The sequence below is a fragment of the Amycolatopsis sp. NPDC033938 genome (genome assembly GCF_055575975.1).
Map to the genome: position 1 here is coordinate 1,030,314 of NZ_JBVIRO010000001.1, position 55,214 is coordinate 1,085,527.

Here is a 55,214-nt window from a genome sequence, read left to right on the forward strand (position 1 = left end):
GGCGGGGGGGGTGTGTGGTGGGGTGTGGCGGTACGCCCCAAGACGCACCCGCCCCGACCACCGGTACCGACCACCCACCGCGGCGCCGTCGCGGCCCGAACCACCTGATCGCTGAGGAGCGACGTGAAGCAGGTAGTGCAGAACTACAAGAGCGGGGAGCTGGCGCTCCTCGACGTCGAAGTCCCCGCGTGCAAACCGGGGGGTGTGCTGGTCCGCACCGCCTATTCGCTGATCTCCACCGGCACCGAGATGATGAAGGTGTCCGAGGCGAGCCTTTCCCTGGTGGGCAAGGCGAAGGCACGGCCGGATCAGGTCGCGAAGGTGATGCAGAGCGTCGCGACGAACGGGCTGGGCGCCACCTACCGCAAGGCGATGAACAAGCTCGACTCCTACACCCCGCTCGGGTATTCGCTGTGCGGGGTGGTCGAGGAGGTCGGCGCGGGTATCGACGACGTCGCCGTCGGGGATTTCGTGGCCTGCGCGGGGAACGAGCACGCGCTGCACGCGGAACTGAACTGGGTGCCCAAGAACCTCTACACCAAGGTGCCCGACGGCGTCGATCCGCGGCACGCCGCGTTCGGCACGGTCGGCTCGATCGCGATGCAGGGTGTCCGCCAGGGTGAACCGCAGATCGGCGACATCGCGCTGGTCATCGGGCTCGGCCTGATCGGGCAGCTGGTCGTCCAGTTGCTGGTCGCCTCCGGCGTCCGCGTGGTCGGCGTCGACCCGGACCCGGCACGCTGCGCGCTGGCAGAACAGCTCGGGGCGCTGAAATGCGGCGATCCCGGATCCGGCGTCATCGACACCGCGGTCGCGGAGATCAGCTCCGGGCACGGCGTCGACCAGGTGTACCTCGCCGCCGGTGGCAGCACGAACGAGCCGGTGGAGCTGGCCGCGAAGCTGGCCCGCGACCGCGGCCGGGTGATCGACATCGGCAAATGCTCGCTGAACCTGCCGTGGAACGCCTACTACGAAAAGGAACTCGACGTCCGGTTCTCCCGCTCGTACGGCCCCGGCCGCTACGACCCGGAGTACGAACTCGAAGGCCGCGACTACCCGATCGGTCAGGTCCGCTGGACCGAGCGCCGCAACCTCGAATGCGTCGTCGATCTGATGGGCAGCGGCCGTCTCGACGTCGAGCCGCTGATCTCGCACGTCTCGGCCTTCTCCGACGCCGTCGAGACGTACCGGAAGCTGAACGAGGGCGAGCTCAAGGCCGTCGCGGTGCTGTTCGAGTACGAAAAGCGTGCCGCCGCCACCACCGAGCAGGTCACCTCCGTCACCCTCCCGAAGCCGGTGACCGCGCGCGCGGTGCCGAAGCCTGACAGCCTGCGGATCGGCTTTATCGGCGCGGGCAACTACGCGTCCTCGATGCTTCTCCCGCATCTCGTGGAGATGGAGTATCTCGACCTCTTCGAAGTCGTCACCACGTCCGCACTCTCGGGCGCGAACGCGAAGCGCAAGTTCGGCTTCGCCCGCGCCACCACCGACGTCGACGAGATGCTCGAAGACGACTCGATCGACGCCGTGTTCATCGTGACCCGGCACAGCTCGCACGCCGAGCTGACCCGCCGCGCACTGCTCGCGGGCAAGGCCGTCTTCGTCGAGAAGCCGCTCGCCCTGTCGGAGAAGGAACTCGAGGTCGTGCTCGGCGCGATCGAGGAATCCGGCAACGACCGGCTGCAGGTGGGCTTCAACCGCCGGTTCGCGCCGCTGCTGAACGAGTCGGTGCTCCACTTCGGACCGCGGATCGGCCCGGCTTCCGTGCGGTACCTGGTCAACGCCGGCCGTCTCGACGCGGGCAGCTGGTACAACCAGGCCGACAGCGAGGGTTCGCGCTTCGCGGGCGAGGGCGGTCACTTCATCGACACGGTCAGCTGGCTGCTCGGCTCCGACCCGGTCTCGGTGTACGCCACCGCGACGCCGGGGCATCAGGACCTGCAGATCCTGCTGCGCTACCCGGACGGCTCGACCGCGTCGATCGCCTACACCACCAACGGGTCGTCGGCGTTCCCCAAGGAGACCATCGACGTCACCGCCGACGGCAAGGTGCTGAAGTTCGACGACTTCGCGCGCGCGTCGGTGTTCGGCCGCAAGAAGTGGACCAGCTCCCGGATCCCCAAGGGCCGCGACAAGGGCCAGGCCGCCGAACTCGAAGCCTTCGTGAACGCGCTGACGACCGGGGTCGCGATGCCGGTGTCCGTCGACTCGCTGGTGTCGACGACGCTGGCCACGCTCGCGGTCAGCCGGAGCCTGGAGACCGGCGCCGTGGTGCGGATCAACGCCAAAGAGGGGCTTGGCTGATGGATCCCTCCTGGTACCTGCGAAGACTGTCGCGGATGGGGCCCGCCGAGATCGCGGGCCGGGTCACCGACGTCGTGCGCAAACGCCAGTGGCGCGGGGTCGCGGGGGAGAAGGCGGTCTGGCTGCCGGACCGGCGATTCGCGTCGGTGCCGGGCGAAGACGTCCTCGCCGCCGTCTCCGGTGAGGCGGTCAAGGATCTGCTCGTCAAGGCGGATCGGCTGATGGACGGGCACGCCGAGTACTTCGGCGTCGAACGGGACGACCTCGTCGACCCGGACTGGTCGTACGACCCGAAGACCGGCCGCCGGGCACCGTCCGATGTGTACTCCTTCGACATCCCGTATCGCAGCGAGGACGCCGTCGGCGACATCAAGCAGATCTGGGAGCCGTCACGGCACCAGCACCTCACCGTGCTGGCCGCCGCGTACGCCCTGACCGGCGAAGACCGCTACGCCGAACGCGTGGCCGCGCACCTGAAGTCCTGGTGGACGGCCAATCCGCCGATGCGCGGAGTGCACTGGGTCAGCGGGATCGAACTCGGCATCCGGCTGCTGTCGTGGGTGTGGGTGCGGCGGCTGCTCGACGGCTGGGCGACGGCCCCGGCGCTGTTCGAGGACAACCCGGTGGCGCTCGGCCAGATCTGGCATCACCAGCGCTGGCTGGCGGCGTTCCCCAGCCGGGGTTCGTCGGCGAACAACCACGTGATCGCCGAGGACGCCGGGCAGCTCGCCGCCGCCTGCGCGTTCGGCTGGTTCCCGGAATCCGCCGGGTGGCGGGATTCGGCACTGGCATCGCTGGACAAGATGCTGCATCACAACACCTTCGACTCCGGCGTCAACCGCGAACTCGCCACCGAGTACCACGGGCTGGTCCTGGAACTCGGTCTCGCCGGCGCACTGGAGGCGAAGGCGGCCGGCGTCGCGGTGCCCGCGTCGACCTGGCGCGTCCTGCTCCGGATGACCGACGCGCTGGCGTCCCTTGTGGACACACACCTGCGGCCGCCGCGCCAGGGTGACGCGGACGACGGCTTCGGACTCATCGTGGACGGTGACGGCACCAGCCGCTGGGCGTCGCTGCTCAACACCGGGTCTGTCCTTTTCGGACGGTTGGACTGGTGGCCCGAGGTGCCGGGCGGGGACGTGCGGACGCCGCTCTTCTCCGCGTTGGGCGAGAACATCGAGGTGTGTTCGTCGAGGCCGGTCAAGCGCTTGGACGACTTCGCCGACGCGGGTGTGACCATCCTGCGCGACGGCGCGATCTGGTGCCGCTGCGACGGCGGGCCGCACGGCTTCCTGTCCATCGCCGCCCACGCGCACGCGGACGCGCTCTCGGTCGAGGTCCGGCACAACGGCGTCGACATCCTCGCCGACCCGGGGACCTACTGCTACCACGGCGAACCGAAGTGGCGGTCGTACTTCCGGTCCACGGCCGGGCACAACACGCTCGAACTCTCCGGTACCGACCAGTCCGTTTCCGGCGGTCCGTTCCTGTGGACGAAACACGCCGCCACCACGGTGATCCCGACCGGCACTCCTTCGCGCTGGAGTGCCGAGCACGACGGCTACGCGCCGTCGGTCCACCGGCGTTCGGTGGAGCTGGAGGGCGCTGAGCTGCGTATTTCCGACGAGGTGCGCGGCGGCGAAACGCGGCCGTGCCGTCTCGCGTTCCACTTCGGCCCGGCCGTCGAAGTCGCGCTTTCCGGCGGGACGGCGACGCTTTCCTGGACGGTCGACGGCCGCGAGCGGAAGGCTTCGCTCGCATTGCCGCCGGAGCTGCGGTGGACGGCGCACCGCGGGGAGACCAGCCCGCCGCTGGGCTGGTATTCGGCCGGATTCGGCAGGCGCGAACCCGCGTGGACGGTGCTCGGCAGCGGGACCGCCGCCGACGGCACCACCTTCACCACCGCGCTCACCTTCGATTCAGGTAACGAGGATCCCCCATTGTGATCGCACGTCCGCACCGTCTCCGCCGGGCAGCGCTTCTGGTGCTGCTCGGCCCGCTGGCGCTCACCGCTTGCACGTCCGGACCGGCCGACGAGGCCGGGACGGCGCCGGATCCGGCCAAGGCGCCGTCCGGTTCGATCGCGCAGGTGTGCGACAAACAGCCCGCCGGTCCGGCGGAGGCACCGGCGGGGGCGGTGAAGATCGACCCGGCGGTACCGGGCGACCTCGCCGCGAAGACGCGGTCGAGCCCGGCCGGGACGACGTTCTGGCTGGCACCGGGCACTCACAAACTCGGCGACGACCGCTATGACCAGGTCAACCCGAAGGCGGGCAACGTCTACCTCGGCGGCCCGAACGCCGTCCTCGACGGCCGGAAGATCAACCAGTACGCCTTCGCGGGAAACGCCGCCGACGTCAAGATCCAGAACCTGACCGTGCAGGGTTTCGCGGCACCGCACGACGAAGGCGTGGTCAACCACGATTCGGCCGACGGCTGGATCGTCGAGCACAGCACCCTGCAGGACAACGACGGCGCCGCGCTGATGGCGGGCGCACGGCAGCAGGTGCGGGGGAACTGCCTGCGGCGCAACGGCCAGTACGGGATGAACGCCTACGCACAGGACAACGAGATCACCGGGCTGGTCGTCGAGGGCAACGAGATCTCCGGCAACAACACCGGCGACTGGGAACGCAAGATCGACGGCTGCGGCTGCACCGGCGGGATCAAGTTCTGGTCGGTCAACGGCGCCGACGTCCGAGGGAACTGGGTGCACGACAACCGCGGCGCGGGGCTCTGGGCGGACACGAACAACAACGACTTCCTCATCGAGGGCAACGTCATCGAGAACAACGACAGTTCCGCCCTCCTGTACGAGACCAGCTACAACGCCGTCGTCCGCGGCAACACGATCCGCCGGAACAACTGGGTGGACGGCAAGGGCTACATCGACCGCGGTGACAGCTTCCCGGTGGCGGCGGTCTACGTGTCCGAGTCCGGTGGCGAGCCGAGGGTGAAGGCGCGCACGGACAAACTGGAGATCTACGGGAACTCGTTCGAGAACAACTGGAACGGCGTCACCCTGTGGGAGAACTCCGACCGGTTCTGCAACAGCCCGGCGAACACGTCGTCCGGATCCTGCACGCGACTGGTGCCCGAACAGGCGAAATGCGCGCAGCCCGCGATCGCGGCGGGCGCGCTGAACGCCGACTGCCGGTGGAAGACCCAGCGCGTCGAGATCCACCACAACCGGTTCGTACTCGACCCGGCCGCCACCGGCTGCGAGGAGAGCTGCGCGCGGATGGCGATGCTCGCGAACTTCGGCACGTTCCCGGAGTGGTCGCCGTACAAGGGCGAGGTCGTCCAGCACGCGATCACCTTCGCCCAGGGCAACCGGCTCTACGACAACACCTACTCCGGGCCGTGGAGCTTCGTGGCCTTCGAGCCGAGCCGGGTACTGGGTTTCGGTGAATGGCAAGGCGCGCCCTACCGCCAGGACCAGGGCAGCAAACTCGCCCGTGCCGGAGGTGGCTGACATGCTCGATCCCGCGGTCCGGCCCGACATGGCGCTCCACCGGCGCACGCCCAAGGCGGTCGGGGTCGTCTGGACGTTGCTGATCATCAACACCCTGGGCTCGACAGGGGCGAAGACGGTCATCCCGCTGCCGAGGTCGGTCAGCCAGCTGATCACCATGGGCGCGCTGGGCGCCGCGTTCGTGATCGCGCTCGCCTTGAACAGCAAGCTGCGGATCAGGCCGAGCGCCTATCTCTTCCTGCTCACGGTGTTGCTGGTGCTGAGCGTGGTCGCGAGCCTGAACCTCGAAGGCGGGTTCGGCGCGCTGTTCCGCTGCTTCCGGTTCGGCCTGTTCCTCAGCACCCTGTGGCTGCTGACCCGCTGGTGGGGCAGCCTCGACCTCGTCCGCACCCATATCCGCGCGTACACCGTGGTGCTGGTGACCGTGGTGATCGGGCTCGCGGTGAGCCCCGGCAACGCGCTGCCGTTCGAGTACGGCGGCCGCCTCACCGGGACACTGTGGCCGCTGACCCCGCCGCAGGTCGGCCAGTACGCGGCCATCGTCATCGGCCTCACGACCCTGTTGTGGCTCGGCGGGAAACTGGACCGGCGGAACGCGCTGATCGTCATCGTCCCGGCGTTCGGGATCCTGCTGCTGACCCACACCCGCACCGCGATGCTCGGCCTGGTCGCCGGAACCATCGTGGCGCTGATGTCGCAGTGGATGTCCAGTGCCCGCGCCCGCAAGGTGTTCACCGGACTGGTCTTCGGCGGGTTGATCGTCGTGGTGGTGCTGGGCGGGCTGCTGCAGGCGTGGTTCCTGCGCGGTCAGAGCGAGGAGAACTTCTCCAGCCTCACGGGCCGGGCGAAGGTGTGGGACGCGCTGCTCGACGCGCCGCGCACGACGCTGCAGTACCTGTTCGGTGTCGGACTGACCGACAAGTCCTACGACGGGCTCCCGATCGACAACAGCTGGCTCGCGGTCTACCACGAACAGGGTTTCGCCGGGATGGCGATCGTGGCGGCGTTCCTGCTCGTGCTGGTCGTGGTCGCCGTGCTGCGGCCGCCGTCGCCGGCGAGGGCGTGCGCGATCTTCCTGATCACCTACTGTCTTTCCGCCTCCTACACCGAGGCGGGCCTCGGCGACGCGTCGCCGTACCTGCTGCACCTGGCCCTGGCCGCGTCGCTGCTGGTGCGGGTGCCCGCCGACGAACCGGATTTTCTCAAGGAGAAGATGGCGTGAAGGTTCTCGTGATCCACAACCGGTACAGATCCGAGCAGCCGAGCGGGGAGAACAACGTCGTCGACCAGGAGGCCGCGCTGCTGGCCGAAGCCGGGCACGAGGTCGGCCTGTTCGAACGGCGCAGCGACGACATCGCGGAGATGTCCCTGCCGCGCAAGGCCGTCGTCCCGCTCCAGGTGCCGTGGAACCGGGCCGTGCGCGCGGAACTCGCCCGGCGGTTGAGCGAAGACCGGCCGGACGTCGTCCATATCCACAACACGTTCCCGCTGCTGTCGCCTTCGGTGCTCGCCGCTTGTGCCGACGCCGGGGTGCCGACGGTCGCGACCGTGCACAACTACACCCTGATCTGTCCTCCCGGCACGCTGTACCGCGACGGCCAGGTATGCACCGATTGCGTGGGCCGCAAGCCGATCCCGGCCGTGCGGCACGGGTGCTACCGCGGTTCGGCGCTCGCCACCGTGCCGATGGCGGCGAGCCTGATGTTGAACCGCAAACGCTGGTGGTCCGGGGTTTCGCGGTTCTTCTGCATCTCGCGGGCGCAACGCGAGGTGCTGATCTCCGCCGGAATGCCCGCCGACCGGCTCACGGTGAAGTACAACTACGTCGACGATCCGGGTAAGACCCGCAAGGGCGCGGGCGAGCACGTGCTGTTCCTCGGCCGGATCACCGCCGAAAAGGGGATCGGCCTGCTGATGACGGCCTGGGACCGGCTCGCGGTGGCGGGCGGTCCGCTTCCGCCGCTGGTGATCGCCGGCACCGGCCCGATGCAGGACGAGGTCGCCCGCTGGGCGCACGGCCGCGACGACGTCCGTTACGTCGGCCTTCAGTCCAAAGAGGAGTGTCGCGACCTCATCGCCCGCTCGACCGCCGTCGTCGCCCCCTCGGAATGGCTGGAGACGTTCGGCCTGGTCGTGGTCGAGGCGATGGCAGCCGGTGTCCCGACGGTCGCCGCCGCCCACGGCGCCTTCCGCGAACTGGTGGAGGACGGCGTCACCGGCCTGCTGCACGAACCCGGGAACCCCGAGTCACTCGCGGCACGGCTGCGGGAGATCGTCGCCGACGCCGAACGGAACCAGCAGATGGGCTGGGCCGCCCGGCTGGTGTACGAACAGGAGTTCACGCCGAAGGTCGGCCTCGAACGACTCATCGGCGGATACCAGGCCGCGATCGACGTAGTATCGCCCGCGTGATCACCGGTCCGCCCGCGCTCCCGCCGCGGGCGCGAGTGCCACTGTGGCTCCTCGGCGCTTTCGGTTTCCTCGTCGCCCTCGTCCTCGGCGTGCGCTACGCCGGGACCTCCCACACGGCCGGACTGGACGCCCTGCTGCTTCCGGCCATCGACCGGGTCGAGGGCCCGCTCTGGTACCTGGCGACCGCGATCGACTTCGCCGGGGAACCGGTGGGCGCGGTCGTGGTCATCGCGCTGTTCGGCTGGCTGTGCCTGCGGCACCGGCGGCCGAGGACGGCGATCCTGCTGATGGCCGCCGCCGGGGTGACGGTGGCGCTGTCCACCGGCCTGAAACCGCTGACCGGGAGGCTGATCCACGGCGAGTTCCTCTCCTATCCCAGCGGGCACACGGCTTTCGCGGTGACCGTGGCGGCGGTCGTCGCGTTGCTGGTGATCGACGTGCGTGATCTCGGAGCCGTCGGCGGGGCTTCGGTGCTGGTGGGGCTGGTCGCGTTCGCGGGGCTCGCGATGGGGTGGGCGGAGGTGGCGCTGGGGGCGCACTATCCGACGGACACCTTCGGGGGTTTCGGCGTCGCTGTCGCGGTGGTGCCGGTGGTGGGGTGGGCGGTGGACCGGCTCACGCCGCGGGATTGACGTCCGGGCGCGGCCGATGGCTGGGCGGACGCGCTTTCTTTCACAGGGAAAGCCAGGATCGCCGTCGCATTGCGGTCGAGGTAGCCGAGGAGCAGTGCACGGGTATCGGCGAGCACCGGTGAAGGCTCGGGCGTCTCTGCCATCTCCTCACGTTACGCCGACCGCTTGAACAGAGTCCCCGGCCGCGGACGACTCCGCGCGGCCCGGAACGCGGCGTGGAGTTCGTCGAGGACCCGGTCCGGCTCGGTGCGCAGCCGGGACGGCAGTGTCTGGAGCACGACGATCCCCGCGGCGGCGTACCGGGCGTTGCGGGCGACGGTGGCACGGTGGTCTTCGAGGCTCGTGTGGTGACGGTAGGAGTCGATCTCCCAAGCGAACGCGACCTCGTCGCACCAGAAGTCAGGGGTGGCGATGTAGTTGCCGTTCGCGTCGTAGATCGCGACATTCCACTGGCCGGGCGGGAGACCGGATCTTCGTAAGAGGTGCCAAGCGTCGGCCTCGGCCACTGATCTGGCGCCATCGGCGAGTGGGATCAGGGCCTTTCTGAACAGGGCGGTTCCGGCACGTCCGGCTTGGTCGAGTTCGTGGGTGAGCATGTCGGTGGTGCAGAAGCGGCGTTGGACGGACTCGGCCATCATCGCTTGGATCTCGTCTTCGTTCGTGAGCCTTCGGGCGGCGTCGAGGACGGCCCGGGGGACGGGCGCGACGGGCAGCCCGTCTCGAAAGTGCGGGCGTGGAAGCCGGTGAGTCCGCTCCACACGGGCGAATCCGATGTCCGCGATCCCGCGGTTGGCCGGAATGAGGACATGAATTTCCTCTTGTCGAGGAATTCTCTCCAAGCCGTGGCGGCGAAGAGCCCAAGTGCCGGTGAGCACCGCGTCCCGCCGGGCGTGGAGTACCACGGCACGAAGGCGGTGCTCATCGGTCGGTTCACCATTACTGAGCAGCACGATGCCGGGAAGCAGCGTCCGCCACGGCCCATCCGCCGCACACCGTCGGTAGATGGTCCGGCGTGGCACACCGATCCGTTCCAGATCGGCCGCGCGGACCACCTCCGGCCGGTCCGGAGCGGTGAGCAAAGGGTCAGTTGGCCAAGTTCCTCGTCGCACCGGAACACTATGCGACCGGGCACCGACAATTTTCACCGCTCAGGGCACGAAAGTCCCTCTCATGAACCGCAGGGGGTATCGATGTAGGAATTGGGACACTCAACGTCCCAATTCCTACATTGATCTCTTTCGGCCGCGGTAGGTCCGCTCAGCACCCACCATCCTCGAACGAACTACAAGCATCCTGCGAGTAAGGAGCCCCCTGCCACTCCGAAACCCCCACCGTCCGCGAAGTGTCGTGCACGACGAAGCGCCAGTCCCCCGAGTAAGCGTTGTCGTACCACCGATTCTCCTGCCGGAAGGTGATCGCGTCCGAAACGGAAGAGCCCCGGTAAGGCGACCAGTCCGGATAGGTCCCGAAGTTCGCCAGGAGAGCCATCCGTCCGCAAAAGCCCGAGCAAGCGGATCCGTGAGAGAACTTGTTGCCGTGCACCGAAACCCGTTGCGTCTTCCACCGGCAGTCGTCGTACAACGGCCGCGACGAAATCCCCGGCGCGGAACACGAAGAGACCGAAGGGACGAGAAGCGTGCAAGAGCCCGAAGAGGTGTTCGCCGGGCTGTTGCAGAAGCGGTCCGCGTTCTCCCACAGGGTGATCCCGGCCCAGTTGTCCTCGAAGACGTTGTCGACGATCTCCACCGAAGAGGTCCGCGCCTTCAACCGAGGCTCGCCGCCGGACTCGGACAGGTAGATCGTCCCGACCGGGAAGTCGTCCCCGCGCGCGGCGAACGCGCGGCCTTGGACAAGGGTGTTGCGCCGGAAGGTGTTCCCCCGGACGACGAGGTTGTAGGAGATCTCGTAGAACAACGCCTCCGCCTCGTTGTCCTCGATCACGTTGTCCTCGATGAGGAAGTCGTTGTTGTTCGTGTCCGCCCACAGTCCCGCGCCGTGGTTGTGGTGGACCCAGTTGCCGCGGACGTCGGCGCCGTCGACGGCCCAGAATTTGGCGCCGCCGCTGCACCCGCAACCGGGGACCTTCTTCTCCCAGTCGTCGGTGTTGTTCCCGCTGATCTCGTTGCCCTCGACGACCAGCCCGGTGATCCCGTCGCCGGCGCGGTAGGCGTTGATGCCGTATTGGCCGTTGTTCCGCAGGCAGTTCCGCAGGATCTCCTGGCGCGGCCCCGCCATCATCGCGGCGCCGCGGTTGTCTTCGATGACGTTGCCCTCGATGGTCCAGTGTGTACCGGAGTCGTGGTTGACCACGCCTTGATCCTGTGGCGCCGCGAAACCGCGGATCGTCAAGCCTTGGATCACGACGTCGTGTGCCTGCTGGGTGAACGCGTAGCGGTTGACGCCGCCGCCGTCCAAGACCGCGCCGGGTGCGCCGAGGTAGGCGTTGCCGTCCTTCGGGATGATCTGGCCGAACTCGTCGGGGCCCAGGGTGTGCTTGCCACCGGCCAGCCAGAACGTGGTGCCTGCCGGGAGTTCACGCGTCTTCGCGGAAAGATCCGTTCCCGGTTCGATGACGACGGCGTCGGCCGGTTTCGGCGGACTCGCCGGTCCCGCGTCGCAGACCGCGACAGGAGCCGCCGAGGCCGGTGAGGCGGTGACGACTCCTGCCGCGAGGAGCAGCGACAAAATCAGGGACACGGACATACTGGAAACGGTAAGCCACTATGGACGGTCCCAGATGGACACTTACAGGTGAAACTTCAGCAGGTCGTCCCCTCCCCGAACCCACTGCAGACGTCCTGTCGATACGGCTCGGCCTGCCATTGCGCCGCGGTCAGCCGCCGCGACGTGTCGTGCGCGACGAATGTCCACGGCCCGTAGTACTGGTTGTCGTACCACCGGTTCTCCTGCCGGAAGGTGATCGCCTCCGAGACCACCGCGCCGCGGTAGGGCGACCACGTCGGGAAGGTCCCGTAGTTCGAGAGCACCGCCATCCGTCCGCAGAGGCTCAGGCAGCCTTCCAGTGCCGAATCGATCTCGAACGTGTTCTCGTGCACCGAAACGCGTTGGGTCTTCCATCGGCAGTCGCTGTACAGCGGCTCGGTGGCGATGCCCGGATCGGCGCAGCTGGACGTCGGCGAGACCAGCGCCGTACACGAGAGGGTGGAGGTGTTGGCCGGGCTGTTGCAGAACCGGTCGGCGTTCTCCCACAGCGTGATCCCCGACCAGTTGTCGGAGAACATGTTGCCCCGGATGTCGATCCGGCTGGTCCTGGCGGGCAGCCTCGGCTCCCCGCCCGATTCGCTGAGGTACACCGCCGCGACCGGGAAGTTGTCACCCTTCGCCGCCCGGGTGCGGCCCTGGACCAGCGCGTTGCGGTTGAACGTGTTCCCGATCAGCTCCAGGTTGTAGGAGATCTCGTAGAACAGCCCTTCGGACGCGTTGTCCTCGATCAGATTGTCCTCGATGAGGAAATCGTTGTTGTTCGTGTCGGCCCAGAGCCCGACACCGTGGTTGTGGTGGACCCAGTTGCCGACGATGTCGGCGCGGTTCACCGACCAGAATTTCGCGCCACCACTGCAGCCGCAGCCCGGGATCTTCGCTTCCCAGTCGCCGGTGTTGTTGCCGGAGATCTCGTTGCCTTCGATGACCAGATCGGTCAGCCCGGCACCGAACCGGTAGGCGTTGATGCCGTACTGGCCGTTGTTGCGCAGGCAGTTCCCGATCACCCGCTGGCCCGATCCGGTCATCATGGCGGCGCCGTCGTTGTTCTCGATGACGTTGCCCTCGATGACCCAGCGGTCACCGGAATCGTGGTTCACCACGCCCTGATCGCGTTCGGCGACGAAACCGCGGATGGTCAGCCCGCGGATCACGACGTCCTTGGCCGACGTGGTGAAGGCCGCGCGGTTGAGTCCGCGTCCGTCCAGAATGGATCCCGGTGCGCCGAGGTAGACGTTGCCGTCCTTGGGCATCACCTGCCCGTACTGATCGGAACTCAAGGTGTGCGTGCCGGGCGCGAGCCAGAACGTGGTCCCCGGCGGGTTGAAGCGGGTCTTGTCGGTCAGATCCGTTCCCGGTTCGACGACCAGGGCGCCTTCCGGTGCGGAGGGGACGCCGACAGTCGTGTCGCACACCCCTCGGGCCGGCTCTGGAGTCGCCACCGCTGTGGATTCAACGGCGACCTGGAGCAATAACACCGACAACGCGACGCAAAGCGCGCGCGTGCCGGCCGAGCGGCGTGCGATCCCTAGGGTCATACCCTTCTCCGAAATACCGGCTTCACCGGACGGCCACCCAGCCACGGCGCCGGATCATCCGCGTCGAGTGCTTTGCGGTACACGAGGCAGGCCTGCGCGACCACTTCGACAGTCCGGTCGATGTCTTCTTCGGACAACGCGCTGCTGACCACGAACGACGGTCCGAGGATCCCGCCCGTGATCAGCTGCCGCAGGAACAACGTTCGGTAGTCCTGCGACGGTTTCTTCTCCGCGTCGAGCGTGCCGAAGACGAGGTTGCTCGCCCGGCCGCGCACGACGACGTGTTCACCGACTCCGGCCGAGGCCGCGGCTTCGCGGACCCCGGCGGCGAGCCGGTCGCCGAGCGCGTGCAGCCGCGCGGCGATGCCTTCTTCGGTGTAGGTCTCCATGACCGCGATCGCGGCGGCCAGTGAATGCGTCTCGGCGCCGTGCGTGGTGGACAGCAGGAAGACGCGCTCCCCGGCGGTGCGGAGCCCGCCGAGTTCCATCAGTTCGCGTTTGCCCGCGAGCGCCGAGACGGCGAACCCGTTCCCGAGAGCCTTGCCGAACGTCGAAAGATCCGGCGTGACGCCGTACAGCCCCTGTGCTCCGGCCTCCGACCAGCGGAAACCGGTGATCATCTCGTCGAAGATCAGCACGCAGCCGTACCGGTCGGCGAGTTCCCGCAGGCCGATGAGATACCCCGCCGGGGGTTCCTCCTGCGTGGCCGCCTCCAGGATCAGGCAGGCGATCCGGCCCGCGTGCTCCCGCAGCAACGTTTCCGTCGCCGTGAGGTCGCCGTACGGGAACGAGACGGTCAGGTCGCCGACCTCGGCCGGAATGCCCGACGACATCGGCGTGGTGCCGATGAACCAGTCGTCGATGGAGAAGAACGCGTGGTCGCGGCAGATCGCCACCAGTGGCCTGCCGGTGGCGGCCCTGGCGAGTTTGACGGCGGCCGTGGTGGCGTCCGAGCCGTTCTTGGCGAACTTGACCATCTCCGCCCCAGAGATGGTTTCGAGGAACTTCGTCGCCGCCCGTTCCTCCACAATGGACGGACGGGCGAAGTTGGCGCCCCGGTCGATCTCGCGGTGGGCGGCCTCGGTGACCCGAGGGTGCACGTGCCCGAGGCTGACCGCGCGCAGCCCCGAGCCGTACTCGATGTACTCGTGCCCGTCGACGTCCCAGACGTGCGCGCCGCGCCCGTGGGAGATGACCGGTGCCAGGTTCTCCGGGTACTGGTCGTCACCCTTGGCGTAGGTGTGGGCGCCTCCGGGGATCATCGCGTGGAGACGCTCGTTGGCCCGCATGGATCGGGGAAGATGCCGGTGCACCTTTTCTCACCTCGTGTTCTGTAGTGCCTCGGAAAGCGAGAGGGCCTGTCGGTCCCGTGCCGAGACGAACGCGACCGGCAGGGGCCAGGAAATCGCCAGATCGGGGTCGTCGTAGGCGATCGCGACGTCTTCCGCGGGATCGTGTGCGCGGTCGATCCGGTAGGAGACGTCGGCGTACTCGGTGAGCGCCTGGAATCCGTGCGCGCAGCCCGCCGGGATGTACAGCGACACCTGGGTGTCCCCGGTGAGTTCGAACGTCTCCTTGCCGAGGTGGGTCGGCGAATCCGGCCTGAGGTCGACGACGACGTCGAAGACGGCGCCCCACGAGCATCGGACCAGTTTCGCCTCGCCGAGGCCCGACCGGAGGTGCATTCCGCGCAGCACTCCCTTGCGGGACCGCGAAACACTGTCCTGGAGGAACCCGTTCGGATCGATCCCCACCGACCGGACGACGTCGGCGTCGAACGTGCGGCTGAAGAAGCCGCGTTCGTCGACGTGCGGCGTCGGCTCGAACAGGTACGCCCCCGCGATGGCGGGTACCGGGATCGCTTTCATCGGACTCCCCTCGGCAGGAAGGCGGCCGAGAGCTCGGCGAATTGCCGGTCCAGCAGCCGCTCCTGCTCCGCGCCTCGTTTCGCCACGACTTCGGTCAGCTCGCCTGCCCGGGATTCGAGTTCGGCGAACTGGCGGACCAGCTCGTCGAAGTCGATCTCCTTGGCCGACTGGCAGAACTCCCCGAGCCCCAGTTCGGTCATGAGCACGTCGTTCTTGCGGGCGTACCCGATGGACAACGTCGGTTTCGCCAGTTTCAGCGCGCACAGGACGTTGTGGTAGCGGGTGGCGACGACGGTCTCGACCGCCGACATCGCCCGCAGCAGTTCGTCCAAAGTGGACGTGTCGGCCGCCGAGATCAGTGGCGAATCGACTTCCGTCATGATCTCGGTCACGACCTGCCGGTCGGCCTGATCGCCGATGAACAACCGGACCTGACGGCCGTCGGCGACCAGTTCGGCCACGAACCGGGTCACTTTGTCCACATAGGACTCGTAGATCTCGTCGGCCCGTGCCCTGTCCTCGTTGCCGCCGTAGTAGGCCATCACGCCGACCCCGACGGAGCGGGGCAGCACCGGTTCCGACGGCACCGGCAAGGCGAAGGCCAGATCGGGATAGACGTGATCGCGGGTGACGTCGACGCCCATCTCGCGCATCGCGTCGCGGGACGGCTCGTCCCGGTAGGACCGGAACGCCGCCAGCCGCGCGGCGGCCCCGACGATCGCGCGGATGGCCCGTTGCCCGCTCACGTTGGCCCCGACGCTCACCAGCGCCACCTTGGTGCCGACCAGACGGCCGGACGCCGACAGCAGGAACAGGGAGTACGGGAAGCCCCACGGGCGCAGGGGAAGGGTGGCTTCGAGGACACCCATCCCCGGCACGATCACCACGTCCTGGCGCCGCACCCACGCGGCCGTGCGGACGACGTCGACGAGCTTGCCGAACCCCTTCATCGCGATGGACAGCGGTCCCGAAGCCGTCCGGTACTCACCCCGGTACCAGTTCAACGCCGTCGTCTCGAGCCCGTAGCGCGACGCGACGATCTCCGGACCGCCGCACATCACGCTGATCGCGGCGTCCGGATGCTCCGCGCGCAAATACCCGAGAACCGCCTCGAAGGAACCGTCGTTGCCGAGGTTCCCGGAACCGAGGAGTCCGAACAGCCCGATTCTCGCGGGCCTCAAGGGATTCTTCCCTCCTGGCCGGCGACGACCGAGGCCACGGAGACCTCGCGCGGGCCGAGTTCGGCCTCGGCCTGCACCGGCATCCGGCCCATGGCCGGGTTCCCCGCCCGGTTCAGCAGCCATTGCCGCAGGTACCGGAAGCACTCGCGCTTCTCCGCACCTGAGATCGGCGCGTTGCGGATCGCCTTGACGTAACCGAGGACGTACTCGCCGAGCAGCCGGACCATCGGGTGGCGCAGTTTGTCCGCGCGTTTCGGGTCCAGGTTGCTGGCGCGTTTGCGCACGGTCGGGTACTCGTGCTCGGAGCGGCCGGGGTGGTCGCGGCGGAAGTACAGCCAGTCCGGCACCTGATGGAACGGGCCGTGCAGGGCCAGCTCCGAAATGATCGTGCGGTCGGCGTGGTGGTAGCTGTCCAGCGGCGCGACCCGGCGGAGCACCTCGGTCCGGATGACCGCGCCGTCGTCGTCACCGCCGGTGGCGAACAGTGTGCTGCGGAAGCGTTCCGCGGCATGCGGCGAAACCGTGTTGAGCGGGTACTTCAGCGCCTGTGTGACGACGCCCTTTTCGTCGATCATCGCCGTCCAGGAATGCGACAGCACGAACTCGGGGTGCTCGTCGAGCGCCTCGATGCAGCGCTCCAGCAGGTCACGCGCGTACAGATCGTCGTCGGAACCCCATTTGAACAGTTCACCGCGGGCGACGTCGACGCAGTAGTTGTGGTTGGGCGCGCACCCGATGTTCACCGGCTGGCGCACGTAGCGAACGCGAGAATCCTGCTTCGCGTACTCACGGCCGATCTCTTCGGTGTGGTCCGTGGACGCGTTGTCCGAGATGATCAGTTCGAAGTTCTCGTAGCTTTGGCCGAGGAGCGCGTCCAGCGATTCGGCGAGGTAGTCCTCGCCGTTGTAGACCGGGACCCCGATGCTCAGCCGAGGAGCGGTACTCATGACGTCCTCATTTCTTCCTTCTTGGAAGTCAGGTGTTCTTTCAACGCGGCGCGCAGCTGGAGCCACCACACCGCCGAACCGCCGGTGATCGCCAGCGCGACCCCCCAAGCGGATCCGGACGCCCCGGCCAAGAAGGCGCCAATGAGCCCGAAGCCGGTATAGCCGGCCGAGTTGATCAGCTGGGCGCGAAGGCTCCGTTTCGCAGCGCCGAGCGCACGCAGTCCGGCGGCCGCCCCGGTGTTGAACCCCGCCGCGGCGATACCGATGGTCACCGGGAGGATCAGTTCCGAAGCGGGATCCCACACGTCGCCGAGGACGAACCGGCCGGCGTCGTGGGGTACCAGAAGCAAGGCGAGGCCCCAGAGCAGGGCCGCGGCCGCCTGACCCGCGCCGAGAACGGCGCAGAAGTGCCGGAGGCGGTGCGGTGCTCGTTGGAGCACCCGTGAGCCTTCGGCCACCGTGGCCAGGGAAAGTCCCATCAGCAGGGCGAAGAACGGCCCGAGGAGCAGTTCGGCGCCCCGCACCGCGCCGACGCTCGCCAGTCCCGCGATCGCGCCGAGGCCGTACATCCGCAGTTGCGACGATCCGCTGGCGCTGACGTTTTCGATCAGGTACCGGGTACCGAGATCCCGGTGCCGTTTGAGCCATTCGAGGGTGCCGCGCGGATCGGGCCTGACCCCGGCCTGCAGGCAGCCGTACCCGGCGGCGACCGCCCCCGACAGGCCCCACGCCAGGATGAAGGCGACGACCGTGTCGAACCATCGGTGCGCGATGAACAGGGCCGGGACCAGCGCGAGGCCCCACACGACGTCGTTGAGGAAAGCCTTCTTGCCGTGCCCCGCGGCGAAGAAGCTGAACCGCCAGGCATCCTGCAGCAACAGCGCCGGGATGACGATGCCGAGCGCGACGAACGCGCCACCGATGTCCTCGCCGACCAGAAGACCGACGACGACGCTGAGCACCCCGGACACGACACCGGCGGTGAGCGCGGTCCCGGTCGCCCTCGCGGTCGCCGCCCGCCAGGACTCGGTGGACACCCCGGAGAAGCGGACCATCAGCGGATCCGTCGTCAGTCCGCGCGAGAGGTTGAGCACCACGCCGTAGGTGACCCAGGCGAGGCTGAACATGCCGAACGCCGTGGTCCCGAGCGAACGGGCGACGTAGAGACCGACGATGAAGTTGGTGATGCTGGAGACGGCCTGGTCGCCCAGACCCCAGCTGAGCCGTCCGGCCATGGCCCGGACGGCCTGGGAACGCAGCAGTGATCGCATGGTCAGTCCTTGAGCAATCCGGCGTCGTGCAGCGCCTGAGCGGCCGCGACGACGGAATCGAACGGCAATCCGGATCGCTCGGCGACGTCGAGCAGGCTGTGCTCGCCGTCCGAGAGGTTGAGCACCCAGAGCATCGCCATCTGGGCCTGTTTCGCGTCGCTCCGGCCGCCGAGCGAGTCGTACAGCCCACGTTTGCCGAGCTGCGGCTCGCCGTACGGGCTGAGGTTGACGTAGCTGCGGTCGCGGTCGAGGACGGCGTACGTGTCCCGCAAGGTCTGGAGGGTTTCCTCCATGGCCGCCGTGGACACGAAATCGAGGTTGTCGGCCGAGGTGTGGTACTCGGGGTAGCCCGCGTACGGCGTCCTCGTCAACGATCCGACACCGAGGTTGAAGCCGGGGGAGCAGAACTGGCGTTCGTCGTAGCCGTACGGCGAGAAGTCCACGATCTTGTGCGCGCGCCCGGCGAGGACGTACGCGAGCACGCGGTCGATCTCCGCGTCGCCGCGGCGGCTTCGCTTGTACGTCAGCGATCCCGGGTCACCGGCGCAGGCCAGCACGAGCCCGGCCTTGATCCGGCCGACGCGGTCGGTGTTGCGCGCGAGCCAGGTGATGGCGCCGATCGTGCCCGGCATGAACAGGAACCGGTACGTGTAGTGGGGATTCTCCAGCGTCTGCGCGAAGGCCGCGGCGATCGCGATCCCGGCCACGTTGTCGTTCGCCAGCGACGGATGGCAGGTGTGGCAGGAGATGATCACCTCGTCGGCGACCTCGCCCGGTACGACGTGCTCGGCGTAAGTGAGGTGTCCATCGTCCAAAGTGGAATCGATGCACACCTCGTACTCGCCGTCCGGCATCGCGTCGAGGGTCTCCTGCGCCAGGCAGAAACCCCACGTCGGCGAGTAGTAGCTGGTCCGGTACGGCACCCAGGAGGGCTGGTCGGGCAGCGTGTGCAGGTGTTCGCGCAGCTCGGTGAGCGGCATCTTCCGCGACACCGGGACGCTGTAGCCGACGACGTGCAGGTTCGACTCACCGAAGTCGACCACGCGGCGGCCGGAGGCGTCCTTGATGTACGCGTCGCGGATGTTCCACTCCTGCGGCACGGTCCAATCGAGTACCTGGGTGCCGGTGGGGACTTCGTGGATCTCCAGCGGGATGTGCTCGCCGACGATCTCCAGCGTGCGGCGGACGCCGTCGCCGGTGATGCTGCGGCACAGCGGATACAGGCGCTCGACCAGCTCCCGCAGGTCGGCGCCCGTCTCCAGCTCCCGGTGTGTCATCAGCGACGCCGCAGGGTGTCGTCGAGCTCGCCGGCGGCGGTGCGGTCCTGCAACCGGGCCAGCCGGGTGAACAGGCGCTGGAAACCGTGTTCGGTGAGACCGTGGGTCCGGTACGCCTCGATCAGTTCGAGCGCGCCGTCCTTGACCGACCAGTCGCAGTCGAAACCGGGGATCGCCGCGCGGAACCGGGAGAAGTCGACCCGGTAGGAGCGCGGGTCCGCGCCCGCCTCGCCGGTGATCCGCAGCGTCGAACCGGGAACGGCCTCGACGACCTCTTCGGCGATCTCGGCCACGGTCACGTTGTTGCGTTCGGTGCCGATGTTGAACGCCTTGCCGTGGATGGCCTCCTTCGGCGCCTCCAGCGCCGCGGTGAAGGCACGCGCGATGTCCTTGGCGTGCACCAGCGGCCGCCACGGCGTGCCGTCCGACAGCACCAGCACCTCGCCGGAGAGGTGCGCGTGCGCGGTCAGGTTGTTGAGCACGATGTCGCCGCGCAGCCGGGGCGAGAAGCCGAACGCGGTGGCGTTGCGCATGTACACCGGGCTGAAGTCGTCGTCGGCGAGTTCCTGGACGTCGTCCTCGACCCGCACCTTCGACTCGGCGTACGGCGTCACCGGGCGCAGCGGCGCGTCCTCGTCGACCAGGCCGTCGCCGCCCGAGGCGCCGTAGACCGAACACGTCGAGGCGTAGAGGTAGCGCTTGACCCCGGCGTCCTTCGCCAGCTTGGCGAGCTTGACCGAAGCGTGGTGGTTGATGTCGTAGGTCAGTTCCGGCGCCAGCGAACCGAGCGGGTCGTTGGACAGCGCGCCGAGGTGGATCACGGCGTCCATCCCGGACACGTGCTCGGCGGTGACGTCACGGAGGTCGACCTCGAAACCCTCGGGATCTTCGGGCTTGGGGCCCAGCACGCAGGTGTCGTAGAGACCGGAGTCGAGGCCGATCACCTCGTGGCCGGCGGCGGCCAGCACCGGGGCCATCACCGTGCCCAGGTAACCCTTGTGCCCGGTCAGCAGCACACGCATGGCTTTCAGCCTTTCGAGGAGAGATCGAGCGTCAGTTTTTTGAGGTCGAAGGCTTCCGCGTACTTCTGCCCGCATTCGATACCGCGGACGCGGGCGAGGCCGAGGAAGGCTTCGCGGTCGTACCAGGGACGGTGCCGCTGCGAGGCGTAGTGCTCCTGCAGCAGGCGGACCTTCTCCTCGGCGCGTTCGGTGGTCAGCGGGACGTACGCGGTCGGCTTGCCGAGGTCGCCGTCCCATTTGGCGATCTCGTACTCCAGCTGGAGATGCGTGCGGAACACCGTCGGCACCAGCGTCGCCAGGCCGCGGTGGTCCTGATGCGCGTCGGCCGTGCGCGGGGAGAGGACGAGGTCCGGATCCGTGCGGCGCCGCAGCTCCTCCAGTGCGTTCTTGGCCTCTTCCCAATGCGAGGGAAACCGGCCGTCGGGCAGTTTCAGCACGGTGACCTCGACGTCGGCACCCGGGCAGAAGGCCGCGAGCGCGGCCCGCTCCTCGGCCTCCCGTTCGGTGCCGCCGCCGGACAGGACCAGCGCGTCGACCCGGACACCCGGGTTGTCCGTGCAGATCGTCAGCAGTGTGCCGCCCGCGCCGATGGCGATGTCGTCACAATGCGCGCCGAGCGCGACGATCCGCTGGAGCCCGCCGGTACCGAGTGCGATCACGCGATGCCCACCGGAGCCGGTTCGTGTTCCCACAACGCCCACGGACGGTCACCGTGCGCGTAGGCGTCGTCGAGCTGGACCCGCTCCTTGACCGTGTCGGTCGGCTTCCAGAAGCCGCGGTACGGGTACGCGAGCAGTTTCCCCTGCTTGGCGAGTTCACCGCAGCCGTCGGCCACCAGATCGCCGCCCTCGGGGATGTGGTCGAAGACCTCCTGGCGCAGCACGAAGTACCCGCCGTTCTCCCACAGCGGCATCTCGCTGACCGGGGTCAGCGCGCCGATCCGGCCGTCCTCGCCCATTTCGACGCAGTGGAACGACGACTGCGGCGGCACGACCATCATCGAGGCGCCGGCGTCGGAGTTCGACAGCCGCTCGATCATCTCCGGCAGCGGGGCGTCGGTGAGGACGTCGGCGTAGTTGGCGAGGAACATCTCGTCGCCTTCGAGGTACGGGCGTACCCGGCGCAGCCGCTCGCCGATGGCCGATTCGAGGCCGGTCTGCACGAAGGAGATCGACCAGTCCGCGATATCGGTCGACAGCAGTTCCGCCTTGCCGTTGCGCAGGACGAAGTCGTTGGAGGTGGTCTCCTGGTAGTTGAGGAAGAATTCCTTGATGTGGTGCGCGCCGTACCCGAGACAGAGGATGAACTCGGTGTGGCCGAAATGCGCGTAGTACCGCATCACATGCCAGATCAGGGGTCTGGGGCCGACCATGGCCATCGGCTTGGGCACGTCGGACGCGTCACCGTTGCGCATCCGCATGCCGTAGCCGCCGCAGAAGAGGACTACCTTCACGACTTCACCTCGACGATTTCCAGGTGCGGGATGGGGAAGACCAGTTTTCCGCCCCAATCGTCCACAAAGGACAGCTGGGCGGTCAGTTCCTTCCGGAGGTTCCACGGAAGGACGAGCACGTAGTCGGGCCGGTCCGCCTCGATGCGCTCCGGCGGGAGGATCGGGATCCGGGTGCCGGGGGTGAACCGGCCGTGCTTGTACGGATTGCGGTCGACGGTGTACCGCAGGACGTCCGGGCGGATGCCGCAGTGGTTCAGCAGCGTGTTGCCCTTGCCCGGGGCGCCGTAACCGACGACGGTCTTGCCTTCGAGCGCCGCGTCGGTGAGGAACTTGTTCAGCTCGAGCCGGACCTTGGTGACCCGCTCGGAGAATTCGGTGTAGCCGGACATTTCGTGCAGCCCGGCGGCCTTTTCGGCGTCGAGGACCTGCATCATCCGCTCGCTCGGCTCACCGGCGACGGCGTCCGGGCGTGCCCACAGCCGGATGGAACCACCGTGGGTGGGGAGGAGTTCGACGTCCACAACGGACAATCCGCCCCGCGAGAGGGCCCGGCGCGCCGATTCCACCGTGTAGTACTGGAAGTGCTCGTGGTAGATCGTGTCGTACTGGTTCTCCTGGATCAGCGTCAGCAGATGCTGGACCTCGATGCTGACCCAGCCGTCCTCGGCGACGAGGGCGCGGAGGCCGTGGGTGAAGCCGATGATGTCCGGAATGTGTGCGTAAACGTTGTTCGCCACGACGAGGTCGGCCGGACCGTGCTCCTCACGGACGTCGCGTCCGGTTTCGGGGCTGAGGAAGGCGGTCTTCGTCGGCACCCCGGCGTCACGCGCGGCTTGGCCCACGTTCACCGAAGGTTCCACCCCGAGACAGCGGATCTGCTGAGACACAACGTGTTTGAGCAGATAGCCGTCGTTGCTGGCGACCTCGACGACGAATGAGGATTCGTCGAGCCCGAGCCGTTCGACAGCACCGTCGACGAACGTCTTGGCGTGTTCGACCCAGGAGGCGGAATACGACGAGAAGTAGGCGTATTCGGTGAAGGTCTCTTCCGGGGTGATCAGCGGCGGGATCTGGGCCAGCCAGCATTCGGTGCAGACCAGCAGGTGCAGCGGGTAGGTCGGCTCCGGTTCCGCGAGCTGTTCCGCGGTGAGGAAACGCTCGCACGGCGGCGTCGCCCCGAGGTCGACGACACTGGCGAGATGGGCCGAGCCGCAGAGTCGGCAGGTGGTCATCGAGAGGGCTCCTTGGCTCGCGTCACGTATCCCAGACGTCGGCCCCCCGGGTCACCTCGTTACATGCCTTTCAAAGCTCTCGTGCTTCCGTCTCCCAACCGAAACCTGTTCGGCGCAGGCGTCTCCGCCATCCGGGTGCGGTCAACAGGAAGCGGCACCGCATTCAGCGGACTGAATGCGGTGCCGCGGCTCACACCGTCAAGAAACCACCAACGCGTAGTCCGCGTCGGTCGCCGAGGTCTCCGGGTGACCGTCGGCGTTCACCTGCGTCGCCACGACCTCGACCGTCCAGGTGCCCGCGGCCGGCTTCTCCAGGATGACGTTCTCCACCGTGTCGACGGTGTTCGGTGACCCGCCCGCGGTCGAGAAGTTGCCCGCACGCAGGCCGTTGTTGCCGTAGTACACGGTCCCGTCCGGGGCGGTGACCTTCAGCGTCAGATCGTTGACCCTGGTGACCGACGCGGTCGGCGAACCGGCCGGGTCGGTGTAGGCCAGCGTCGCCTTGAACTGCTTCGTCCCGTTCACCGCGACCGTGTACTTCTTGCTCTGCCCGGTGGCCAGCAGATCCGTCTCGTTGACCAGCACCGGCAGTTTCCATCCGTTCGCCTTGGCCTGTTCGTGCAGGTAGCGCACGTTCGCGGTACCCCAGCCCTGATGCGTGCGGGTCATGTCGTGCGAGGTGCCGCTGAAGGCGAACTGGTCGGCCCCGTTGATCAGCAGTGCCTTCGCGGTCGCGGCGTGCGGGCGGCTCGCGAAGACGTCACGGGCCTTGCCGGGGCCGCCGTCGAAGACGCCGTCGGCCCACATCTGGAACAGCAGACCGGCGTTTCCGCAGGTGATCGGGGTCGCCCCGCTCGTACCGCCGAACGAGGTCGTGTACGAGGTGTCACTGGTGGACGACGTCGTGTCGATCCGGTCGTAGTAGTTCGACAGCTCCGGCTTGATCCGCCCGTCGGCGGCCGGGCCGATACTGGCGCCGCCGTTCCACTTGTCGTCGGTGCGGCCCAGCGTGTTGTAGTGGTACTGCCCGCCGACCGAGAGCACGTTCTTCGACCAGGCCTGTGGCCTCGACTGCTGGGTCCCCGCGTTGCTCTGCGACTGGCAGATCAGCAGGTCATGGTCGAAAACGATCTTGTCGAGCTCGGCCGAAACCGAGTTGTACGCCGTCGTCAGCCCGCCACCCCAGCTGTTGCTCTGGAAGACCGCGCGATACTTGCCCGCCGGGTCGACCAGCTCCTTGGTGTGGGCGTAGCGGTCAGGCTTGTCATAGGTGGCGAAGATGCCCTGGGCCTCGGGCAACAGGCCGCGTTGTGGCGCGCTCACCCCGGAGGCGAAGATCTCGCCGTAGGTCGAAGTGCCGTGGCTGGTGCTGGTCGAGTTCGAACCGTGCAGCACCGTCGGCCGGGCCTTGAACTCCTGGTGGGTGACGCGCAGCCCGCCGTCCATCACCTCACCGCGTACGCCCTGGCCGCGGTAGCCGCCGACGCTCTCGAGGTAGTTCGCGCCCCCGCTTTCGCGTGCGTTGGCCATGTCGGTTTCGGGCGCGGTGATCGCGCCGACCGCGAGCACCTCGGCACCCTGCGCCACCGCGGCGAGGAGACCGGAGCCGAGCGTCGCGACGATGTGCTGCCCGCTCTGCGAGATCGCCTCGATGCCGCCGCCGAGCCGCAGGATCCGCTCGGCGACCGCGCGCTGATCCCGTGCGTCGGATTCGACCAGCGTCACCAGATAGCTCCCCGTGCCGCTCGCCGAGAATGCCGATGGCTCCACCTTGTCGTCCGGCCGGTATTCACCGATCCAGCGGACGAAATTCAATTTCGCGACCGATTCCCTGTTCTCCGGCTTCAGGCGGACCACGTACGCGAAATCGGGAATGTAGGTCCCGATTCGCACGCCGAGCGCGCGCAATCGCTCGCGCTGCGCGTCGGTCAGCGCGCCACGGACCTGGAGCAGGTAGGCGCCCCGCCAGTCCCGGCTCGCGGTACCCCGCTGACCCGCGTTTAGCGGGCTAAACGCGATCCGCTGGTCGAGCGGATCGAAGGTCCTGCTGGCCAGGCGGATGAATTGCGGGTCCTCCCCGGCGGGAGCGGCGACGGCCACTCCGCTCGTCAGGAGAAGCGCGCCGACCAAGGGTGCGAGAATGCGGACAGACTTCGGCCGTGGCATGAAATACCTCCGGGGATCTCTGCAGGGGAGAGGTCTTTCGAAGGTACCCGCCGAAAAGCGTTTCGATCAGCCACTGAACGGCCCAGCCGCGATTTACCGGCTGAGGGAAATGGAGCATAAACGGTTAAAAACAATTCCGCTCCGGGGCTTGCTCAGCGCGCGGAGGGAAGCTCGTCGATCACCCCGCTGAACCGGGTCAGCCGCGCGCGTTCCTCCGCGTCGAGACGCCGGGCGCTGCCTTCGGGCAAGGTGCACGCGACCCAGATGGTCCGGCAGCGCGCGTAGACCGCCCTCTCGTCACGCAGCCTGCTGTTCAGCACGATGTCGCAGGTCCCGATCCTGCCGACCACGGTCTCCACTTCGACCGGATGGTCGCGGAACGCCAGCCGCCGCACGTAACTGACGTTGTGCTTGGCGATCAGATAGGTCGGTCCCTTCGGCCGGAGAACGCGCTCACGGAGCGGGTCGAGCATCGCGATCTGGGCTTCCTGGAAGTAGTCCAGCAGCCGGACGTTCCCGACGTAGCCGAGATAGTCCAGGTCGGTGACACGCAGGCGATGGCGGTACAGGTGGATCTCGGGAGCGGGACGCGCACTGGTCGTCCCCAGCGGATGTGCGTGCACGAAGTGGATCTTGAACGATCGCGTGGTGATCCGGCCGCGCGGCGCAACGGACGCCGGGCCGGGTTCACTCCATCAGGGCTTCGGAAAGCTCGCGGATCGCGGTGGTCTCGGCGGTGTGGATGTCCCGGAGCAGCTCGCCCATCGTGCTGAAGAGATCACCGACCTCGACGTCGGTGAACGGCATTTCGTCGTTGTAGTGCGCGCGTAGCTTCCACAGCTCCGCACCGGCCGCCGCGGCCGCGTCCTGCCCGGCGTCGCCCTCACGGACACCCGCCGAGACCGCGCTGACCAGCCCGCGCACCCAGGCGAACTCGGCGTTCGACGCCGGGAGGGCGGCCTCGGCCAGTTCCGCCCAGCGCTCGCCGATCCCGCGCCAGGTCGAGGCCTGTTCGGCCAATGCCGGGAGGTCGAGCAGACCTGAGGCCTCCGTGAGCGCGTCGGCGAACAGCCCGCGCAGATGCCCGCCCGCCATCCCCGCCGGGGTGACGCTCTCCCAGACGGTGAGCAGCGCCCCGAAGAGGCCGCGTCGCTCGCTGAACGCGCGCGGCCAGCCCTTGGGGTCGCGTTCGTCGGTCATTCCCTTCGCCCAGCGCTCCCAGGCGGGCAGCGAGAACGATTTCGACGGCGCCGAGAGGTTCCGCGCGCAGTCCGTCAGCCCCTCGCGGACGGCCGTCCGCCAGTCGGAGACCTCGCCGGGCTCGATCGTCGCGAGCAGGTTCTTGTACGAGCCGACACGGTCGCGAGCGAGGTCGAAGGTCTTCCGGCCGACCGTCAGCGGGGCGAGGTTCCGGTCGTCGACGAGCACCCGGCCGTCCTCTTCGCCATACGCGACGACGAAATGCCCGCCGGCGCCGGACAGCTCCGGCGGCAGCTGCCAGTAGCCGAGCGACTCGCGATCGGGGAGGACGATCACCGGCCGCCCCGCGCCGAGGTCGGCTGTGAGCCGTTTCGCGGCGGCGCGTTTGCCGCCGGTGGTGTGGATGCCCGCCCGAAGCCCAAGTCTGTCCACCGTGGACTTCAGCCAGTCCTGCGGATACTGCCACCGCGCACGGAAACCGAACACGATCGCCGAGGTCGATTCGTGCGCGAAGTCCCACAGGAGGTAACCGGCCCCGATCCCGCCGGACGCGGCGAACAGCAACGCCTCACTGGGCGCCTTCCCGTCCGGCCCTTCGACACCGTGGTGCGCCAGTACGGCGGCCACCGCCGACACGTCCGGTTGCAGTCCGCCGCGCAGTTCGTACTCGCTCACCCGGCCATCATGCCACTCAGAAATCCCGGATCAGGGAAACCTTGCCGTGTAAGGGATCCGTCACGTACACGGCTTTGAAGCGCTGGTCGATCGCGACCGCGCCGGGGTTCACGCCGAGTGACAGGTCACCGGTGAGCAGGTTGGTCACGCCGTCGATCCGGGCGATCCCGTTGGCCCCACCGTTGGTGTACACGGTGTTCGTGCCCTGGTGGATCGCGACCGCCGACGATTCGGAGCGCAGCAGCACCGTCGCCTTTTCCTTGCGGGCGCTCGCGTCCACGACGGACAGATGATGGATCGCCGAATTCGCCACGAACACCGTCCCGCTGCCGCGATGCACGGTGACCCCGGTCGGTGACTTGCCGACCTTGACACCGTCGGTGAACTTCTCCGCGCCGATGTCGAAGATCTCGAGCGAATCCGTGCGCGTGCTGGTGCAGTGCGCGAGCTTGCGGCCGCTGTCCACCGCGATCGAGGACAGGCCAGGCGTCGGCCCTGGCACCAGCTTCAGCAGACGGCAGCCGACGCCGTCGAGGACGGCGAGGACGCCGGTGACGTCACTGACCGCGTAGATCCGGTTCGCCTGCTCGTCGACGTCGACACTCGACGCCCCCGGCCCGGCGGGCACCACGCTGACCACGTCGTTGGTCAGCCCGTCGATCACCAGGACGGTCCCGGCGGGAGGGTTGGTGACGAAGACCCGGTTGGTCACGGTGTCCACGGCCAGGCCCGCGGGCTCGCCGCCGACCGGGATCACCGCGCCGACGGTGCCGGTCCGCGAGTCGAGGACGACGATCGTGCCGGTGGAGGGGTCCGAGACGTAGGCGAAACCGGTGACGGAATTCACCGCGACCGCCTCCGGGGTGCCGCCGACCTCGATCAGGATGACCTTTTCGGCTCTGGCCGCCGGGGCGAAGGCGACCGCTGAAACCCCGGCCGCGGCCAGCGTGAGCAGGGCTCGGCGGCTCAGTTCGGGTCCTCGCACAGGCGCCTCCCCATGATCGTTCCGGGATCTGACGATAACCCGCTGTTCGTCCGGGCGAAGGAACTTCGCGTCCCCCGATCGCGTTGTTTCCGGTGAGTAACCCCCTCGCTTGAATACTCGGAGAACGAAAGGAGCAGGACGCCGTGCACAAACACCAGAACGGACTGAAGACGGTCGTCCTGCTCGGCGTGCTGTCCGCGCTCATCGTCGGGATCAGCGGTTTCTTCGGGCGCGGCGCGCTGGTCATCGGCCTGGTGGTGGCGCTCGGCGTCAACGCCTACGCCTATTTCAACTCCGACAAGCTCGCCCTGCGCGCCATGCGCGCCCGGCCGGTGTCCGAGGCGGAGTACCCGGCGATGTACCGGATCGTGCGTGAACTGGCGACCACGGCGCGTCAGCCGATGCCGCGGTTGTACCTCAGCCCCACCCAGGCCCCGAACGCGTTCGCCACCGGCCGCAGCCCCCGGCACGCGGCGGTGTGCTGCACCACCGGGATCCTCGGCCTGCTCGACGAGCGTGAACTGCGGGCGGTGCTCGGGCACGAACTGTCGCACGTCTACAACCGGGACATCCTCATTTCGTGTGTCGCGGGCGCGCTGGCGAGCGTGGTCAGCGTGATCGCCAACATCGCGATGTTCGCGAGCGTCTTCGGCGGCAGCGACCGCGAGGACGGCGACAGCCCGCTGGTCGCGCTGCTGCTGGTGCTGATCGGGCCGATCGCGGCCGCCATCGTGAAGCTCGGCGTCAGCCGCTCGCGGGAGTACCAGGCCGACGCGTCGGGCGCGGAACTCACCGGTGACCCCCTGGGCCTGGCGTCGGCGCTGCGGAAACTCGACCAGGGGACGCGCGCGGCGCCGCTCGTGCCGGAGCCGAAGCTGGTCTCGCAGTCGCACCTCATGATCGCGAACCCGTTCCGGCCGGGCGAAGGCCTCTCGAAGCTCTTCTCCACCCACCCGCCGATGGACGAACGCATCCGCCGCCTCGAAGAAATGGCCCGCCGCCCCCTCTGACCAGCCAGATCGCGTTTAGCCCGCTAAACGCGCCGCGTCGCCCAGGTCGCGTTTAGCCCGCTAAAGGCGACCCGCCTGCGTGGGTGTGCGGGTGCGTGCGGATCGCGTTTAGCCCGCTAAAGGCGACGTGTCTGCGTGGGTGTGCGGGTGCGTGCGGGTCGCGTTTAGCCCGCTAAAGGCGACGTCTCACGTCGTGGGAGGGGGAATCGGGGCCTGGTCGGGCGAGTTCCCCGGGCATGGGTTCCGCACCGCAGTTGCACCTCGGGGTCGCGCTCGACGGGGCCGGGCAGCATCCCGCCGCCTGGCGGGTCTCCGACGTCCGCCCGGCCGCCTTGTTCACCGCCGCCCACTACCTCACCCACGCGAAGCTCGCCGAAGCCGCTTCGCTCGACTTCGTCACCCTCGACGACTCCCTCGCGCTTCAGCCCGGCGGCGAGGAGGTCGTCCGCGGCAGGCTCGACGCGCTGCTGACCTTCGCCGCGATAGCCCCCGTGACCAGCGGGATCGGCCTGATCCCGACGGTCACCACCACGCACACCGAGCCCTTCCACGTCTCGACCGCCGTCGCGTCGCTCGACTTCGCGAGCCGCGGCCGCGCCGGCGTCCTCGCGGTTCCCTCGCGCACCGAAGCCGAGGCCGCGCACTTCGGCAGGCGCACGCTGCCGTCCGAGGTGGACGCCGAAGCGGAGAACGCCGAGGTCGTCGACGTCATCGCGCGCCTCTGGGACAGCTGGGAGGACGACGCGATCATCCGCGACGAGCGGACCGGCCGCTTCATCGACCGCGAGAAGCTCCACTACGTCGACTTCGAAGGCCGCTTCTTCAGCATCAAGGGACCTTCGATCACGCCGCGACCACCACAGGGCCATCCCGTCGTCGCGGTTTACGGCGACTCGCCGTACGCGCATGGCGCCGACGTCGTCCTGGTCGACGAGATCCGCGACGCCCGCGAGCGGTTCCCGGACGCCAAACTCCTGGCCGGACTTTCGATCGTGCTCGCCGAGACCGAGCAGGCGGCCATCGACCGCCGTCGCGCGCTGGAGGCCTACGCGCCCTTCCCGCCCGGCGGGCTCAGCTTCACCGGCACCCCGGCCGACCTCGCGGCCGAGCTACCCCGCATCGCGGAGTCGAGCGGCCTCGACGGCTTCCATCTCCGGCCCGCCGTCCTGCCCGACGACCTCGCGCTCTTCACCGAGGGCACGGTCCCCGCACTCCAGGCCGCGGGCGTGTTCCGGTCGGAGTACACCGGCCCCACCCTGCGCGACCATCTCGGCCTCGGGGTCGCCGCCAACCAGTACGCGGAGGCGTGACAGATGCCCAAACAGGTCAAACTCGCCGCACACTTCCCCGGCGTCAACAACACGACCGTGTGGAGCGACCCGCGCTCGGGTAGCCAAATCGACTTTTCGTCCTTCGAGCACCTCGCGCGTACGGCGGAGCGGGGCAAGTTCGACTTCCTGTTCCTCGCCGAAGGGCTGCGCCTGCGCGAGCACGCGGGCAAGATCCTCGATTCCGACGTCGTCGGCCGCCCGAACACCACCACCGTGCTGGCCGCGCTCTCCGCCGTCACCACCCGGCTCGGACTCGCGGGAACGCTGTCTTCGACCTTCAACGAGCCGTACGAGGTCGCCAGGCAGGTCGCGAGCATCGACCACCTCTCCGGCGGCCGCGCCGCGTGGAACGTCGTCACCTCGCCCGACGCGTGGACCGGCCAGAACTTCCGGCGAGGCGGTTTCCTCGACCGCGAGGATCGCTACCGTCGCGCCGAGGAGTTCCTCGCCACCGTCCGGGAACTCTGGGACAGCTGGGCGCCGGACGCGCTGGTGGGGGACAAGGCGAACGGCGTCTTCGCCCGCGGCATCGACCGTTTTGTCCACAGTGGACTCCAGTTCGACATCCGCGGCGAGTTCACCGTCCCGCGGACACCGCAGGGACAACCGATCGTCATCCAGGCCGGGGATTCCGACGAGGGCAGGGAATTCGCCGCCAAGACCGCCGACGTCATCTTCAGCCGCCACGGTTCGCTGGAGAGCGGCAAGGAGTTCTTCGCCGACGTCAAGCGGCGCCTGCCCGCCTACGGCCGCGAGCCCGGCGACCTGCTGATCATGCCTGCCGCGACGTTCGTCCTCGGCGACACCGAGGAGGAGGCGCACGAGCACGCGCGCGAGATCCGCTACCGGCAGGTGCGTCCGGCGACCGCGATCCAGTTCCTGGAACAGGTCTGGAGCCGCGACCTCTCCGCCTACGACGCCGACGGCCCGCTCCCCGGGATCGACCCGGATCCCGACGCCGAACCGCTCACCTGGGGCCGGGTGCGGCATGAGAAGGATCCCCTCTCCGTGGCCGCGAAATGGCGGGCGATCGCGGAGGAGAAGAAGCTCTCGATCCGCGAACTGGTCATCGAGGTGACCGCCCGCCAGCAGTTCGTCGGCACCGCCCGGCAGGTCGCGGAGTCGATCGACGAGTACGTCCAGAGCGACGCCGCCGACGGGTTCGTGCTGGTGCCGTACTTGACCCCGGGCGGCCTCGACGCGTTCGTCGACGACGTCGTCCCGCGGCTGCAGGAACTGGGCGTCTTCCGGACCGACTACACCGGAGACACCCTGCGGGAGCACCTGTTCAGCCGGTAGCGCCTTGGGTGCGCGCGACGTTCATCAGATATTCGCCGTAGCCGGACTTCGCCAGCTTGGCGCCGAGCGCGAAGCACTGGTCGGCGTCGATGAAGCCCATCCGCAGCGCGACCTCTTCGAGGCAGGCGATCCGGACGCCCGTCCGGTGCTCGAGGACCTGCACGAACTGGCCCGCTTCCAGCAGCGAGTCGTGCGTGCCGGTGTCGAGCCAGGCGAAACCGCGGCCGAGGTCGACCAGGGTGGCGCGATCCTGCTGGAGATAGGCGAGGTTGACGTCGGTGATCTCCAGTTCGCCGCGCGGCGACGGCTTGAGGTCGCGGGCGATCTCGAGGACCTGGTTGTCGTAGAAGTACAGGCCGGTGATGGCCTTGTTCGACTTCGGCTTGGCGGGCTTCTCCTCGATGGAGAGGAGCTTGCCGTCCGCGTCGATCTCGCCGACGCCGTACCGCTGCGGGTCCTTGACCGGGTAGCCGAACAGCACGCAGCCGTCGAGCGAGGTCGCGGCGGCCTGCAGCCTGCTGGAAAAACCCTGGCCGTAGAAGATGTTGTCGCCGAGCACGAGCGCGACCTCGTCGTCGCCGACGAAGTCCGCGCCGATGATGAACGCTTCGGCCAGCCCGTTGGGGGCGGCCTGCTCGGCGTAGCTGAAGCTGAGCCCGAATTGGCTGCCGTCGCCGAGGAGCTTCCGGAAGTTCGGCAGGTCGGCGGGCGTCGAGATGATCAGGATCTCGCGGATCCCGGCGAACATCAGCACCGAGATCGGGTAGTAGATCATCGGTTTGTCGTAGACCGGCAGCAGCTGTTTCGAGATGGCCTGGGTGATGGGATGCAGCCGCGTCCCGCTGCCCCCCGCCAGCACGATGCCCTTCATCCTCAGCCCCCGCTTCGTAGCCGTCCGTCAACGGCTCACACTACCGGGTGGTGCTCAGAAAGCAGGTCCCTTCGCGAAGTAGGCCTTGCAGCCGGCGTTGTATTCAGTGGAGATCTGCAGCACGTTCTTCCCGCCGTCGACCGGCAGCAACGTCGAGCTGTAGTTGGGGCAGAAGTTGTCGTGGATGCCGACGATGTGCAGCGGCGCGGGCAGCTCGTACCAGTGCCCGGCGCCGAAGTGGTCGTTGGCGAGCAGGACCCGGCCGTTCTTGTCCTGCGGGACGCCGGCGGCGTTGGTGTAGATCTGCCCGACCATCACCAGCCGAACGCCGTTGGGGCCGCCGGGGAACAGCGTGATCGTCTGCGCGTGCTGGAAGTGGTTGCCGTTGGCGGTGTCGACGCGGGTGCCGGGATCGAGCGGATCGCCCCAGTTGGCGCCGTCGGAGGAGATCTTGAAGTACGGGTCGCAGAAGCGGTCGCGAAAGTTGCAGATCTCGTAGGCCAGGTAATACCGGCCGTCGGGCAGGCGGCGGATGATCGGCATCCCCGGTCGCACCCGATGCGGCGGGATGGCCATCGTGCGCTGCTTGGTGCCCCAGTTCAGCCCGTCGGTGGACGCGACCCGGTTCATCACCTGCGCGAACTGCGGCGCCTCGGTTTCGTCGGCGTAGTGCAGCCACAATGTGCCACCGGCGTCGACGACGAACTCGGGTTCCCAGATGCCGTCGTGGTTGTGCGAACGGGCGGCTTCGGACAGGAAGGACCAGCTGCGGCCGGCGTCCCGGCTGTACCAGATCTTGATGCCGATCCGGCGCTGCGGACCGGCGTCCTGGCGGTAACTCGCGGCCCACAGCAGGGTGCCGGGGCGGAGCCTGCCGACACGCTGCGGCAGCTCGTACAGCGTTCCGCAGCACATGCCGTAGCGGCCGTCGCGGTCGCGGACCTCGCCGACCTTGTGGAAGGTCTGGCCCTCGTCGGTGCTTTCCATGATCGGGGTGAACTTGCCGCCGCCGTCTTCGCTGGTCAGCGACGCGAGGATGCGACCCCGGCCGATCGGGGAATGCTCGAGGCGGATGAGTCGCGGGTACGAGCCGTAGCCCGGCACGAGCTGTTGCCGCTCGGCGGCCTGCGCGGACGTGAACGACGACGCGATCACGGTGAGTGACAACGCTAGGGCGAGTGCGGTGCGGAGACGGCGCTTCATCGTGACCTTCCTCGAACGCGAGCGCCGGATTACACCATGTGCGTCCGTCCTTTTCGGACTGCCGCGAAGGCGTCGCGGCAGAAACCCACGCCAGAGTGGCCTGAATCGCCCGGCCGGGTTGCCCGGTAACGCTGGGCTATCGGTCGGCGAAGTTCCTAGGACTGCTCGATTTGGGGGAACACGTGATCAGGCGCTTGTGCGCGGCCTCGGGCGCCGTGCTGTTGACCGTCGGCCTGGTGGCCTGCTCGCCGGCGGCGAACACCGGCCGCGTCGTCCCGCGAGCCGCCGCTCACGATGGACTCCACGCCCCTTCGGGAGTGCCGACGCGGCCGCCGACGGCCACCACCACCCCGCCACCCGCACCTCAGCCGCCGGAGAGCCACTCGGGCAAGGGGAACGCGTCGGTCCCCACGACCTGGCCGAGGCGCCTGGGTTTCGTGACCTTCGACTGTCCGAAGTGTTCCGGGCACGTCGCGGTCAACACCGAGAACGAGCTGATCGTCAACGACAGCGGCCCGTACAAGGGCACGCAGTGGATCAACGACATGCCCGGCCACCAGGCGAAGACGTTCACCGTCAAGGCCAACGCCGCCTGGACGCTGACCATCACCGACGAAAGCGGCCTGCCCGTCCTGGAGCCGGGCAAGACCCTCTCGGGCAAGAGCGAGGTCGTCCTCTCCGTGCCCGGCTCCGCCTCGTCGGTCAAGCTCACCACCAAGAAGAGCGGCCGCGTCGCGGTGTGGGTGCACAGTGGCGACTACTCGGATCTCCCCGTGAACCAGCTCGGCGACTACACGGGCGACATCCCCGTGTCCGGCCCCGCGTTCGTGTCCATCGAAGGCGACGGGACCTGGACGATCACGGCGTCCTAGGTATGACGAAGGCCACCTTCGAAGCGCTCGAAGGTGGCCTTCCCCGCCGGGATCAGCGGTAGTTCGTGAACTGCAGCGCGATCTCGAAGTCCTTGCCCTTGAGCAAGGCGATCACGTCCTGCAGCTGGTCCTTCTTCTTGCCGGAGACCCGCAGCTGGTCACCCTGGATCTGCGCCTGGACGCCCTTCGGGCCCTCGTCCCGGATGAACTTGGCGATCTGCTTCGCCTTGTCCGACGCGATCCCCTGCAGGATCTTGCCGCTCACCTTGTAGATCTTGCCGGACAGTGCCGGCTCGTCCGCCTCGAAGGCCTTCAGGGAGATGCCGCGCTTGATCAGCTTCTCCTTGAACACCTCGACCGCCGCCAGCGCCCGCTCCTCGGTCTCGGACTCGATCGCGATCGCTTCCTCACCGGACCAGTCGATCTTGGTCCCGGTACCCCGGAAGTCGAACCGTGTACCGAGTTCCTTGCTGGCCTGGTTCAGGGCGTTGTCCACCTCCTGGCGATCGACCTTGCTCACCACGTCGAAAGAGGGATCCGCCACGTGTTCTCACACCTCGTACTCGCTTGTCAGGAGCTTCCACCCTAGCCCTGCGGAACCCGGTTGACCGGCCCGCCACGGCATTGGGTATTCTTTCGTCTCGGCCGGGCTCGCCCGGCCACGGCGAGTTGCCCGAGCGGCCAAAGGGATCTGACTGTAAATCAGACGGCACTGCCTTCGGGGGTTCGAATCCCTCACTCGCCACACCAGCAAGATCGGCCCCCTGACCTGGGAAACCAGGTCAGGGGGCCGATCTTGTTATGTCCGGCTGTGTACGGCTGTGGCCGGGTTTGCAGGCCCATCCACGGGCGCATTACGGGCGCGGCTCCCCTATGCCGTCTCAGGTCCTGCTGTAGGCACGTTCGAGCTTCTGCAGGGCCGTCACCTCCCCACCTGATCGGCACTTGGCGTAGACGCGCAGGAGCACTGCCAGGCTGTGCCCGGCCCACTTCGCGACCTGGGTGGGTTCCACGTCGTTGTTGAGCCACGTCGACACGGCCGCGTGACGAAGGTCGTACGGTCGTTTGCCGAGCGGACCAGCGGCCACCTCGGGCGTGAACACCGCCGCGCGAGCGGCTGCCCATGCACGTCCGTAGACCGAGCTGCTCAGCCGCCCACCGTCACGCACGCCACGAAACAGACGGCCGTCCGGCGCGGTGCCGAAGATCACCAGATGCGCGTGCAACAGCGCGGTCAGTTCCGACGTACAAGGGACTCGCCGGCTTGCTCCCACGTTTCGGTGCTTGAGCGGCCCCGCTTCGGATGCCTCACCGGAATCAGTCCACTCCCCGCCAACCTCGGGGCGGGCCCCCTCCAGCTTGAGCCATCCCGCCCCCTCCAGCGGCAATGGCAGGTTCGCCCTCTTGAGATTGGCGGCTTCCTCGGGGCGGAGGCCCGCGAAGTACATCAGCGCGAAGAACGCGACCAGCTCCGGATGGGTCTCGCGCACCGCGTCGAGCAACATCCGGCCCTGGATTTCGTTTACGACCACGCCCGGGTCGACCTCTTGGATCTCGTAGCTGCGCTTCTTGACTTTGATCTCCTCCAGTGGGTTCGCGTCGAAGACTTCTCGCTCTACGGCGAAATCGAGCAGGTCTCGCAGAGCCACTCGTCGAATCCTGACGGTGGCCGGCGCCGCCTTCGAGCCGTTGATGTTGCGATCGATCCCGCTGAGAACGAAGCGCAGTACGTCCGGTTTCGCGAATTCGTCCGCACGTCGAGATGCAACCGCGACGTCGTCAAGCACCGCGGCAACATCGGGCGGAAGCCCTTCGGTTCTCAACGTCGTGTTGAACGCCTGCGTTAGTGCCTTCCGGAGCACTTTTCCGTCCACGTTGATCTCCTCTTGCAGCATCGACACTGTGATGCCGGTCATGGAACTGGCCAGCGATCGTCTGTACTTCGGCGATGCGTCCGGCCACTTCATATCGATGTACGCGCAGGCCAGATCGAAGACGGAGAGCTTCGAGACCTCCTTGCGGATCATCGATGTCGGCAGTCCAGGCTCGTCGACGAGAAAGCCCTCACCGACTTTCGCGGCGGCAATGAGATCGTTGCGGTAGTTGTCGGCCAGCTTGAACGTGCGGAACGGCTCGCCGAACTCCCGGCCGTCCACCGTCCAGCGCACCCGATAGGAGACTTTCCCGCTCCTGTGTCGACGGGATTTCAGTGCCCAGATCTTCACGTCGTACGACACCTGATCTGTCATGCGGCCTCCAGTCGGGAGCTGAGCCAGCGATTCAGGGCCGAGCGAGAAACGCGGACTGAGTTGTTGGGAAGTCGAATGCACGGCGGAGCCTCGCCCCTGTCGCGCCACTGACTGAACGTCGAACGGGCGATTTTCAGCAGGGCACAGACCTCTTTGATGGTCAGGTGTTCGTCGTCGACCACCGACGTAGTGATCTGCTGACGCGATCGCGACGCGCGGTTCGTCCTGTGAGGCGTGGAAGGCATGGCGGTGGTCCTTTCGTGTGGACATGCCGGACCAGGCCGCTGGTGGTGGTCCGGCGACCTGGTCGGCGTGACGTTGGGTAGCGGGTTGGCTGGGTGCTGGCAGGTGGTGGACGGCGGGTTGGGGTGCGGGGGCTGAAACCAAACCCGCAAACCCGCAAACCCGCAATATGGTGTCTGACCTGCATGTATGCGTGCGGGTTTACCTGTCGAGCGCTAACCCGCAAACCCGCAAAGCCGCGGGTTTGCGGGTTTGGAAGAGCCCATGATCATTTAAACCCGCGTGGTGTTTTTCCTGGTCAGAGTTCGTTCTGCGGGTTTGCGGGTTTGCGGGTTTCTTTCCCCGGGATTCCTAGGAGGCTGCTTCCTCGACCCAGTAGGTTCGGCAGTTGTGGTGGCTGTCGATCGCGCTGCGTAACACGATGTCGGTGTGCCAGCGGTCGACATGTCCTGCCAGCTTCCTGCCCAGGGACTTGGTCGTGACGGGCTTCCCGGCCGGGTTGGTCGGGAACGTCCCGGCCCAGGGGTCGGTGCCCGCGGTGGGTTCGCCGGACACCCGAAGCTGTTGCGCGGTGATGCGGCTGTCGCCGTGGACGTCGCGCCAGGCATGAAGGAACGAGCGCCATTCGGCGTTGTCGTCGTCCAGCCCACGCACGGTGTCTGCGTTCGCCAGAAACCCCGTGATCCCGTGGTGTTCAAGGAACCCGCCCAGTTGCTTGGCCCATGTGGTGAATTGCCGCATCTGCGGAATCGCCCCGGAGGCGAGTGGGGCGCCGTGGCTGGTCCAGTCGAGGATCAGGATCAGGATGTGCCGCAGCACGGTGGCGCGGTTGCGCGGGTCGAGGATCCAGGAATCGAGGTTCGGGATCGTGAACCCGGTCCGGGCCTCCGGGCGGGGGCAGTCCGGGTCGAGCCGCACCCAGACGGTCCTCGATGCCATGTCGCCGCCGGTGCGGAGGTTGTTCCCCGTTGCTAGCCACAGCCGGTCGTTGGTGAATCTGGCGTTGCTGTTGGTGCCCAACTTTCGGTCCGCCCAGGTTCGTTCGGTCATCAGTCGAGCGAGTACGGCGGAGTTGACCACCGTCCCTTCCTCCAGGTTGTCGAACACGATCACGCCGTGATCGTCGGCTAGGACGGTGGTGATCGTCTTCCGGAGTTCGTCCTCCGATTCGTTCCAGGTCTGCACGGTCTGCCCGACCAGCAGCCCCACGCATCCGGTCAGGATCGTTTTCCCCGAGCCGGGCATGGACGCCTCGATCAGCCCGAACGGTGACAGCGCGCGGGTGAACGGCCGGATCAGCGGCGTCACCAGCAGCGCGAGGTAGTTCGCGCGGTCGGCAGCCGGGTCACGCCACGGGAAGTCCCGCAGGAACCGCTCCAGTAGGAACTCCCGCGCGGCGGCGACCTCGTCCGGCGTGGGGTGGTCCGGGATCGGCGCGAGGTGGGTGTTGCCCGCGAGGTAGAACCCGGTGCGTTCGTCGTAGCCGGGCGTTTGCAGCAAAGTTCCGTCTGGGCGCAGGACCGGTGTGGAGATGATCCTGCGCAGCACCGGCAGCCCCGGCCACGCGCGGCGGGCGAGCACCGCGGACAGCACCGGGCCCGGCGGGCTGACCTCCGCCGGTTTCCCGTTCTTCACCCCGGACACGGTGGCGTGTTCGGCCAGCAGCGCGGCCAGCAGCGACGGTTTGAGCACAGACGCGGTCAGCGGCAGCGCCACGTCCTCGTCGGCCGATTCCGGCCCGGCGGCCCCGGAGATCTCCTCGACGACCACGGGGGCGCCGTCGCTGACGTAGGTGCCGGGGATGATCCGCGCGTCCAGGGCGCGGGTGAGGACCCGGATGGCGTCCGGGTCCTCACCGATCCGCACGATCCGCCGACCGTCGTCGCCGACCGGCCACAATGACGTGCCGTTGTGCGGCGTGGTGTCGGGCGTGCTGGACATGGGGCCTCCTTCGGTCGTGCGGGTGGTGCGTCCGCCGGGTCACGCGGCGGGTTCCAGGGACTCCCCGGAGAAGGTCTCCACCAGGGCGGAGACGATCACTTCTTCCATGCCGGGCGGGACGGCGTTGCCGTAGCCGCGGACCTCGTCACGTTTGCTGATGCCGTCCTTGATGCGGTAGTCGGGCCGGAACCCCATCCCGCGCCCGACTTCCTTCGCCGACAGCATCCGGAACGTGCACTGCTCCACCGGCGGGGTGTCGCCGCCGACGACGGCGTACCGGTCGCGGGTGGTGAGCGTCCCGACTGGTTCCGACACCGGGGACAGGCCGCCGTTGCTGTAGTAGGCGAGCAGCATCGACGGATCGGCCGGCGGGCCGACCAGGCCGTGGTGGTTGCCCTGCGCGGACACGGTCGGAATCGGCCCCGTCACCGGGTAGGCGGTCTGCTTGGATCCGCCGCCGCGCATCAGGGAGATGAATGGCGGCATCACCATGGCGACCTCGCGGCGCGTGGTCTGCGTCCGCATCGGTTCTTCGATGGTGGAGGCCATGTTGACCCCGGCGCGTTTGGCGACCGGGACCAGTAGCGGTGGCACCACCAGGCCGTCGGTCTCGCGGGTGGTGCGGGTGGGCATCGGTACGTCGAGAGGGGTGGCGTGTTCGCGCCAGGTGCCCCCGGCCGGGGCCAGCATCGGCCGGGCGTGCCGCGCCAAACCGGCTTCGATCCGCGCGATCGTCGCCGGTTCGAGCGGATCCTTGCCGTGCTCGGCGCGTTCACCGATCTTCGGCCCCGGGTCCAGCGACCAGTCGATGATCGTCTCCGCCCCGACCACCGGCGGCTCGACGATCCGGTGACGGCACGCTGAACGCGGGCAGCGATAGACGTACTGGCCGTTGCGGATGCCGTAGACACCCATGAACGCTCTGGGCTTCTTGAACACCTGCAACGCCGACACCCACTCGTCACAGTCCGGGCAGTACGCCTTGGGACGTAACCACTTGTCCCAGTCCGGGTTCCGCCCGAACGACTCCAGCCAGTACGCGAGGAAGAACCGGTTCCGCGACTGCGCGATCCGCCCGAAGACCGGCGCGTTGACGTGCATGGCGTTCAGCGCGATCACTCGCGTGCGGTAGCCGTAGGACTCGATCTCCTTCCGCCACCGGCCGAACTCGTTCCACTTGGTGACCTGCACGACGTTCTCCACCACGCCGCCCAGGACCGGTTCGCCTTTGACCCGCATGGCCTTGAGGTAGCGCGGGACTTCCTCCATCAGCGCCCGTGCCCGCACGACAGACGGATCGGTGGCCACCGCACCCACCTCGGGGTCGAACAGCACGCCTTGCGTGCCCTTGTCGAAGTCCCTTCGGACCCCGCGGGCGTCCGTCCACGGCGGACACACCGGCGAGGACAGGAACAGGTCCACTCGCGCGAACTTGGTGATGTCGGCCTTGGCGATGTCCCCGAGGTAGTGATCCGCCGTCGGGAAGTTCATCCCGTGCACCTCGACAGCCAGGGGCAGATGGTTGGCCGCCAGCACCAGCTCCACGCCCGGCACCGCGGTCGCGCCCTGCGAGCTGCCGCCGAATCCGGCGAATTCGTCGTAGGTCGTGTAGGTCATCGTGCTACCTCCGAAACGGTCGTGGTCGTGGAACCGGGCGGCAGCCACCACGGGCCCAGGGGTGCGGTGGCGGGCAGATACAGCGGATGCCGGGGATGCCCGGCGGCGGTGCGGCCCAGGCACCACAGCGGCACACCCCGCCCGGTCAGGTCGTGGACGACGGCGGCGGTGCGGGCCCGGTGCCGGGGCTGGTAGGCGATTCCGCCCCAGGCGACCAGGACGGGCCGGGAGGTGTCCCAGGTGCATCCGGCGATCATCGTGTCGTTGTCCGGCCCGACCGGGTCGTCCGCGCGGGCCAGCTCGACGGGGTCGGTGGCGCGCAGGCCGTAGAGGTTGAGCACCACCAGCCCCGCGTAGCCGTCGCGGCGGGCGAATCGCGTGATCCGGGTGATGGTCGGGTCGTCGGCGAACGCGTCCGCCGTCGAGGGGTTGAGCATGATCACAGTGAGCGAGTCGCCCGCTCCCCATCGGCGGGTGAGCAGGTAGCGGTGCGTGCCCGTGGAGTTGAACACGGCCACCGAATCCGACAGCAAGTCCGGCCGGACCTGGACGTCGAGCCGCTCGGAGAACGGGGATGTGGTGGACGGCGGGTTCACGCACTCACCCCCGCCGGTGCGGTCTCGACGCGGTAGAGCGCCTGGCAGTCCTCGCAGTCACACGCCCGCCCGATGCCGGGTCCGTCGATCGTGCCGGGCGGGACGATGTCCGGGTTCGGCAGCGCGGGCCCGGTCGGGTTGCCGTTCGTCGACCAGGTGGGGATGACCTCCGGGGCGCCGGGCTGGGAGTCGACGCAGCGGCATCCGGCCATGTGGCAGCGGCGGTTGCCGTCTTTGTCGGGGGAGGGGGCGTGGGCGTTGTCGAGGTGCTCGCAGGTACAGCGGTGGACGATGACGGCCATGACGGAACTCCCTTGTCGTTGTGGTGCAACGGGTTTCAGCGGGTGCGCAGGTAGGGCGGCAGGTCGAGGAACCGCAGTTCGTGCCATCCCTCGCCGGGCAGGCGCGGCAGGGCGGTGGTGATGGCGTGGTGCATTCGCCAGATGACCGGGTCGGGGACGCGGCGGGCGTATCCGCAGTGCGGGCACACGGTGGCGTCCCGGCCGGCGTTGCGTTCCAGGACGGTCAGCAGAGGCGGCAGCACCACCAGCCCGACCGTGCGGGCGCCGTAGTCGGCGGCGAGGTCGAGCAGGTGTGCCCGGAAGGTGTCGAGGTAGCTGGTGACGTCCCAGACGACGGTGCCCCCGGCCGCGAGCACGTCCCGGGTGATGGCGGTCCCGGCCTCGACGGCGGCGGCGTTGACGGCCTGGTTCGCCGAACATCCGCACGGCGACAGCGCCGCCCGGGTCTCGTCCAGCGACACCACCACCGCCCCGGCGGGTGCGTGGCGGCGGCGCCAGGTGGTTTTCCCGGCCCCGGCGGGGCCGATGGTGGCGATGAGGGTGGGGGTCAAGCGGCCTCCTTTCCCTTGATACGGCGGGGGTTGTGGCTCCCGGCGCGCAGGCTGGTTTCGATGACGCCGTGGTCTTTCACCCGCGATTCGGGGGTGTTCCAGGCGGCGACCGCGGCCTGGAGTTCGGTGCGGGCGAGGTGCTCGTCGAGCACCCGGGCGCCGACCAGCTGACCGAGGGCGTAGGCGGCGGTGGACAACGTCTTGTTCCGCTGCCCCAGGGGTTCCTGGCGGACGCGGTCGGTCTCGGCGCGCAGCGCCGCCGCCACGTAGGCGTCCGGCGCTTTCACGGGCTTCTCACCGCGCCCTGAGATGGCTGTGGTGGCGTGTTCGACGTTGGCCTGGACCAGCCAGCCCGGGAACTCGGCTTCGTCGGTGTCGTCGAACAGTTCGTAGGCGCCGCCCTCGAACGTCGACCCGGGTGCGAGGGCGTAGGTGCCCCAGCATCGGGTGTCCACATGGGAGGCGATGTGTTTGACGGTGCCGCGCAGGCGGCACCCGAGCGGCACCCGGAACCACAGGTGCCGCCCACCACTGGGTGTGGTGACGGTCCAGGTGTCGGGCAGTGGTCCGCCGCGTTCGGCCGCGAGCGCCTGCAGCTGTTCCCAGCCGTCCGGGCCGTCGCCGGTCTTGGGCTGGTCGCAGTCCACGACGATCCGCCCGGCCGGGCCGGGGAAGACACCGACGTTCCACGGCTGATCGCTCCAGCGCCACCGGATGCGGTCGGGGTCGAGGGTGGCGAGGTCTTCCGGTATCGCGTGCCTGTTGGTGCAGGCCCCGGTGCGGGGGCAGCGGTCCGGGCGGTGCCAGGCGGCGATCTTCGTGCCGGGCCAGAGCGGGAAGACCGGTATCCCCCTGTCAGCCATCATCAGCGCCGCCCGCATCAGCGCGTCGAGGTGGGCGTCACTCATCCACGGATCTCCTTTGTGCGAACGGGACATGGCGCGGTAGCGCGGCCGGGCGCTGCGCGGTTGACGGACTCGCCCCGGTCGAGGTCGGCCGGAGCGAGTCCGTGGATGTGTGTGGGTGCCGGTTACCGGCGGCGTTTTTCCCATGCCGCGTTGGTGTCGGCGATCCAGCGCGCGAGGTCACGTGGCTGCGGGTGACACGGTGCGTTCCGGTCGATGTTGGAGCCGTCGCGCAGCTCGCAGGAGCCGGGACAGCAGAAGTGGTCCTCGGTTTCCTTTCTGCCGTCGGCGGTGCACCACCCGGTCAGGTGGCCATAGCCGCCGCCGGTGGCGTGACCACAGCGGCCACAGAACTCGACGTACTCGGCCGGGTGGATGCTCTGCTGGTGTCGCAGGCATTCCTGAGCGGGGGTTTCTTGATTGCCGTGCACAGGTAACTTCCTTTCGTCGGTGTCATCTGGACAACTCGATGGTCGCGGGCCGCCGTTGCGGAACCCGTTGCGAAAACCGTTGCGACGATCGACTCGTGGCCCGCCAGAGCGGGAAGATCGGCATCTCCCCGTCAGTCCTCATCGGCGCGCCGCGGTGGGCGTCAGTCATCCACGGATCTCCTTCCGCCAGTGGGGTTTCGGGTCCCACGCCGGGCACTCGTGCAGGTGCACGGCGAACCGGTGGGCGAGGCGGGACAGCAGCGCGTCCAGCGGCCCGGCCATCTCCGGGGACGCGCGCAGGCACCGCGCGATCGGCAGCGCGGTGGCGGATGCGTAGAACTCGCTGCCGTTCCACGCCGCCGCGACCACGCGGCCCGCCTGCCGGGCGGCCGCCGGGTCGGCGTACTCGATGTCACGCAGCCACTCGGTGACGTCGGTGGCCTTGTAGCGCGACGTGTGTTTGCCGCTGGCCATGGCCTGGCACCGCCGTGCCCGGTCAGCAGCGGCGCAGCGCGGCGGTGATCGCGTCGCGCTCGGCCTGGTCGACGGTCATGCGGTAGCGAGACTTCGTCTCGACCCAGCGGGCGATGTAGCCGCATTTGTCGTTGGCGGGCAGCCACTTCGCGGGGTCGGAGTCGCCTTTGGACCGGTTCGATGTCGCGGTGACGGCGACCAGCACACGCGGGTCGTTGGCGTAGCGCTGGCGGTCCGCGCGGGACCAGGTGCGGGTGCCGGAGCGGGCGGCTTCGGCGAGCGGGACGACGTGGTCGACGTCGAGCTGTCCGGCGGTGGTGACGGTGATCCCGTCGTAGGAGGAGATCCACCGGCCGCCGGTGATTTTGCAGCCGGGCCCTGTGGTGACCGCGGTGCCCTGGGTTTTCAGGGTGTGTTCGCGGGCGTCGCAGCCACCCGAGACCGGTTCCCAGTGCGGCCAGTCCGCCCGCCGGTAGACGTTGCCGGTGTCCTCGAGGGCAACCTTCAGTCCCGCCAGTGTTTTCCGCGTGGTGGCGGCGTTGGTCCGGGATGTGCCGCCGGTGTCGGCGGCGGCCGGCGTGGGCTTCATCTTGGACGGGGTTTTCGCGTTCAGGCACCCGCTGGTCCCCGCGAGCACGGCGGCGGTGATGGCGAGGGTGCCGATCGTGCGGGCGATCACGCGGCCACCGCCAGCGCGCCGGACAGCGCGGCAAGGTGAGTGGCCTGCACGGCGCGGGCGGTGTCGACGTCGACCGCGCGCCACACCGTCACCGGGAAGGCGCCGTCCTCGCCCGGCACCGCACGGCGCATCACCGGGTCGTCCTCGCGCCAGGCGTGGGTGTAGGTGAACCACATCAGCCGGAACCGCATCGCGTCATCCCGGGTGGGCAACGGGACACCGATGTCGAGGGCGGTGTCGGCGATCGCATCCCGGGCGACGTCGGGCCGGGTGATGCCGACCGCGAGCACGTGACCGGCGTCGTCCACGATCACCGCCGGGTACCGCACTCCGAGGCAGGCGTAGGCGTCGGTGGTGGCCAGGTCGGGCATGGGCAGAAACATCGAGACTCCCTTGCTGTGATGGGGTTCCGCCGGACCGGCAGGGCGTCGAGCATCGGTCGCTGGTCCGCCGGACGTCTGTGGAGTAGGGCCGGAACCCGGGTGGATCGGGGACAGTCCGGTCAGATCGAGATGCGGCCGTTGCGGACCAGGGCCGGGGCCAGGCGTTCGATTTGCGACCAGCGGCGGGCGACACGGTCCCGGGCGATCGACCGTGCTTTTCCTTCCGACAGCGCGGGTTTGAGCTTGCGGGTGACGTGCTTGAAGTTCTTGATGTCGTGCGCGGCGTTCCCGCGGTGCGCGCGGCCCATGCGGTGTTCACGCCGCCACCGGTCCTCGGCCTCGAACCCGCCCCAGCAGCCGATCGCGTATTCCCGGGCGACCTGGTGGTCCCAGTCCTTGTCCCGGATCTTGGCGAGGCTCACCCAGCCGCTGTCGCCAGTGAAGCGGATCTCGGCGACGGTGAACCCGGCGTCTTTCCAGACCCAGGCGTGACCGAGCTCGTGCGCGGCGGTTGCCAGCTGCTCCGGGTCTTCCGGATCGCGGGCAGGACTGAAGAACCCCATGACAAAACCTCCAGATCTGTGACTGTGCGTGACCCCTGGTGGGGTCGACAACGGCCCGCTGCCGGGCGGCGGCGGGTGATGACGCGAGTTACGGGGAGGATTACGGCCGGGGAGGCGAGTTACATCGGTAACTCGCGCCCGAAACGGCCCGTAACCCGGTCTGATCAGCGGAAAGTTACGGAGTTATCGCCCAGGTCAGGACCGGTTTCCGGCCGCCGAACCCCCGGAATCGGGGTCCGGCGGCCGGGCCGGGGCCGTAACTCAGGCGTCCGGGCCCTCGATCGCGGCGACCTCGTCCCGCCCCGCGAACAGTTGACGCACAGTGATCGGATCGACCGGGTAGAGGTTGCCGGTCGACGGCGGTTTGATGCCCAGCTTCTTGAGCTCGTCGACGAGCTTGAGCTTGGTCAGCTCCTTGTAGGGCTTGTATCCGGGGTCGAGGTTGCGCAGCGCGCCGACCAGGTCCCCGGCGTTGACCGGGTCGTCGCCGGTCATGACGGTGGCCAGATCCTCGATCAGGTCCCTGACCTGCGGTTCCAGCGTCTTGGGAGTGCTGGCACCGCCGCGCATCTCCGCGCCGCGGGCGGCGATCCCGGCCAGGTCGTCCGGGGTGAGGTAGAAGCTGCGGAGCAGGCCGGGGGTGTCCATGAATCCCACGGTCACGGTGGTACCGCAGTCGTTGAGCGCGTCCTTGGTCTTGGGCTTCAACCCGAGCGCGGAGATGCCGTTCTCGTGGGCTTTCTCCCCGAGGACGATGTTGTTGCGGGCCTTGTCCCCGATCGCGCCGCACGCCTTGTTCGTGGTCACCGCCATCAGGTCACGCGGCAGGCTGGCGTCCGACGGGTTCGGGGTGGCGAACACCAGCACGATCCCGTATTTGCGGGCGGCGGAGTAGAACCTGACCAGCATGTTCACCAGCTTCTTGCGGTCCTCGGGCTTGTCCTGCCGGAAGAACGCCTGGCACTCCTCGATCACCACGATCCGGGGACGCAACCCCGGCTCCTTCGCCGCGACCTCCCGGTTCACGGCCCTGACCTCGTGCTTTTCCAGCAACCGGCCCCGCACGGCGAGGTCGGCGTAGAGGCGCTCGATGTGTTCCAGGCAGGCGGTGACGTTGTCCTCGGTGTCGCCCTTGAGGAACGTGGACAGCACCGGGGCCAGCGGGTCGTAGTCGAAGTTCTCCGCGAAGCAGAACACGTCGATGTCCACCAGCGGGTCCAGGGCGGCGCCGGCCAGCAGATCCAGGACCAGCGTGGTCTTGCCCGATCCCATGGCTCCGGAGAACACGAAGTTGCGCTCGTTGACCGTGGTGGTCACCGTCGCCCCGCGCGGGCTCTGCCCGACCGGGAACCCGGTGAAGAAGTCCGTGGAACCCTCGGTGAGCAGCGGATACGGGTCCACCGGCTCCCGCAGGACGCCGGGTTCGAGCCGGAACAGGTCCAGCACGGTCGGGTCGCCCTCGTCCGCGTCCAGGAACAGCTCCTGACTACGGCAGCCCAGGTTGTGCGCCAGCAGATCCTTGGCCTTGTTCACGTCCTTCACGCTCGCTCCCATCGGTAGGCGGATCTTGGCGGTGTAGGCCTTGCCGCCCTCGGCGAGCATCGGGAACCGCACCCACGCCTGGTCGGTGTCCCGGTTGGGCCAGCCGTCCTTGATCGCGGCGTTCAGCTTGGTGTTGCCGATGTTCGCCAACGCCGTGACCAGCGTTTTCTCGTTCAATTCCTGGTAGGCGACGCTGGCGCTGCGGCTGCGCAGCGACTCGGGGAGGACCTGTTCGCCGAGCTTGACGCCGTCCTTCCAGCGGCGGAACGCCCACACCCCGGCCGCCGCCAGACCGATCAGCCACGCGTTGAGCACCGACCAGGTCACGATCGCCGCGCCGGTGGTCAGGACGGTGCCGATGGTGCGCAGCACGTCGGTGAGGTTCCAGTCCCCGAACCAGCCGCCGAAACCGTTGAGCAGCCCCAGGACCAGCGAGATCCCCAGCAGCAGCACCAGCACGACCGCGGTCTTCTTGGTGATCTCCCACGCCAGCTCGAACCGCAGCTTGGCGGCTTCGGCCGCGACGCGTTTCTGTTCGATGATCTGCGAGTTCAGCTCCGCCACCCGGTCCAGCTCCCCGGAGGCGAGCGCGGCCTTGCGGGCGGCGCGGGCGTCGAACTGGCCCCGGTCGGCCTTGCGCCGCTGCCGTTCGGCCTCGGCGCCCTTGGAGATGTAGGTGGCGTGGCGGCGGACGAACCGGAACGCCGGGGCACCCTTGGCGCGGACCACCTTCTGTCCGCCACGGACCACCACGGCGGTGCCGTGCGCGACGGCGGTGAGGTCCTGGCGGTATCCGGCGTAGCGGGCGGCGCGCTGCGCGCGCTGGTCGGTGATCAGCCGGTATTCCTCGTCGCTGACCAGTTCGCCCTCGACCACCGGGCCGGTGGACTCAGGCCTGGACTCGCGCTGGTCCGGGCGGGTACGCAGCGGGTGCACGGTGGCCAGTTCCCCGACCGGCGCGGTGGACTCGTGCACGGTGGCCGAGGTGGATTCGGTCGTGGACTCAGGGGTGTTGTCGTGGTCGGTGGGGTTCATCGCGAGATGCCCTTTCGTGCTGGACTCGTGCAGCACCAGGGCAGGACCGGACCCCGCACCAGGCAGGTGAGGGTTCGGTCCTGCCCGGTGTCAGTACGGGAGGGTGGTTAGGCGTCACCGCCGTTCCGGCGGACGTAGTCGGCCTTGAGGTCGGCGGCCGGTTTCTTGCCGCACTTGAGGGTGCGGCGGATGGACTCGGCGTTGAGCGGGTCGAACCCCTCGGGGCGTTCGGCCAGTGCCGCCTCGAACGCCGCCGCCAGCTGCTCCGGGGTGCGGCGCTTCGGCTCCGGGATCGTCGCCCGCGCAGACCGGCGGCCAGTGAGACGCCGGGCCACCGACGGCCGCTTCGGAGCGGGGCCGGTGGCCGGGTCCGGTCCGGTGTCGTGGTCGTCGGCGCGCGGACCCAGGTCAGGCTCAGGCTCCGGGTCGAGGGTCGCGACCCCGGCGGAGTCCTGCTCCGAGTCGCCCTCGGCGGTGCCGGGCGGGCGGGACTCCAGTCGGCGGAAGTGCGCCCCGGCGAGGTAGGCGGTGGCCTCGTCGGCCACCGACAGCTCGCCCGTCCCGGCCGGGGACACCGACAGGTTCGGCACCGTCGCCGGGGCCAGCCGACCACGCCACCGGAGGGTGAACAGCCCCGGCTGGAACACCAACCTGGCCGCACCGTCCGGGCCGATCTCCGCCACGGCGGAGCGGATCGCAGCCCGCCGCGCGGCCTCGACCCGGTCCTTCTCCGCCCGGCTGGTGCGGGCCAGCTCCTTCTCCCGCCGCGCGGTCTCCTTCGCCGTGCGGCGCAACGCTTTCTCGGCCGCCGACCGGCGCGGGGCGGCGGTGACGATCTGGTGCGCGATCACCCCGGCGACCGACACCAGCCCCATCACCACACCGATCCCGAGGCTTCCACCCGGCATCGTGATGCCCCGGATCACCGAGATCACCAGCCCATAGCCGGAGAACACCAGCACCCCGAGCTGCAACGCCCACACCGGCCGGTCCGGGTGCCGCACCCGCTGCACATGGACCGCGACGGAGAACGCGACCATCCCCCACTCCGACAGCAACGGCAGCAGCAGCCCGACCTCCCCGCCGAGATGGTCGGCGCCCCAATGCGCGACACCGGGGATGGTCAGCGCCGCCGACACCAGCATCAGCGGGTAGATCAGCAGATCCACCACGTGCGCCCCGCACCAGGACCACAGGTTCCTGACCGCGGCGAACAGCGCCTCCCGCTTCTCCTTGCGGTCGGCGCGGTCCTCGGCCTTGTCCTTGCGGGTCTCCTCCAGCTGGAGCCGGGTCAGCGCCAGCCGCTGGTCGAACTCCTGTTTCTTCTCCTCGCGCGCCAGCTCCGCCCTGACCCGCTTGTCTTCGCGGGCCTGTTCGGCCCGGTCGGTGAAGTAGCTCATCGGGACACCTCCCGTCGATGCGGCCGCCCGGTCCCGGGCGCGGTCTCGTCCCGCCCGGCCTCGCCGGACAGGGTGCGGTCACCGTCGTGGTCCGTGGCGGGCAGTCGAGGCACCCGGCCGTCGCCGACGGCGCGGCGGGCGGCACGGGCCCGGCGGGCCAGCAGAACCTCGTGCCGCGCCCACACCCCGGCCACCCCGGCCGAGAGCAGGCACAACCACGGCGACCACACCATGCCGCCGATCAGCGGAGCACCCACACCGGCCAGCTCCCCGGCGTGCGTGGCCGCCCACGCCACCGCCGTCTCCTGCCGGGTGCGCCGCGGTGTCTGCTCAGCCATGACGCCACCCCCTTCCGTCATCCGGCCCACCGAACGGCGGCTGTGGTTGTTCCGGCGGGAAGATCCGCCCGTTCCGGAGGTCCGACCGGAATCTCAGCCAGCCCAAGGTGTTCCACACCAGGAACACGTCGACAGCGCGGATCGGGTAGACCAGCCAATAGCCGTTGAGCACCAGCAGATCCAGCGCCATCAGCACCATCAGCACGATCACGTTCCGGCGGATCGCATACGACGCGTCGGCGAACGCCGCCGCCCGCCAAGCGTCCACATAGGACCGGTAGACGCGGTTGTGGTTACGTCCGAACACGTGTGCGCTCCCAGCTCCCCGCCATCGTGGTAACGGGGTCGTAGTAGTGGTTGATCGGGCCCGGCGGCGCCGTGGTGATCTGGCGGGCGGTGTAACCGTCGACCCGGCCGATCACCCCGGCCAGCACCCGCACCAGCAGCACCAGCGGGATCCGCACCAGATGCAACGTGAGGAACAACGCGAACGCGCCGAACACCTTGCACAACACCCACGTGCCACGCCGCTCCAGCAACGCCAGCAGCAACGCCGCCGTCGGGTTCAGCGCCAGCGCGTCCGGTGTGGACGGTGGCGCGGTGTGCGGCGTCACGACTCTTCACCTGCAGAGACGTTCATACGCGCGATGTAGTGCTCGACCCACGCCAGGAGATCGCCACGCGGAGCTGACCAGTCGATCGTGCGGTCGGCGACGAACGCGCGCCCGGCGGCAGCGGCATCGGACTGAGACGCGACAAGCGGCAGTGTCGCAGCGTGGAAGTCACCGACGTTCATCGCGGTCCATCGATCCATGCGAAGCCGGATGTCGTTGCCGTCGACCTCGATCACCGGGGTGATCGCAAGCCCATGGGAGACCAATATGAACGGTCGGAGCATCGACACCCACGTGCCCGCGACATCGGCCTCCCACGTGACGTACGCGAGAGAGGAACCAGCGATCACATAAGAGTCGAGCTTCAAGAACGTGGCCATGGTCAGCACTCCTCGGCGGTCGGTTCGGTCGTCGGGCGGGTGCCGCCGTCGGCCTCGGCGTGTTCGCGCAGCACGGTCAGCCGGTCGGCGACCTCGTCGACGAACGCGAGCAGTTCGGTGGCTTCGGCCGGGCGGAGCACACCGGCCCGGTCGATGTTGAACGTGTCGTCGACCGCGGTCAGGACGGCGGTGGCGAGACGGAGCGCGTCCACGCGGGTCAGCCGCACCGGGTACGGGCCGGGACGGTCGGGCTTGTAGTGGGTATCGATTTCCACCAGGTACCGGTGCGCGCCGTGGTCGGCGAACACCGCGTCGGTGCCGTCAACGCCGCTGAGGGGACGGGCCTGGTAGTCCTCGACCGTTTCGATCCGGACGGTGTTCGGCCACCGGGTCAGGTCCTCCGGGTCGGGCGTCCAGCCCTCGATGCTGTCGGTGAAGGGGTACTCGTACTCGGTCATGGTCTGAGATCTCCTTGCGGCGCCTAGTGGTCGCGCTCATAAGAGGTGTGTGTGCAGCGGGTACAGCCGTAGAGCCCGGTGGAGGCGGTGAACGTCCTTTCCGGACCGCCACAGGCGGGGCAGTCGGCGTCGATGGCGAGCACCAGGTCGTCCACACCGGACTCGATGACGGCCGCTTCGGGCGCGGAGGCGGTGCGGTGCTGGCCGGTCACTGCATCAGCCGTGCAGTGGCGTCACGGAGGCCCTGGGCCGCCGTTTCGGCGGCGCCGCGTGCCTCGGCCAGGTGTCCCTGCACCAGGGCGTAACTGTCGATCGCGCGGAGAAGCTTCGCCTTGGCGTAGTCGATTTGCGAAGCGATCTCGGACGCGGACGCGGTGTTCCCGAGAAGACTCATCGCTTCGTTGCCGATGCCGGACAGTTCGTCGTGGGCTTGCTGCACTCCGCCGTCGATGGGGGCCTCGGCGACATGGCCGAGCAACCCGAGCGGCAGGCGGTCGGTGAGGGTCTGGAGCTGGGCGGCGATTTCGGTCAGAGACATGGTGGTGTCCTTTCCACCGGTGACCGGCGTGCTGGTTGGGGGTTTCGGGCGTGGAGGAACGGAGCGGACGTTGTGGTGTTCGCCGGGCGGGATGGGCCGTGGCCGCCCGGCCGGGTGGATGTGGTGGTCGTGGCCGTGCTTGTGCAGCAGCAGCCGGGCGAAGTGCAGGAGAACGCCCTGGTAGGGCCCGGAGAAGCCTTTGGCCCACCAGTGCGGATTGCCGCGTAGTTCGCCGACTCCGGTCAGGACGTCGCCGGGGACGTTCTCGACCTTGACCGTGCGCATCCGAGCCTCGTGGACCTTGCCGGTCAGGTAGCGGTCGAACAGGTCGTCTTTGGTGTGCTCACCGAAGATGTCGAGCATTCGGCCGTCCGGTGTGCGGACGGCGGTGTGTGTCGGTTTCCATTCCCCTTTGCGGGAGCGGACATCGACGGTGACCAGGTCCCAGCCGGTGATCGCGTTGATGGCCCCGGCCAGCCAGTGGCAGTAGCCCCGGCCGAACAGCGCTTCCGTGTCGGAGTCGATCACCCCGGAGGTGAGGGTGAAGTTGGCACGGCCTTCCGGTGTGGGCGGGTTGCAGCGCAGGGCCACCTTGCCGGTGAAGTCCCCGCCCAGGTCAGCCGTCACCCTGTGTCCGGACATGACGAGACCACCTGCCCTTTCTCGGGATCGGTTGGTGCGACAGGGAAACCGTCGAAACGGAGCGGGTCAGGCGGGGCGTGCGAGGGCTGCGAACGCGGTGTCCCAGTCGGTGAGCGCGCTTTCGGTGCCCGGGGGCACCAGCGCCTCGGTGGCGTCCAGGGCGCGTTCGAGCTCACCGCGGCCGAAGCGCAGGAACGCGGTTCCCTCGCGTCCGGTGAAGGCGATCCACACGTGATCGGTGTCCGGGATGACACGGACGTCGCCCTCACCGGTCTCGGAGGCCATGCCGACCGCCAGCAGATCCCGCGACAGCAGCCACTCCACCGGTCCGCCCGGGTTGTGACAGCGCAGCAGCACCATCCACGGCGACGCGACCGTGTAGACGAACTCGACGGTGTAGGGGGTGGTGTTGTTGAGCAGCGGGGCCAGTTCCAGCTCCACCGTGGTAGGGCGCCGGGGCTCCAAAGGAGGTGTCGATAGCATCGTCAGTGCTTCCTTTCCTGGTGTCAGAGCAGGGAAAAGGGAGAGAAGAAAGGCCCCGGCCCGGTGGGATGTCCTGCCAGGGAGCGATCCACCGGGCCGGGGCCGTCTACACGTCCAGGTCCTCGACGGTGACCGCGCGGCGGAGGATCTGCGCGTGGTCGAACGCCAGCCGGCCACGGTCGGCCGCCGCCAGCGCGACGGTCAGCGGGATCCACGCCGCCGCGGTCGCGTCGTCCCCGGCCAGCACCTGCGGCAGATGGTCGAGCACGGCGGAATACACCACGCTCACGTAGCGGCCCCGCTCGTCCCGGCGCGGGTCGTCGAACACCCCGACCAGGTTCAGCGTCAAGCCCTTGAGCACCAGGCCGGTTTCCTCCGCGACCTCCCGGCGCGCGGCCGCCACCGACATCTCGAACGCGTCGACGTGCCCACCGGGCAGGGCGAGCTTTCCCTTGTGCGGGGCCTTCCCGCGTTCGATCAGCAGCACATGCCACACGCCGCCGTTCGAGCGGGCGAACACCACCGTGTCGGCGGCATAGAACACCGGGGCACGGTCATCGAACCGGGCGGCGACCTTCGCGGCCACCGAACCGATCAGCGTCCTCAACGACATCTCGACTTCCTTTCGGGTAGAGGGGACAAGCGGCTGGGAGGAATGGGGTTCAGCGCTGCACGACCGGGCGGCGGATGTCGCGGTGGTAGACCTCCGTGCTGTGACCGGCGCCGGTCAGCAGCAACCCGAGCGCCTCGGCGATCACGACGGAGCGGTGACGACCCCCGGCGCAGCCCACCGCGACCGTGACCACGTGCGGGGTGAGGGCCGGGACCAGCGCGGCGATCGCGGCGGCCTGTGCGTGGAGGAATTCCAGGGCCCCGGGCTGGTCGAGCACGTTCGCCCTGACCGCGTCGTCCCGGCCGGTGCTGTAGCGCAGCTCCGGGGTGACGTGCGGGTCGCGGAACAGCGTCCGCAGGTCGATCACCAGGTGCGGAGTGTCGGTCACCAGCGGCCGGGGCGGGCCGTGGAGGTAGCCGAAGCTCTCGACCGCCACCTGGTAGGTGGTCACGTCCTCGACCGACTGGACCCACAATCCGTACTCGCCCGCCAGCTGAGCACCAGGCCACCGGCCGTCGAACGGGAGCCCGGCCATCACGCGGCCACCGTCCCAGCCGGACGGCCAGCGCCGCCCAGCAGCCCGACCACATAGGACACGAACGACTTCTGCGCACACGGGTGCACCTGGTCGGTCTGCGGATCGCGCAGCGTGGTGCGCAGCCACAGCGTCAGCCGGGCCACCGACCAGCCCTGACGGCGCCGCTTCGCGATCTCGGGCACCAGCTTGTCCAGGAACGCCGCCCGCACGTGGGGTGCGCGGGTCGCGGCCTGCCGCGCGATCGGGTTCGGCGCCACCTCGAGCACCCGCGCCGCCGGCCGCTGGGTCTGCATCCGGCGTGCCATGGACTCGTCGGCCTCGTGCCGCGCCAACATCCGGACCTGCGAGGCGACGTCCCGATAGACCTGGGCGCGGCGGCGCATCACCGCGTCCGACGTGCCCTTGACCAGCACACGGGCGTTGGTCGTCAGCTGGTCGGCCAGCCGCTCGAACCGACGCGCCAGCATGGCCTCGGCATCCTCGGCGCGCAGCGGCACCACCAGCGGGTTGCCCGCGGCCTGCCCTGCCTCGACCTCGGCCAGCAACGCCAGCTGGGCGGCCACATCGCGGTAGACCGTCGAGCGCAGCGCCACGACCTCGACCGGCAGCCCGGACGCCTCCAGCACCGTGGCGTTGCGGGTCAGCAGAGCGGCCAGATCACGGAACCTCGTGACGATCACGGCGGCCGGGGCGGCGTATCCAGGCATGGCGGTACCTCCACAACAATGCGAGAAAGCGGGAAATAGAAGGAAAA

At 68.6% G+C, this 55,214-nt stretch carries 56 protein-coding genes and 1 tRNA gene; 11 read left to right on the forward strand and 46 right to left on the reverse strand.

From position 1 onward, the window contains the following. Positions 1–123 precede the first annotated feature (123 nt). The 6 genes from ACZ5ZX_RS05125 to ACZ5ZX_RS05150 are packed head-to-tail and all read left to right on the forward strand — an operon-like array spanning position 124 to position 8,823. Positions 124–2,304 (forward strand): bi-domain-containing oxidoreductase, encoded by a 2,181-nt coding sequence (locus tag ACZ5ZX_RS05125; protein ID WP_465500730.1) that lies wholly within the window; start codon positions 124–126, stop codon positions 2,302–2,304. Beyond that, the gene (locus ACZ5ZX_RS05130) at positions 2,304–4,250 is read left to right on the forward strand and encodes a heparinase II/III family protein (RefSeq protein WP_465500731.1); all 1,947 of its coding nucleotides are present in this window, start codon (positions 2,304–2,306) and stop codon (positions 4,248–4,250) included. Before ACZ5ZX_RS05125 ends, ACZ5ZX_RS05130 begins: the two co-directional genes overlap by 1 nt. Continuing rightward, positions 4,247–5,779 (forward strand): right-handed parallel beta-helix repeat-containing protein, encoded by a 1,533-nt coding sequence (locus tag ACZ5ZX_RS05135; protein WP_465500732.1) that lies wholly within the window; start codon positions 4,247–4,249, stop codon positions 5,777–5,779. Before ACZ5ZX_RS05130 ends, ACZ5ZX_RS05135 begins: the two co-directional genes overlap by 4 nt. A gap of 1 nt (position 5,780) precedes the next feature. Next, positions 5,781–7,001 carry an O-antigen ligase family protein gene (locus ACZ5ZX_RS05140; RefSeq protein ID WP_465500733.1) on the forward strand — a complete coding sequence of 407 codons (1,221 nt, stop codon included), beginning with the start codon at positions 5,781–5,783 and terminating at the stop codon, positions 6,999–7,001. Further along, positions 6,998–8,191: a glycosyltransferase family 4 protein gene (locus ACZ5ZX_RS05145; protein ID WP_465500734.1), complete on the forward strand. Its 1,194-nt coding sequence runs from the start codon at positions 6,998–7,000 to the stop codon at positions 8,189–8,191. The genes ACZ5ZX_RS05140 and ACZ5ZX_RS05145 overlap by 4 nt, the downstream gene beginning before the upstream one ends. Then, a complete protein-coding gene (locus tag ACZ5ZX_RS05150; protein WP_465500735.1) occupies positions 8,188–8,823 on the forward strand; it encodes a phosphatase PAP2 family protein in 636 nt (211 codons plus the stop codon). Before ACZ5ZX_RS05145 ends, ACZ5ZX_RS05150 begins: the two co-directional genes overlap by 4 nt. 152 nt (positions 8,824–8,975) lie before the next feature. Here the strand turns inward: ACZ5ZX_RS05150 and ACZ5ZX_RS05155 are convergent, their stop codons facing one another. The 17 genes from ACZ5ZX_RS05155 to ACZ5ZX_RS05235 all read right to left on the reverse strand — a co-directional run bounded on the left by ACZ5ZX_RS05155 (position 8,976) and on the right by ACZ5ZX_RS05235 (position 28,359). Continuing rightward, positions 8,976–9,902, reverse strand: coding sequence for a hypothetical protein (locus ACZ5ZX_RS05155; protein ID WP_465500736.1), 927 nt, complete (start codon positions 9,900–9,902; stop codon positions 8,976–8,978). 178 nt (positions 9,903–10,080) lie between these two features. Then, complete coding sequence (locus ACZ5ZX_RS05160; RefSeq protein WP_465500737.1) at positions 10,081–11,526, reverse strand: right-handed parallel beta-helix repeat-containing protein; 1,446 nt, start codon at positions 11,524–11,526, stop codon at positions 10,081–10,083. A 56-nt stretch (positions 11,527–11,582) separates the two neighbouring features. After that, on the reverse strand, positions 11,583–13,082 hold the full coding sequence (locus ACZ5ZX_RS05165; RefSeq protein WP_465500738.1) for a right-handed parallel beta-helix repeat-containing protein: 1,500 nt from the start codon (positions 13,080–13,082) through the stop codon (positions 11,583–11,585). Then, on the reverse strand, positions 13,079–14,395 hold the full coding sequence (locus ACZ5ZX_RS05170; RefSeq protein WP_465500739.1) for a glutamate-1-semialdehyde 2,1-aminomutase: 1,317 nt from the start codon (positions 14,393–14,395) through the stop codon (positions 13,079–13,081). Before ACZ5ZX_RS05170 ends, ACZ5ZX_RS05165 begins: the two co-directional genes overlap by 4 nt. 6 nt (positions 14,396–14,401) lie before the next feature. Continuing rightward, complete coding sequence (locus ACZ5ZX_RS05175; protein WP_465500740.1) at positions 14,402–14,950, reverse strand: dTDP-4-dehydrorhamnose 3,5-epimerase family protein; 549 nt, start codon at positions 14,948–14,950, stop codon at positions 14,402–14,404. Then, positions 14,947–16,131 (reverse strand): polysaccharide pyruvyl transferase family protein, encoded by a 1,185-nt coding sequence (locus ACZ5ZX_RS05180; protein WP_465500741.1) that lies wholly within the window; start codon positions 16,129–16,131, stop codon positions 14,947–14,949. Before ACZ5ZX_RS05180 ends, ACZ5ZX_RS05175 begins: the two co-directional genes overlap by 4 nt. Next, positions 16,128–17,078 carry a glycosyltransferase family 2 protein gene (locus ACZ5ZX_RS05185; RefSeq protein ID WP_465500742.1) on the reverse strand — a complete coding sequence of 317 codons (951 nt, stop codon included), beginning with the start codon at positions 17,076–17,078 and terminating at the stop codon, positions 16,128–16,130. The genes ACZ5ZX_RS05180 and ACZ5ZX_RS05185 overlap by 4 nt, the downstream gene beginning before the upstream one ends. Further along, a complete protein-coding gene (locus tag ACZ5ZX_RS05190) occupies positions 17,075–18,349 on the reverse strand; it encodes a hypothetical protein (RefSeq protein ID WP_465500743.1) in 1,275 nt (424 codons plus the stop codon). The genes ACZ5ZX_RS05185 and ACZ5ZX_RS05190 overlap by 4 nt, the downstream gene beginning before the upstream one ends. A 2-nt stretch (positions 18,350–18,351) precedes the next feature. After that, positions 18,352–19,626, reverse strand: coding sequence for a DUF4910 domain-containing protein (locus tag ACZ5ZX_RS05195; protein WP_465500744.1), 1,275 nt, complete (start codon positions 19,624–19,626; stop codon positions 18,352–18,354). Further along, positions 19,626–20,648, reverse strand: a complete 1,023-nt coding sequence (locus ACZ5ZX_RS05200) for an NAD-dependent epimerase/dehydratase family protein (RefSeq protein ID WP_465500745.1) — start codon at positions 20,646–20,648, stop codon at positions 19,626–19,628. The genes ACZ5ZX_RS05195 and ACZ5ZX_RS05200 overlap by 1 nt, the downstream gene beginning before the upstream one ends. 5 nt (positions 20,649–20,653) lie before the next feature. Continuing rightward, positions 20,654–21,307, reverse strand: coding sequence for a PIG-L deacetylase family protein (locus tag ACZ5ZX_RS05205; RefSeq protein WP_465500746.1), 654 nt, complete (start codon positions 21,305–21,307; stop codon positions 20,654–20,656). Then, positions 21,304–22,101: a sugar phosphate nucleotidyltransferase gene (locus ACZ5ZX_RS05210; RefSeq protein ID WP_465500747.1), complete on the reverse strand. Its 798-nt coding sequence runs from the start codon at positions 22,099–22,101 to the stop codon at positions 21,304–21,306. Before ACZ5ZX_RS05210 ends, ACZ5ZX_RS05205 begins: the two co-directional genes overlap by 4 nt. Next, positions 22,098–23,333, reverse strand: a complete 1,236-nt coding sequence (locus ACZ5ZX_RS05215; protein WP_465500748.1) for a class I SAM-dependent methyltransferase — start codon at positions 23,331–23,333, stop codon at positions 22,098–22,100. The genes ACZ5ZX_RS05210 and ACZ5ZX_RS05215 overlap by 4 nt, the downstream gene beginning before the upstream one ends. 198 nt (positions 23,334–23,531) lie before the next feature. Then, positions 23,532–25,499: a S8 family serine peptidase gene (locus ACZ5ZX_RS05220; RefSeq protein WP_465500749.1), complete on the reverse strand. Its 1,968-nt coding sequence runs from the start codon at positions 25,497–25,499 to the stop codon at positions 23,532–23,534. Between the two features lie 152 nt (positions 25,500–25,651). After that, on the reverse strand, positions 25,652–26,122 hold the full coding sequence (locus tag ACZ5ZX_RS05225) for an acyl-CoA thioesterase (protein ID WP_465500750.1): 471 nt from the start codon (positions 26,120–26,122) through the stop codon (positions 25,652–25,654). Between the two features lie 64 nt (positions 26,123–26,186). After that, on the reverse strand, positions 26,187–27,374 hold the full coding sequence (locus tag ACZ5ZX_RS05230; protein WP_465500751.1) for a BtrH N-terminal domain-containing protein: 1,188 nt from the start codon (positions 27,372–27,374) through the stop codon (positions 26,187–26,189). A 16-nt stretch (positions 27,375–27,390) separates the two neighbouring features. Beyond that, complete coding sequence (locus ACZ5ZX_RS05235; RefSeq protein WP_465500752.1) at positions 27,391–28,359, reverse strand: YncE family protein; 969 nt, start codon at positions 28,357–28,359, stop codon at positions 27,391–27,393. Between the two features lie 143 nt (positions 28,360–28,502). Between ACZ5ZX_RS05235 and htpX the strand changes: the two genes are divergently transcribed. From htpX to ACZ5ZX_RS05250, 3 genes are all read left to right on the forward strand, one after another. Continuing rightward, a complete protein-coding gene (gene htpX, locus ACZ5ZX_RS05240) occupies positions 28,503–29,369 on the forward strand; it encodes a zinc metalloprotease HtpX (RefSeq protein WP_465500753.1) in 867 nt (288 codons plus the stop codon). Positions 29,370–29,605: 236 nt separating this feature from the next. Then, complete coding sequence (locus ACZ5ZX_RS05245) at positions 29,606–30,679, forward strand: LLM class flavin-dependent oxidoreductase (protein ID WP_465500754.1); 1,074 nt, start codon at positions 29,606–29,608, stop codon at positions 30,677–30,679. Positions 30,680–30,682: 3 nt separating this feature from the next. Further along, on the forward strand, positions 30,683–31,999 hold the full coding sequence (locus tag ACZ5ZX_RS05250) for an NtaA/DmoA family FMN-dependent monooxygenase (RefSeq protein ID WP_465500755.1): 1,317 nt from the start codon (positions 30,683–30,685) through the stop codon (positions 31,997–31,999). Here the strand turns inward: ACZ5ZX_RS05250 and rfbA are convergent. Both rfbA and ACZ5ZX_RS05260 read right to left on the reverse strand, forming a co-directional pair. After that, positions 31,989–32,870, reverse strand: a complete 882-nt coding sequence (gene rfbA, locus ACZ5ZX_RS05255; RefSeq protein WP_465500756.1) for a glucose-1-phosphate thymidylyltransferase RfbA — start codon at positions 32,868–32,870, stop codon at positions 31,989–31,991. The two genes, ACZ5ZX_RS05250 and rfbA, sit on opposite strands and share 11 nt — an antisense overlap. 54 nt (positions 32,871–32,924) lie before the next feature. Next, positions 32,925–34,073 carry a sialidase family protein gene (locus ACZ5ZX_RS05260; protein ID WP_465500757.1) on the reverse strand — a complete coding sequence of 383 codons (1,149 nt, stop codon included), beginning with the start codon at positions 34,071–34,073 and terminating at the stop codon, positions 32,925–32,927. Positions 34,074–34,255: 182 nt separating this feature from the next. Between ACZ5ZX_RS05260 and ACZ5ZX_RS05265 the strand changes: the two genes are divergently transcribed. After that, a complete protein-coding gene (locus ACZ5ZX_RS05265; RefSeq protein WP_465500758.1) occupies positions 34,256–34,945 on the forward strand; it encodes a hypothetical protein in 690 nt (229 codons plus the stop codon). A gap of 52 nt (positions 34,946–34,997) precedes the next feature. Here the strand turns inward: ACZ5ZX_RS05265 and ACZ5ZX_RS05270 are convergent, their stop codons facing one another. Continuing rightward, the gene (locus ACZ5ZX_RS05270) at positions 34,998–35,489 is read right to left on the reverse strand and encodes a YajQ family cyclic di-GMP-binding protein (RefSeq protein ID WP_037314015.1); all 492 of its coding nucleotides are present in this window, start codon (positions 35,487–35,489) and stop codon (positions 34,998–35,000) included. Positions 35,490–35,608: 119 nt separating this feature from the next. Here ACZ5ZX_RS05270 and ACZ5ZX_RS05275 point away from each other — a divergent pair. Next, positions 35,609–35,690 (forward strand) — tRNA-Tyr (locus ACZ5ZX_RS05275). Positions 35,691–35,826: 136 nt separating this feature from the next. Here the strand turns inward: ACZ5ZX_RS05275 and ACZ5ZX_RS05280 are convergent. The 26 genes from ACZ5ZX_RS05280 to ACZ5ZX_RS05405 form a co-directional block, all read right to left on the reverse strand. Beyond that, entirely contained in the window at positions 35,827–37,194 is a 1,368-nt protein-coding gene (locus ACZ5ZX_RS05280) for a tyrosine-type recombinase/integrase (RefSeq protein WP_465500759.1), read from the reverse strand. Further along, positions 37,191–37,439, reverse strand: coding sequence for a helix-turn-helix transcriptional regulator (locus ACZ5ZX_RS05285; protein WP_465500760.1), 249 nt, complete (start codon positions 37,437–37,439; stop codon positions 37,191–37,193). Before ACZ5ZX_RS05285 ends, ACZ5ZX_RS05280 begins: the two co-directional genes overlap by 4 nt. A 349-nt stretch (positions 37,440–37,788) precedes the next feature. Beyond that, positions 37,789–39,378, reverse strand: coding sequence for a hypothetical protein (locus ACZ5ZX_RS05290; protein ID WP_465500761.1), 1,590 nt, complete (start codon positions 39,376–39,378; stop codon positions 37,789–37,791). Positions 39,379–39,417: 39 nt separating this feature from the next. Beyond that, complete coding sequence (locus ACZ5ZX_RS05295) at positions 39,418–40,995, reverse strand: DNA cytosine methyltransferase (protein ID WP_465500762.1); 1,578 nt, start codon at positions 40,993–40,995, stop codon at positions 39,418–39,420. Continuing rightward, on the reverse strand, positions 40,992–41,591 hold the full coding sequence (locus tag ACZ5ZX_RS05300; protein ID WP_465500763.1) for a DUF1643 domain-containing protein: 600 nt from the start codon (positions 41,589–41,591) through the stop codon (positions 40,992–40,994). Before ACZ5ZX_RS05300 ends, ACZ5ZX_RS05295 begins: the two co-directional genes overlap by 4 nt. Beyond that, positions 41,588–41,893 (reverse strand): hypothetical protein, encoded by a 306-nt coding sequence (locus ACZ5ZX_RS05305; protein ID WP_465500764.1) that lies wholly within the window; start codon positions 41,891–41,893, stop codon positions 41,588–41,590. The genes ACZ5ZX_RS05300 and ACZ5ZX_RS05305 overlap by 4 nt, the downstream gene beginning before the upstream one ends. Before the next feature lie 35 nt (positions 41,894–41,928). Further along, positions 41,929–42,444, reverse strand: a complete 516-nt coding sequence (locus tag ACZ5ZX_RS05310; protein ID WP_465500765.1) for an AAA family ATPase — start codon at positions 42,442–42,444, stop codon at positions 41,929–41,931. After that, positions 42,441–43,352 (reverse strand): bifunctional DNA primase/polymerase, encoded by a 912-nt coding sequence (locus tag ACZ5ZX_RS05315; RefSeq protein ID WP_465500766.1) that lies wholly within the window; start codon positions 43,350–43,352, stop codon positions 42,441–42,443. Before ACZ5ZX_RS05315 ends, ACZ5ZX_RS05310 begins: the two co-directional genes overlap by 4 nt. A 122-nt stretch (positions 43,353–43,474) precedes the next feature. Next, the gene (locus ACZ5ZX_RS05320; protein ID WP_465500767.1) at positions 43,475–43,780 is read right to left on the reverse strand and encodes a hypothetical protein; all 306 of its coding nucleotides are present in this window, start codon (positions 43,778–43,780) and stop codon (positions 43,475–43,477) included. Between the two features lie 165 nt (positions 43,781–43,945). Continuing rightward, entirely contained in the window at positions 43,946–44,254 is a 309-nt protein-coding gene (locus ACZ5ZX_RS05325) for a hypothetical protein (RefSeq protein WP_465500768.1), read from the reverse strand. A gap of 22 nt (positions 44,255–44,276) precedes the next feature. Further along, complete coding sequence (locus ACZ5ZX_RS05330; RefSeq protein WP_465500769.1) at positions 44,277–44,933, reverse strand: HNH endonuclease family protein; 657 nt, start codon at positions 44,931–44,933, stop codon at positions 44,277–44,279. Then, positions 44,930–45,316 (reverse strand): hypothetical protein, encoded by a 387-nt coding sequence (locus ACZ5ZX_RS05335; RefSeq protein WP_465500770.1) that lies wholly within the window; start codon positions 45,314–45,316, stop codon positions 44,930–44,932. The genes ACZ5ZX_RS05330 and ACZ5ZX_RS05335 overlap by 4 nt, the downstream gene beginning before the upstream one ends. Before the next feature lie 119 nt (positions 45,317–45,435). Continuing rightward, positions 45,436–45,879 (reverse strand): hypothetical protein, encoded by a 444-nt coding sequence (locus ACZ5ZX_RS05340; RefSeq protein WP_465500771.1) that lies wholly within the window; start codon positions 45,877–45,879, stop codon positions 45,436–45,438. A gap of 261 nt (positions 45,880–46,140) precedes the next feature. Then, on the reverse strand, positions 46,141–48,492 hold the full coding sequence (locus tag ACZ5ZX_RS05345; protein ID WP_465500772.1) for an ATP-binding protein: 2,352 nt from the start codon (positions 48,490–48,492) through the stop codon (positions 46,141–46,143). Positions 48,493–48,563: 71 nt separating this feature from the next. After that, positions 48,564–49,856, reverse strand: coding sequence for a hypothetical protein (locus tag ACZ5ZX_RS05350; protein ID WP_465500773.1), 1,293 nt, complete (start codon positions 49,854–49,856; stop codon positions 48,564–48,566). Then, positions 49,853–50,194, reverse strand: coding sequence for a hypothetical protein (locus ACZ5ZX_RS05355; RefSeq protein ID WP_465500774.1), 342 nt, complete (start codon positions 50,192–50,194; stop codon positions 49,853–49,855). The genes ACZ5ZX_RS05350 and ACZ5ZX_RS05355 overlap by 4 nt, the downstream gene beginning before the upstream one ends. Next, positions 50,187–50,501, reverse strand: coding sequence for a hypothetical protein (locus ACZ5ZX_RS05360; RefSeq protein WP_465500775.1), 315 nt, complete (start codon positions 50,499–50,501; stop codon positions 50,187–50,189). The genes ACZ5ZX_RS05355 and ACZ5ZX_RS05360 overlap by 8 nt, the downstream gene beginning before the upstream one ends. Beyond that, positions 50,488–50,808, reverse strand: a complete 321-nt coding sequence (locus tag ACZ5ZX_RS05365; RefSeq protein WP_465500776.1) for a hypothetical protein — start codon at positions 50,806–50,808, stop codon at positions 50,488–50,490. Before ACZ5ZX_RS05365 ends, ACZ5ZX_RS05360 begins: the two co-directional genes overlap by 14 nt. After that, positions 50,805–51,188, reverse strand: a complete 384-nt coding sequence (locus tag ACZ5ZX_RS05370) for a hypothetical protein (RefSeq protein WP_465500777.1) — start codon at positions 51,186–51,188, stop codon at positions 50,805–50,807. The genes ACZ5ZX_RS05365 and ACZ5ZX_RS05370 overlap by 4 nt, the downstream gene beginning before the upstream one ends. A 2-nt stretch (positions 51,189–51,190) precedes the next feature. Then, positions 51,191–51,646 carry a hypothetical protein gene (locus ACZ5ZX_RS05375; protein ID WP_465500778.1) on the reverse strand — a complete coding sequence of 152 codons (456 nt, stop codon included), beginning with the start codon at positions 51,644–51,646 and terminating at the stop codon, positions 51,191–51,193. Positions 51,647–51,669: 23 nt separating this feature from the next. Beyond that, positions 51,670–51,858, reverse strand: a complete 189-nt coding sequence (locus tag ACZ5ZX_RS05380) for a hypothetical protein (RefSeq protein ID WP_465500779.1) — start codon at positions 51,856–51,858, stop codon at positions 51,670–51,672. Next, a complete protein-coding gene (locus tag ACZ5ZX_RS05385; RefSeq protein WP_465500780.1) occupies positions 51,855–52,826 on the reverse strand; it encodes a hypothetical protein in 972 nt (323 codons plus the stop codon). The genes ACZ5ZX_RS05380 and ACZ5ZX_RS05385 overlap by 4 nt, the downstream gene beginning before the upstream one ends. Before the next feature lie 66 nt (positions 52,827–52,892). Next, positions 52,893–53,267, reverse strand: a complete 375-nt coding sequence (locus ACZ5ZX_RS05390) for an SsgA family sporulation/cell division regulator (protein ID WP_465500781.1) — start codon at positions 53,265–53,267, stop codon at positions 52,893–52,895. 148 nt (positions 53,268–53,415) lie between these two features. Beyond that, entirely contained in the window at positions 53,416–53,922 is a 507-nt protein-coding gene (locus tag ACZ5ZX_RS05395) for an NUDIX domain-containing protein (RefSeq protein WP_465500782.1), read from the reverse strand. A gap of 49 nt (positions 53,923–53,971) precedes the next feature. After that, positions 53,972–54,457: a RapZ C-terminal domain-containing protein gene (locus ACZ5ZX_RS05400; RefSeq protein WP_465501047.1), complete on the reverse strand. Its 486-nt coding sequence runs from the start codon at positions 54,455–54,457 to the stop codon at positions 53,972–53,974. After that, positions 54,457–55,167 carry a hypothetical protein gene (locus tag ACZ5ZX_RS05405; RefSeq protein WP_465500783.1) on the reverse strand — a complete coding sequence of 237 codons (711 nt, stop codon included), beginning with the start codon at positions 55,165–55,167 and terminating at the stop codon, positions 54,457–54,459. Before ACZ5ZX_RS05405 ends, ACZ5ZX_RS05400 begins: the two co-directional genes overlap by 1 nt. Positions 55,168–55,214: the final 47 nt, after the last annotated feature.

Bases quoted from the DNA above. Each gene is read 5' to 3' on its own strand.
- ACZ5ZX_RS05130 (WP_465500731.1), top strand. From the start codon at position 2,304: ATGGATCCCTCCTGGTACCTGCGAAGACTGTCGCGGATGGGGCCCGCC.
- ACZ5ZX_RS05140 (WP_465500733.1), top strand. From the start codon at position 5,781: ATGCTCGATCCCGCGGTCCGGCCCGACATGGCGCTCCACCGGCGCACG.
- ACZ5ZX_RS05160 (WP_465500737.1), bottom strand. From the start codon at position 11,526: ATGTCCGTGTCCCTGATTTTGTCGCTGCTCCTCGCGGCAGGAGTCGTC.
- ACZ5ZX_RS05165 (WP_465500738.1), bottom strand. From the start codon at position 13,082: ATGACCCTAGGGATCGCACGCCGCTCGGCCGGCACGCGCGCGCTTTGC.
- ACZ5ZX_RS05175 (WP_465500740.1), bottom strand. From the start codon at position 14,950: ATGAAAGCGATCCCGGTACCCGCCATCGCGGGGGCGTACCTGTTCGAG.
- ACZ5ZX_RS05185 (WP_465500742.1), bottom strand. From the start codon at position 17,078: ATGAGTACCGCTCCTCGGCTGAGCATCGGGGTCCCGGTCTACAACGGC.
- ACZ5ZX_RS05190 (WP_465500743.1), bottom strand. From the start codon at position 18,349: ATGCGATCACTGCTGCGTTCCCAGGCCGTCCGGGCCATGGCCGGACGG.
- ACZ5ZX_RS05195 (WP_465500744.1), bottom strand. From the start codon at position 19,626: ATGACACACCGGGAGCTGGAGACGGGCGCCGACCTGCGGGAGCTGGTC.
- ACZ5ZX_RS05200 (WP_465500745.1), bottom strand. From the start codon at position 20,648: ATGCGTGTGCTGCTGACCGGGCACAAGGGTTACCTGGGCACGGTGATG.
- ACZ5ZX_RS05215 (WP_465500748.1), bottom strand. From the start codon at position 23,333: ATGACCACCTGCCGACTCTGCGGCTCGGCCCATCTCGCCAGTGTCGTC.
- ACZ5ZX_RS05220 (WP_465500749.1), bottom strand. From the start codon at position 25,499: ATGCCACGGCCGAAGTCTGTCCGCATTCTCGCACCCTTGGTCGGCGCG.
- ACZ5ZX_RS05245 (WP_465500754.1), top strand. From the start codon at position 29,606: ATGGGTTCCGCACCGCAGTTGCACCTCGGGGTCGCGCTCGACGGGGCC.
- ACZ5ZX_RS05250 (WP_465500755.1), top strand. From the start codon at position 30,683: ATGCCCAAACAGGTCAAACTCGCCGCACACTTCCCCGGCGTCAACAAC.
- rfbA (WP_465500756.1), bottom strand. From the start codon at position 32,870: ATGAAGGGCATCGTGCTGGCGGGGGGCAGCGGGACGCGGCTGCATCCC.
- ACZ5ZX_RS05260 (WP_465500757.1), bottom strand. From the start codon at position 34,073: ATGAAGCGCCGTCTCCGCACCGCACTCGCCCTAGCGTTGTCACTCACC.
- ACZ5ZX_RS05280 (WP_465500759.1), bottom strand. From the start codon at position 37,194: ATGACAGATCAGGTGTCGTACGACGTGAAGATCTGGGCACTGAAATCC.
- ACZ5ZX_RS05285 (WP_465500760.1), bottom strand. From the start codon at position 37,439: ATGCCTTCCACGCCTCACAGGACGAACCGCGCGTCGCGATCGCGTCAG.
- ACZ5ZX_RS05290 (WP_465500761.1), bottom strand. From the start codon at position 39,378: ATGTCCAGCACGCCCGACACCACGCCGCACAACGGCACGTCATTGTGG.
- ACZ5ZX_RS05295 (WP_465500762.1), bottom strand. From the start codon at position 40,995: ATGACCTACACGACCTACGACGAATTCGCCGGATTCGGCGGCAGCTCG.
- ACZ5ZX_RS05305 (WP_465500764.1), bottom strand. From the start codon at position 41,893: ATGGCCGTCATCGTCCACCGCTGTACCTGCGAGCACCTCGACAACGCC.
- ACZ5ZX_RS05315 (WP_465500766.1), bottom strand. From the start codon at position 43,352: ATGAGTGACGCCCACCTCGACGCGCTGATGCGGGCGGCGCTGATGATG.
- ACZ5ZX_RS05325 (WP_465500768.1), bottom strand. From the start codon at position 44,254: ATGGCCAGCGGCAAACACACGTCGCGCTACAAGGCCACCGACGTCACC.
- ACZ5ZX_RS05335 (WP_465500770.1), bottom strand. From the start codon at position 45,316: ATGTTTCTGCCCATGCCCGACCTGGCCACCACCGACGCCTACGCCTGC.
- ACZ5ZX_RS05340 (WP_465500771.1), bottom strand. From the start codon at position 45,879: ATGGGGTTCTTCAGTCCTGCCCGCGATCCGGAAGACCCGGAGCAGCTG.
- ACZ5ZX_RS05350 (WP_465500773.1), bottom strand. From the start codon at position 49,856: ATGAGCTACTTCACCGACCGGGCCGAACAGGCCCGCGAAGACAAGCGG.
- ACZ5ZX_RS05355 (WP_465500774.1), bottom strand. From the start codon at position 50,194: ATGGCTGAGCAGACACCGCGGCGCACCCGGCAGGAGACGGCGGTGGCG.
- ACZ5ZX_RS05370 (WP_465500777.1), bottom strand. From the start codon at position 51,188: ATGGCCACGTTCTTGAAGCTCGACTCTTATGTGATCGCTGGTTCCTCT.
- ACZ5ZX_RS05375 (WP_465500778.1), bottom strand. From the start codon at position 51,646: ATGACCGAGTACGAGTACCCCTTCACCGACAGCATCGAGGGCTGGACG.
- ACZ5ZX_RS05385 (WP_465500780.1), bottom strand. From the start codon at position 52,826: ATGTCCGGACACAGGGTGACGGCTGACCTGGGCGGGGACTTCACCGGC.
- ACZ5ZX_RS05395 (WP_465500782.1), bottom strand. From the start codon at position 53,922: ATGTCGTTGAGGACGCTGATCGGTTCGGTGGCCGCGAAGGTCGCCGCC.
- ACZ5ZX_RS05400 (WP_465501047.1), bottom strand. From the start codon at position 54,457: ATGGCCGGGCTCCCGTTCGACGGCCGGTGGCCTGGTGCTCAGCTGGCG.
- ACZ5ZX_RS05405 (WP_465500783.1), bottom strand. From the start codon at position 55,167: ATGCCTGGATACGCCGCCCCGGCCGCCGTGATCGTCACGAGGTTCCGT.